Source organism: Vibrio sp. La 4.2.2, from assembly GCF_027586995.1.
GTDB classification, from domain to species: Bacteria; Pseudomonadota; Gammaproteobacteria; order Enterobacterales; family Vibrionaceae; genus Vibrio; species Vibrio mediterranei.
The window spans coordinates 634385-692055 of the sequence record NZ_JAPPTJ010000001.1; the positions used below are offsets into that span (position 1 = coordinate 634385).

General features: G+C 42.3%; 56 protein-coding genes (1 of these 56 cut by a window edge). 33 read left to right on the forward strand and 23 right to left on the reverse strand.

All coding sequences use genetic code 11. The features are described 5' to 3' along the window. Positions 1 to 456, forward strand: partial view of a DoxX family protein gene (locus OH456_RS02875; RefSeq protein ID WP_270032753.1) — the 3' portion only. It extends 309 nt beyond the left edge of the window; the window shows 456 of its 765 coding nt (coding positions 310-765); the start codon falls outside the window, past its left edge; the stop codon is at positions 454 to 456. Between the two features lie 47 nt (positions 457 to 503). Here OH456_RS02875 and OH456_RS02880 read toward each other — a convergent pair whose 3' ends face one another. The 3 genes from OH456_RS02880 to OH456_RS02890 all read right to left on the reverse strand — a co-directional run bounded on the left by OH456_RS02880 (position 504) and on the right by OH456_RS02890 (position 4396). Continuing rightward, entirely contained in the window at positions 504 to 1667 is a 1164-nt protein-coding gene (locus OH456_RS02880) for a glyceraldehyde-3-phosphate dehydrogenase (RefSeq protein ID WP_270032755.1), read from the reverse strand. A gap of 239 nt (positions 1668 to 1906) precedes the next feature. Continuing rightward, on the reverse strand, positions 1907 to 3487 hold the full coding sequence (locus tag OH456_RS02885) for a BCCT family transporter (RefSeq protein WP_270032756.1): 1581 nt from the start codon (positions 3485 to 3487) through the stop codon (positions 1907 to 1909). 303 nt (positions 3488 to 3790) lie between these two features. After that, positions 3791 to 4396, reverse strand: a complete 606-nt coding sequence (locus OH456_RS02890) for a class I SAM-dependent DNA methyltransferase (protein ID WP_240205773.1) — start codon at positions 4394 to 4396, stop codon at positions 3791 to 3793. A gap of 160 nt (positions 4397 to 4556) precedes the next feature. On the opposite strand from OH456_RS02890, the gene OH456_RS02895 reads away from it, so the two are divergent. The 3 genes from OH456_RS02895 to OH456_RS02905 all read left to right on the forward strand — a co-directional run bounded on the left by OH456_RS02895 (position 4557) and on the right by OH456_RS02905 (position 8096). After that, positions 4557 to 5183, forward strand: a complete 627-nt coding sequence (locus OH456_RS02895; RefSeq protein ID WP_252039452.1) for a hypothetical protein — start codon at positions 4557 to 4559, stop codon at positions 5181 to 5183. Beyond that, positions 5161 to 7551, forward strand: a complete 2391-nt coding sequence (locus OH456_RS02900; protein ID WP_252039451.1) for a hypothetical protein — start codon at positions 5161 to 5163, stop codon at positions 7549 to 7551. The genes OH456_RS02895 and OH456_RS02900 overlap by 23 nt, the downstream gene beginning before the upstream one ends. 134 nt (positions 7552 to 7685) lie before the next feature. Next, positions 7686 to 8096, forward strand: a complete 411-nt coding sequence (locus tag OH456_RS02905; protein WP_270032757.1) for a VF530 family DNA-binding protein — start codon at positions 7686 to 7688, stop codon at positions 8094 to 8096. A gap of 87 nt (positions 8097 to 8183) precedes the next feature. On the opposite strand, the gene OH456_RS02910 is transcribed toward OH456_RS02905, so the two are convergent. Further along, on the reverse strand, positions 8184 to 9167 hold the full coding sequence (locus OH456_RS02910) for an arginine deiminase-related protein (RefSeq protein ID WP_063604717.1): 984 nt from the start codon (positions 9165 to 9167) through the stop codon (positions 8184 to 8186). Positions 9168 to 9637: 470 nt separating this feature from the next. Here OH456_RS02910 and OH456_RS02915 point away from each other — a divergent pair, with 470 nt between their 5' ends. From OH456_RS02915 to maiA, 7 genes are all read left to right on the forward strand, one after another. Next, a complete protein-coding gene (locus tag OH456_RS02915) occupies positions 9638 to 11494 on the forward strand; it encodes an ABC transporter ATP-binding protein (RefSeq protein WP_270032758.1) in 1857 nt (618 codons plus the stop codon). A 191-nt stretch (positions 11495 to 11685) separates the two neighbouring features. Continuing rightward, positions 11686 to 12069 (forward strand): DUF4156 domain-containing protein, encoded by a 384-nt coding sequence (locus OH456_RS02920; protein ID WP_270032759.1) that lies wholly within the window; start codon positions 11686 to 11688, stop codon positions 12067 to 12069. A 258-nt stretch (positions 12070 to 12327) separates the two neighbouring features. Next, the gene (locus OH456_RS02925; protein WP_270032760.1) at positions 12328 to 13749 is read left to right on the forward strand and encodes an anaerobic C4-dicarboxylate transporter; all 1422 of its coding nucleotides are present in this window, start codon (positions 12328 to 12330) and stop codon (positions 13747 to 13749) included. A 381-nt stretch (positions 13750 to 14130) separates the two neighbouring features. Next, positions 14131 to 15204, forward strand: coding sequence for a 4-hydroxyphenylpyruvate dioxygenase (gene hppD, locus OH456_RS02930; protein WP_096444005.1), 1074 nt, complete (start codon positions 14131 to 14133; stop codon positions 15202 to 15204). Then, positions 15197 to 16330 carry a homogentisate 1,2-dioxygenase gene (locus tag OH456_RS02935; protein ID WP_270032785.1) on the forward strand — a complete coding sequence of 378 codons (1134 nt, stop codon included), beginning with the start codon at positions 15197 to 15199 and terminating at the stop codon, positions 16328 to 16330. The genes hppD and OH456_RS02935 overlap by 8 nt, the downstream gene beginning before the upstream one ends. A gap of 1 nt (position 16331) precedes the next feature. Then, complete coding sequence (locus tag OH456_RS02940) at positions 16332 to 17348, forward strand: fumarylacetoacetate hydrolase family protein (RefSeq protein WP_252039406.1); 1017 nt, start codon at positions 16332 to 16334, stop codon at positions 17346 to 17348. A gap of 2 nt (positions 17349 to 17350) precedes the next feature. Beyond that, positions 17351 to 18013, forward strand: a complete 663-nt coding sequence (maiA, locus tag OH456_RS02945) for a maleylacetoacetate isomerase (RefSeq protein ID WP_088877724.1) — start codon at positions 17351 to 17353, stop codon at positions 18011 to 18013. 48 nt (positions 18014 to 18061) lie between these two features. Here the strand turns inward: maiA and OH456_RS02950 are convergent, their stop codons facing one another. Further along, complete coding sequence (locus OH456_RS02950) at positions 18062 to 18610, reverse strand: acyl-CoA thioesterase (protein WP_270032761.1); 549 nt, start codon at positions 18608 to 18610, stop codon at positions 18062 to 18064. Between the two features lie 133 nt (positions 18611 to 18743). Here OH456_RS02950 and OH456_RS02955 point away from each other — a divergent pair, with 133 nt between their 5' ends. The 5 genes from OH456_RS02955 to OH456_RS02975 all read left to right on the forward strand — a co-directional run bounded on the left by OH456_RS02955 (position 18744) and on the right by OH456_RS02975 (position 21293). Beyond that, positions 18744 to 19148: a PPC domain-containing DNA-binding protein gene (locus OH456_RS02955; RefSeq protein WP_006070197.1), complete on the forward strand. Its 405-nt coding sequence runs from the start codon at positions 18744 to 18746 to the stop codon at positions 19146 to 19148. Between the two features lie 89 nt (positions 19149 to 19237). Further along, on the forward strand, positions 19238 to 19678 hold the full coding sequence (locus OH456_RS02960; RefSeq protein ID WP_031494477.1) for a DUF1499 domain-containing protein: 441 nt from the start codon (positions 19238 to 19240) through the stop codon (positions 19676 to 19678). 103 nt (positions 19679 to 19781) lie between these two features. Continuing rightward, positions 19782 to 20207, forward strand: coding sequence for a hypothetical protein (locus OH456_RS02965; protein WP_031494475.1), 426 nt, complete (start codon positions 19782 to 19784; stop codon positions 20205 to 20207). After that, positions 20204 to 20815 carry an SCO family protein gene (locus tag OH456_RS02970; protein ID WP_006070200.1) on the forward strand — a complete coding sequence of 204 codons (612 nt, stop codon included), beginning with the start codon at positions 20204 to 20206 and terminating at the stop codon, positions 20813 to 20815. The genes OH456_RS02965 and OH456_RS02970 overlap by 4 nt, the downstream gene beginning before the upstream one ends. Positions 20816 to 20840: 25 nt before the next feature. Beyond that, a complete protein-coding gene (locus OH456_RS02975; RefSeq protein ID WP_006070201.1) occupies positions 20841 to 21293 on the forward strand; it encodes a copper chaperone PCu(A)C in 453 nt (150 codons plus the stop codon). 48 nt (positions 21294 to 21341) lie between these two features. Here the strand turns inward: OH456_RS02975 and OH456_RS02980 are convergent, their stop codons facing one another. Then, on the reverse strand, positions 21342 to 21836 hold the full coding sequence (locus tag OH456_RS02980) for a potassium channel family protein (RefSeq protein ID WP_231896665.1): 495 nt from the start codon (positions 21834 to 21836) through the stop codon (positions 21342 to 21344). A 306-nt stretch (positions 21837 to 22142) separates the two neighbouring features. On the opposite strand from OH456_RS02980, the gene OH456_RS02985 reads away from it, so the two are divergent. Then, on the forward strand, positions 22143 to 23375 hold the full coding sequence (locus OH456_RS02985; protein WP_006070203.1) for a patatin family protein: 1233 nt from the start codon (positions 22143 to 22145) through the stop codon (positions 23373 to 23375). A gap of 45 nt (positions 23376 to 23420) precedes the next feature. On the opposite strand, the gene OH456_RS02990 is transcribed toward OH456_RS02985, so the two are convergent. The 5 genes from OH456_RS02990 to OH456_RS03010 all read right to left on the reverse strand — a co-directional run bounded on the left by OH456_RS02990 (position 23421) and on the right by OH456_RS03010 (position 27942). Further along, a complete protein-coding gene (locus OH456_RS02990) occupies positions 23421 to 23651 on the reverse strand; it encodes a hypothetical protein (protein WP_006070204.1) in 231 nt (76 codons plus the stop codon). A 19-nt stretch (positions 23652 to 23670) separates the two neighbouring features. Beyond that, positions 23671 to 24111: a hypothetical protein gene (locus OH456_RS02995; protein WP_051868401.1), complete on the reverse strand. Its 441-nt coding sequence runs from the start codon at positions 24109 to 24111 to the stop codon at positions 23671 to 23673. Between the two features lie 109 nt (positions 24112 to 24220). Continuing rightward, positions 24221 to 25174 carry a DUF3187 family protein gene (locus tag OH456_RS03000; protein WP_006070206.1) on the reverse strand — a complete coding sequence of 318 codons (954 nt, stop codon included), beginning with the start codon at positions 25172 to 25174 and terminating at the stop codon, positions 24221 to 24223. 72 nt (positions 25175 to 25246) lie between these two features. Then, on the reverse strand, positions 25247 to 27091 hold the full coding sequence (locus OH456_RS03005) for an FUSC family protein (protein WP_270032762.1): 1845 nt from the start codon (positions 27089 to 27091) through the stop codon (positions 25247 to 25249). After that, positions 27091 to 27942, reverse strand: a complete 852-nt coding sequence (locus tag OH456_RS03010; protein WP_006070208.1) for an efflux RND transporter periplasmic adaptor subunit — start codon at positions 27940 to 27942, stop codon at positions 27091 to 27093. Before OH456_RS03010 ends, OH456_RS03005 begins: the two co-directional genes overlap by 1 nt. Positions 27943 to 28662: 720 nt before the next feature. Here OH456_RS03010 and OH456_RS03015 point away from each other — a divergent pair. From OH456_RS03015 to OH456_RS03030, 4 genes are all read left to right on the forward strand, one after another. Further along, positions 28663 to 30048: a glutamate decarboxylase gene (locus OH456_RS03015; RefSeq protein WP_006070210.1), complete on the forward strand. Its 1386-nt coding sequence runs from the start codon at positions 28663 to 28665 to the stop codon at positions 30046 to 30048. Positions 30049 to 30193: 145 nt separating this feature from the next. Then, positions 30194 to 32083 carry an aspartate-alanine antiporter gene (gene aspT, locus OH456_RS03020; RefSeq protein WP_270032764.1) on the forward strand — a complete coding sequence of 630 codons (1890 nt, stop codon included), beginning with the start codon at positions 30194 to 30196 and terminating at the stop codon, positions 32081 to 32083. A 267-nt stretch (positions 32084 to 32350) separates the two neighbouring features. Then, positions 32351 to 32749 (forward strand): hypothetical protein, encoded by a 399-nt coding sequence (locus tag OH456_RS03025; RefSeq protein ID WP_107306657.1) that lies wholly within the window; start codon positions 32351 to 32353, stop codon positions 32747 to 32749. Positions 32750 to 32793: 44 nt separating this feature from the next. Next, the gene (locus OH456_RS03030) at positions 32794 to 33270 is read left to right on the forward strand and encodes an outer membrane beta-barrel protein (protein WP_006070213.1); all 477 of its coding nucleotides are present in this window, start codon (positions 32794 to 32796) and stop codon (positions 33268 to 33270) included. A 117-nt stretch (positions 33271 to 33387) separates the two neighbouring features. Here the strand turns inward: OH456_RS03030 and rpoH are convergent, their stop codons facing one another. Continuing rightward, positions 33388 to 34245, reverse strand: a complete 858-nt coding sequence (rpoH, locus tag OH456_RS03035; RefSeq protein WP_006070214.1) for an RNA polymerase sigma factor RpoH — start codon at positions 34243 to 34245, stop codon at positions 33388 to 33390. Positions 34246 to 34610: 365 nt separating this feature from the next. On the opposite strand from rpoH, the gene OH456_RS03040 reads away from it, so the two are divergent. Beyond that, positions 34611 to 34994 (forward strand): STAS/SEC14 domain-containing protein, encoded by a 384-nt coding sequence (locus OH456_RS03040; RefSeq protein ID WP_006070215.1) that lies wholly within the window; start codon positions 34611 to 34613, stop codon positions 34992 to 34994. A 41-nt stretch (positions 34995 to 35035) separates the two neighbouring features. Here OH456_RS03040 and OH456_RS03045 read toward each other — a convergent pair whose 3' ends face one another. The 3 genes from OH456_RS03045 to OH456_RS03055 form a co-directional block, all read right to left on the reverse strand. After that, a complete protein-coding gene (locus tag OH456_RS03045; RefSeq protein ID WP_270032765.1) occupies positions 35036 to 36601 on the reverse strand; it encodes a winged helix-turn-helix domain-containing protein in 1566 nt (521 codons plus the stop codon). Between the two features lie 129 nt (positions 36602 to 36730). Next, positions 36731 to 37723, reverse strand: coding sequence for a phospholipase A (locus OH456_RS03050; protein ID WP_062461837.1), 993 nt, complete (start codon positions 37721 to 37723; stop codon positions 36731 to 36733). 10 nt (positions 37724 to 37733) lie between these two features. Next, the gene (locus OH456_RS03055; RefSeq protein WP_006070218.1) at positions 37734 to 38393 is read right to left on the reverse strand and encodes a DUF3313 family protein; all 660 of its coding nucleotides are present in this window, start codon (positions 38391 to 38393) and stop codon (positions 37734 to 37736) included. Between the two features lie 482 nt (positions 38394 to 38875). Here OH456_RS03055 and OH456_RS03060 point away from each other — a divergent pair, with 482 nt between their 5' ends. Continuing rightward, positions 38876 to 39328, forward strand: a complete 453-nt coding sequence (locus tag OH456_RS03060) for a DUF2536 family protein (RefSeq protein WP_006070219.1) — start codon at positions 38876 to 38878, stop codon at positions 39326 to 39328. Between the two features lie 336 nt (positions 39329 to 39664). Here the strand turns inward: OH456_RS03060 and OH456_RS03065 are convergent, their stop codons facing one another. The 4 genes from OH456_RS03065 to OH456_RS03080 are packed head-to-tail and all read right to left on the reverse strand — an operon-like array spanning position 39665 to position 45576. Beyond that, positions 39665 to 39994 carry a hypothetical protein gene (locus tag OH456_RS03065; RefSeq protein ID WP_006070220.1) on the reverse strand — a complete coding sequence of 110 codons (330 nt, stop codon included), beginning with the start codon at positions 39992 to 39994 and terminating at the stop codon, positions 39665 to 39667. Between the two features lie 42 nt (positions 39995 to 40036). Beyond that, positions 40037 to 41386: a BamA/TamA family outer membrane protein gene (locus OH456_RS03070; protein WP_198558617.1), complete on the reverse strand. Its 1350-nt coding sequence runs from the start codon at positions 41384 to 41386 to the stop codon at positions 40037 to 40039. Next, on the reverse strand, positions 41386 to 44463 hold the full coding sequence (locus OH456_RS03075; RefSeq protein ID WP_038230851.1) for an efflux RND transporter permease subunit: 3078 nt from the start codon (positions 44461 to 44463) through the stop codon (positions 41386 to 41388). The genes OH456_RS03070 and OH456_RS03075 overlap by 1 nt, the downstream gene beginning before the upstream one ends. A gap of 15 nt (positions 44464 to 44478) precedes the next feature. Continuing rightward, a complete protein-coding gene (locus OH456_RS03080) occupies positions 44479 to 45576 on the reverse strand; it encodes an efflux RND transporter periplasmic adaptor subunit (protein ID WP_270032766.1) in 1098 nt (365 codons plus the stop codon). A 237-nt stretch (positions 45577 to 45813) separates the two neighbouring features. On the opposite strand from OH456_RS03080, the gene OH456_RS03085 reads away from it, so the two are divergent. The 3 genes from OH456_RS03085 to OH456_RS03095 all read left to right on the forward strand — a co-directional run bounded on the left by OH456_RS03085 (position 45814) and on the right by OH456_RS03095 (position 49444). After that, entirely contained in the window at positions 45814 to 46083 is a 270-nt protein-coding gene (locus OH456_RS03085; protein WP_006070224.1) for a hypothetical protein, read from the forward strand. Positions 46084 to 46143: 60 nt separating this feature from the next. Continuing rightward, positions 46144 to 47742 carry a bifunctional aspartate transaminase/aspartate 4-decarboxylase gene (locus OH456_RS03090; protein ID WP_270032767.1) on the forward strand — a complete coding sequence of 533 codons (1599 nt, stop codon included), beginning with the start codon at positions 46144 to 46146 and terminating at the stop codon, positions 47740 to 47742. Positions 47743 to 47854: 112 nt separating this feature from the next. After that, positions 47855 to 49444 (forward strand): winged helix-turn-helix domain-containing protein, encoded by a 1590-nt coding sequence (locus tag OH456_RS03095; protein WP_096443790.1) that lies wholly within the window; start codon positions 47855 to 47857, stop codon positions 49442 to 49444. Between the two features lie 65 nt (positions 49445 to 49509). Here the strand turns inward: OH456_RS03095 and OH456_RS03100 are convergent, their stop codons facing one another. Further along, complete coding sequence (locus OH456_RS03100; protein WP_270032768.1) at positions 49510 to 50568, reverse strand: hypothetical protein; 1059 nt, start codon at positions 50566 to 50568, stop codon at positions 49510 to 49512. Between the two features lie 78 nt (positions 50569 to 50646). Then, positions 50647 to 51051 carry a hypothetical protein gene (locus tag OH456_RS03105; protein ID WP_006070228.1) on the reverse strand — a complete coding sequence of 135 codons (405 nt, stop codon included), beginning with the start codon at positions 51049 to 51051 and terminating at the stop codon, positions 50647 to 50649. Positions 51052 to 51344: 293 nt separating this feature from the next. Here OH456_RS03105 and OH456_RS03110 point away from each other — a divergent pair, with 293 nt between their 5' ends. From OH456_RS03110 to OH456_RS03120, 3 genes are all read left to right on the forward strand, one after another. Then, positions 51345 to 52217, forward strand: coding sequence for an RNA polymerase factor sigma-32 (locus tag OH456_RS03110; RefSeq protein WP_006070229.1), 873 nt, complete (start codon positions 51345 to 51347; stop codon positions 52215 to 52217). A gap of 42 nt (positions 52218 to 52259) precedes the next feature. Then, entirely contained in the window at positions 52260 to 53582 is a 1323-nt protein-coding gene (gene tolC / locus OH456_RS03115) for an outer membrane channel protein TolC (protein ID WP_270032769.1), read from the forward strand. An 86-nt stretch (positions 53583 to 53668) separates the two neighbouring features. Continuing rightward, a complete protein-coding gene (locus OH456_RS03120; RefSeq protein ID WP_270032770.1) occupies positions 53669 to 54037 on the forward strand; it encodes a hypothetical protein in 369 nt (122 codons plus the stop codon). A gap of 124 nt (positions 54038 to 54161) precedes the next feature. Here the strand turns inward: OH456_RS03120 and OH456_RS03125 are convergent, their stop codons facing one another. Together OH456_RS03125 and OH456_RS03130 are read right to left on the reverse strand one after the other, a co-directional pair. Next, a complete protein-coding gene (locus tag OH456_RS03125; protein ID WP_006070232.1) occupies positions 54162 to 54386 on the reverse strand; it encodes a hypothetical protein in 225 nt (74 codons plus the stop codon). Between the two features lie 264 nt (positions 54387 to 54650). After that, positions 54651 to 55076: a universal stress protein gene (locus OH456_RS03130; RefSeq protein WP_270032771.1), complete on the reverse strand. Its 426-nt coding sequence runs from the start codon at positions 55074 to 55076 to the stop codon at positions 54651 to 54653. A gap of 331 nt (positions 55077 to 55407) precedes the next feature. Here OH456_RS03130 and hpf point away from each other — a divergent pair, with 331 nt between their 5' ends. Genes hpf through OH456_RS03150 form a run of 4 tightly spaced genes read left to right on the forward strand, consistent with a single transcriptional unit; the run spans position 55408 to position 57322 of the window. Further along, complete coding sequence (gene hpf / locus OH456_RS03135; protein WP_270032772.1) at positions 55408 to 55725, forward strand: ribosome hibernation-promoting factor, HPF/YfiA family; 318 nt, start codon at positions 55408 to 55410, stop codon at positions 55723 to 55725. Between the two features lie 10 nt (positions 55726 to 55735). Beyond that, positions 55736 to 56407: a ferritin family protein gene (locus OH456_RS03140; RefSeq protein ID WP_006070235.1), complete on the forward strand. Its 672-nt coding sequence runs from the start codon at positions 55736 to 55738 to the stop codon at positions 56405 to 56407. A 12-nt stretch (positions 56408 to 56419) separates the two neighbouring features. Beyond that, entirely contained in the window at positions 56420 to 56815 is a 396-nt protein-coding gene (locus tag OH456_RS03145) for an HdeA/HdeB family chaperone (protein ID WP_038221944.1), read from the forward strand. A 9-nt stretch (positions 56816 to 56824) separates the two neighbouring features. Then, a complete protein-coding gene (locus OH456_RS03150; RefSeq protein WP_038230861.1) occupies positions 56825 to 57322 on the forward strand; it encodes a DUF1269 domain-containing protein in 498 nt (165 codons plus the stop codon). Positions 57323 to 57671 lie beyond the last annotated feature (349 nt).

Here is a 57671-nt window from a genome sequence, read left to right on the forward strand (position 1 = left end):
TTTATCAAAGAAGGTCCGACAGAAACAGCATTAAGTATGCTGCGTATATTCATCGGTATGAACTGGTTAACGCACTGTACAGAAAAACTGTTTGTTTCTTCCCACGACGCTGGCTTGGTTAACTTTTTTGCCAACGGATTTGGTAACTTAGTGGTTGGACACCCATTAACGGATTCAACCGCCAATATTCTGATTGTGCTTGGCGGCCTAGTTGAACTGGCTACTGCTATTTCATTGGGACTAGGGGTACTTTCTCGGTTTGGAGCGTTCATGTCAGCAGGATATCTGATTGTTGCCCAGATAGTGGGTGGACACTTTGCCGTTGGTTATACGTGGATTTTACCGGGTGGAGGATGGGAATTGGCGTTCTATTACTTTATGGTCACCATACCATTTATGCTTCCAAACGTAGGTGGCTCTGTCGCTTTGGAACGGATGAAGTTCGCTCGCTCTTAATCAAGTAAAACAAGGGGGACTTACCATGTCCCCTTGTTCGATCACTACTAAAAACCAGTGCCTACTTGAAAATAAATGGCGTTATCCGATTCACTGGTAGCCACATCGATCCCTGCACGCAAGCCATAGCGACGGGCTATAAGGTAACGAAAACCAACACCATAGCTATAATGGTTATTGGTTGTAAAAATCGAGTCGCCATCATCAACGGCGGTACCTAATCCACCGAAAACAGAAGCTGACCAACGCATAGTCATTTGCCAAGTTAATTGGGTTTCTAACGAGGCTGTTGTGTCACCTTGGTATCGCTCTCTAGCAATGCCGCGCATATTGATATCAGGGTATACAGGTGTTGGTAAGTAACGCTCACTGGTACTTAGCGTGTTGTATTGCCCTTTGAAACCAAGGTTCCACGATTCTTTAATTGGAAAATAGTGTATCCCTTTAAATGTGAACGTATCAAAATCGTAGTCACTACCAAAACTCTTTCTAAACATGCGATATTCACCACTGTAATCCCCACCAGCAGAGGGGTATAAGAAGCTATTCCGTGTGTCATGTTCAACCAATAACCCCAGCATTGAAAATGTAGAATCTAATGAAGGATGGAACTCTCGCCGATGACGATCATGCTGACGTTCGATGGAATTTAGTGATAACGTAGATTGAATAAAAGCTTGTGAGATCCCTAATAACAATGGCGTGTCAGCGACTCTAAATTGCAATTTCTGTAGTTCTCCATACCCTTTCATATTCAGCTCAAACTTACTGACGTGTTCACCGCTACCATAGAAATCCATATTCACGTCACCATAAAATGCACCACCAAGATAGCGGATACTGTCACGCTTCCATGAGTGCCGATGACCCACAAATCCAGCCCAAGTACCATTATCTGTCCCAAAAGCACCACCTACAGTGATAGCTGGCGTTAGCAATTGTGCACCACCATTTACCGATGCCATCGACAACTTTCTACGCTTTTCTTTCTGCGCCTCCGATTCATGCAAGAATACTCCCATCACACCACCGCCATACCCAACGGCAGGTTCGGTCACGAGTATTGGTACAGGCAAAAAACCATAAGCATTTTCAGCTAGGTATTCGCCCATATCAAACTGATGATCAACTGGATCGGTAAAACTAGTAGCAACGCTTTGACTTGAAGCGATTGAAACCGTCAAAACAATAATAGAGAGGGAAGCTCTCACGGTAAGATCCTCGTTACTGGCAACATTAGGGAAAACAACTCATGTGTAAACGTTGGCGTATAATAACGAGGACGAAGATAAGATTTATCACTAAACAATAAGAGTGGAATAAAACTGAAATAGTGTATGACAATCAATCGCTTTATTTTTATTTTATCTAATCAGGCGGGCACTTACAGACCAGCCTGAACGAAAAACAGGTGCTCTCAGAGCACCTGTTTTTCATTAACTAAGCAATTTTACGAATAAAGTGCTTGTTCCGTCCTCAAACCTTTTATTAGGCTAAAACACATCAATAGCAGAACAAAAGTAAACGGCAGAGCCGTTGCCACCACGCCAGACTGCAATGCTTGAAGCGCCTCTTTACCGCCAATCCACAACATTACTGCTGCAATTGCCCCTTCAATACACGCCCAAAATATCCTCTGGGGTACTGGCGCATCAATCTTGCCGCCAGCAGTGATGCTATCGATAACCAACGAGCCAGAATCCGAAGACGTTATAAAGAAAATCAAAATAAGAACAATGGAGATCACGGACAAAATAGAACCAAATGGTAAAGCATCGTATACGTGAAATAGCGTTAATGAAATGTCGGTTAAACCATTCGCCCCCAACTCACCTACATCATTTGCCACTTGATCTATAGCGATCCCGCCAAATACTGACATCCATATTAACGTCACTGCAGTTGGAATAAAGATAACCGCTAACAAGAACTCTCGTACCGTACGTCCTTTCGAGACTCGAGCAATGAACATCCCAACGAATGGAGACCAAGAAATCCACCACGCCCAATAGAATACCGTCCAACCATGCATCCAGACAGTGTCTTCACGGCCATGAGGACTACTGAGCGCAATGATATTTTCTACGTAACCAAGCGTTGTATTCCAGATTGACGGCAGAGCGACATCCAGACTCACAGCCGTGACAAAAATCAGCAATAAGAAGGCCACAACCATATTGATGTTACTAAGAACCTTTACTCCACCATCAATACCACGCACCACTGACATAACCGCGATTAAGGTAACAAACGCGATCACCGCCAGTTGCATACCAATGCCACCGTCTAGACCAAATACATAGTTGATGCCACTTGTCGCTTGTTGAGCACCTAAACCCAGTGATGTCGCTAGACCAAACAAAGTCGCCAACACCGCCATGATATCAATCACGTGGCCTAGCCAACCCCAAGCTCGGTCACCGAATACTGGATAGAATGCTGAGCGAATAGATAGAGGCAACCCCTTGTTGTAGGTGAAAAACGCGAGTGATAACGCCACAATAGCGTAAATACCCCAACCATGGATGCCCCAGTGAAACAGCGTTGCCCCCATAGCAAGTGATTTAGCTGCTTCCGTATTGGGCTCTACATTGAGTGGTGTTCCCCACCAGTCAGTAAAATAAGCCGTTGGCTCCGCCACTCCCCAAAATAGTAAGCCGATACCCATACCAGCCGCAAACAGCATCGCCAACCATGAAATGGTTGAATGGTCAGTTGTTGCATTTTTACCACCGATACGAATTTTCCCAAGAGGAGAAATCAATAACGCGACGGCAAAGAATAGGAAAAAATTGGTTGCCCACATGAAGAAGACATCAAAGTCATTAATGATGCCATTTTTAAGACCATTGAGAGCGTTGAGTGCGGTTGCTGGCTCGACGATAAGAAGGGAAATTAGGCTGAGAATAACAAGCGCTGCGCTTGTTCCGAATACGGGGTTGTGTATATCGAAACCCCACTTTTGAATGTTGTCCTGACCTACTTGATAGTCAGTGGTTTCGATACTGTACTTCTTTAATGCATTGTCCATAAATACTACTACTACGTGTCCAAATTGCTTTCCTCGAAAAGGAAAAAACTAGAAACCGCCCTCCATTTAATTAGAACTCTAACAATTTATTTCGGACAAAATGCTATCACACGCACAAAAATGATTCAAATAGCTCAATTTTTCATAGTGAAAATTAGAAAACACTTAAAATCAGCCATAAAAAGCAATGAACTCTAATCATTAGAATACAAACTAATTGACATTGGACGTGCTTTATCCCACCAATCTGCATTAGTGAGAGCAGCGAATAACAGCATTAGCGTATGCCAGAAGTAACGAGGGCTATTTGGTCAGCTTTTCAGCAATAAGGTAGGTATGAAGCTCTGGGTGTTGGTCGAACTCCAAATGACGAATTGTGCAGCCAAGTTTAATGAAAAGCTCTAAAAAGCCATTAGTCCCAAGAGACGAGTAATACACTTCTGGCCCCATGAAATCATCAGTATGCTGCCCTGCTTCTTGTGTGCCTCCAAAAGAAAAAACAAACACACCGCCCGGATTTAGACTAGCAATAATCTTCGTTATAACAGTGACTTGCTGTTCTAGAGGAATATGCCAAATACTGTCCCATGCAGTGATAAAATCATAGTTACTTGGTAGATCAGCGATACAGATGTCTTGATGATAAAAGGGAACATCTGGATGACGTTCGCGAGCAAGCTGAATCATTTTACTCGAGATATCCATCCCCTCAGGTTGAAACCCTACTTGTTGCAACAGATTGATAAATCGTCCGGTACACCCACAACCGATATCGAGCGCCTTACCTCTAGACGAAATAAACTCAATCGCTCGTTTATGAGCTTCGATGCCATTATCGAGATTAAACTCTTCACTCAACCACAGGTGAGTAATCTGATCGTAAGCTTTCCCTATTTGTTCTGGCGTCATCTTGTTCCCAACTTGTCTATTTCCCTGAGTACTATTGCTATCTCACTATAAAACATATTGATGTTTAACGCTTTCTTTAGAGTGACCGCCAACGAATTTTGCAGAAATACCTTTAAGCCCATCCTAGACTCTTAATGACAAAATCCGAGGGAGAGTGAACATGCAGCAATTCTTGCGCCTAACATCCATCACGCACAGTTTTAAGGTGGGATTATCTCGGCGACTGATTTGGCGAGTGCTGTTCATCGCCATACTCAGTGCCGCGATTAACGCTGCTCAGTTCTATTTCTTTTACTCTCAAACGCTCGATGTGCTCGCTGAACAGCTCTCGTTTCAGTTGCTTCCCGAAGAGTTTGCAGCGGTAGCTAACTCCATGCCTTCAATGTACCAAGCCATGAGTAATTGGCTGATTTTATTACTGTTACTTCAATTAGCACTGGCAACGTGGGCGGGATGCTGGCTCAGCTACCGTCTTTATGGTCCAGTAGAGCGGATTCGACAAGCTCTGGTCGACATCTCCTTAGGTAAGCTAACGACAAAAGTGAAGACTCGGAGCGGTGATGAACTCAGCGACATTGCAGAAAATGTCAGTGACAGTGCCGCTCGCCTACAAGTGATCGTATTAAGCATGAAGCAAAGCCTTGATGGTCTAGATAGCAGCGCGATGACTCCAGAACAAACTGCTCACATCGAAATGGTTCGCAGTAATCTAGACTACTTTGAGACCATTGATGTTGGCCCATCCAATGAAGCCGAGCCGTCTAATGACTTTAACTCGGAACGCTAACTTGGCGTCATGGCAACCGTGGTTACTTACGTTATTGCTTACCTTATTACTCACCATGGGTAGTAGCCAAGCCATGAACGCTTCCCAAGCAATCGTCGGTCAAGGAATTCAACTGGTTCAAGTTGGACAAGTCACACAAGCCAAGTCAAAGTTGAACCAGTTGCCACAGCCTTATTCAGGAGAAGCACTATTCTTGGCAGCGCGTATTGCAGAAGCAGAAAACAACTGGACAACAGCGATGACCTTGTATCGCGAATATTTAGCCAGTAACCCTTTTAGCGTGCACCAATTAGAAGCAAGGGCGGCATTTGCACTATTGCGAGCCTATCAAAATGATCCGTTACTTGGCGACTTCTTCACTCTAGTTAAGCTACGCGACCTAAATCATATTCAGCAACTTCAAAACACTAGCGCCAGGCTATATGCCACACATCCGCAAGCGCCGTTGGCGATTCGCGGACAGCTTCTGACCGCATACAGTTTGTTAGAGCTAGCTCAACAACCCCAAACAGCACTGCAACTTTACCTTTCCATTGCAGAAGATACTCAGAATGCCGATGCAGATTGGTACATTCAGGCATTGTTTGGGGCGGCTTTCGCAGCCATTCGCGCCAACCGTTTACCGCTAGCCCAACGAGCTATCAATGACATACAGGGTAAATTGAACTCTAGTTGGGGCAGCCGCAACAGCCTGTTAGCGAGAAGTTGGCAACAGCGCATCAACGCCATGACCTTCATGTTGCCTCTCGCACAACAAACGACAGTATCAACAACGCCATTTTTATGGGGAGTCGGCGCAAGGTTGCTGTTAGATAACCCTGTAGGTAGTGGTAACAACTTCGCGCCAATCTGGCACACGCTTACCAATAATGATTTACGGGTAAACAGCGTCAGTTTGTGGATCACTCAGGACAGCGATTGGAACTGGCTGCGCACAGATTTACTTCGCGGCGCTCATTTGCATGGTTATATTCCTATGATTAATTACTGGTTTTTTGGTGACAAAATCAGCCCTGACTACGTCACTGCCAATCGTCAACGTTATCTTGAACAGATCAAAAACCAGCTGATTCCGTTGTTGCGAGACCTTCCTCAAGCCTATCTGATTTTGGAGCCTGAGTTTAATAAACAGGGTATTGAATCTTGGGACGAGTGGGATCCATTAATGCTGGAGGTGATCCAACTAATACGAAAAGGGGCACCGCAAGTTAAAGTAGGATTGGGGCTGGGTGATTGGGATAAACCCGGTGGCACACCGAGTTACGCAAGCGCTGAGCAAGCCATTGAAGCAAGTGATTTTGTGGCAAGTATGCTAATGCTCTCTAGTTATACTGAGCGGGCTCACGCCGCGCCAGATTGGTCCGCTTGGGTTCGAGCTTTACGACTAGGCGATAGGTTAAAAAAACGCTTCAACAAGCCGTGGATGCTGGCGTACTTATCAATCGCATCTCAACCAGCATGGGAGCAGCAGCAAGCGGTGGAGATTGAAAAGCTGGCATTTTATCTGCCGATGCTTCGTAGTCTTGGTCTGTTTGCCCTTAATTGGTTCTCTCTTACTGATGAACCCGAGCAGCAAGGTTGGTTTGCCGAAGCAGAGCAAAGCTTTGGCCTTCTTAAAGCCAGCTACCAACCTAAGCCCGCATTGGCTGACTATCAACAACTCATCAACGAGCATCGTAATGAAAAAACGCCTCAAGTTAAGCAGTTTCACGCCAAACTAATGGCAAATCGTCAGCTCGAAATCAAAGCTCAGTTAGCACACTGGACTCGCTGGGAAGTCGTTATTCAACAAGACACCAACACATGGCTTGAAAAAGGCGTTGGTGATGCCTTTACTATTCATTGGAATGGACAAATGCTGCCAACTTGGGCTGAAAATGGCGAGGTGTCTGTAACGCTGGTCCTCAATGGTACTATTCACAACTCACTGGTAACGAACTGGAACGTCCCTCTTAACTTCCACCAGCAAGCCTTCAATGAACAGGTTTCACTCAACAGATGGCAAACTTGGCAGCAAGCACCGGAACAGAGCATTGCACTTGAGCAGCTAAGTTCGGGTATTCCTGCAGCCATTGAGCTTGTTCTAAAGCGGCTTACTTCCCCTCAACTCGAGGCGCTGCATATCGGGCTCATAGACCAAATTGGCTTCCAACAAACCGTCTCCGCCTCTTCTTACGCCTATCAAATCGGTGATAGCATCGCCATTTATGTCCCATTGCAACAACTCAATCGACAATGGGTCAAATACGTCGACGGTAAACCAATATGGCGAGATAAACCCAGCGGCGTCATTTCTGTCGTATTACAAAATAGTAGCGCTGAGAATGTCGCGTTTGAAGTGAGTAGATTGAATAGCTTTGTTGATTAGCGTAGGTATCGGGGTAATACTCTGCTAGAATCGCCCGCCATAAAGCCACCTTGTATAAACATTTCTAGTTACTACCTCAGGGCTGACAACTAGGTTGTATCACTGTACCGCACACTTGATTAATAGGCATAACCATGATGACAGATGAAGAAAGAATCGAACTCCAACAAAATAACCCGTTACATGGCCTTAAATTAGAAACAATGTTGCAAGAGCTAGTGGACTTTTATGGGTGGGACATTCTTGACACAGCGATGCGCTTTAACTGCTTTCATACTAACCCGTCGATTGCTAGCAGTATGAAATATCTCAAGAAGACCGAGTGGGCACGAGAAAAGTTGGAGAACTTCTATCTGTATCGTTTTAAGCGTATGCCTCGAGCCTCTACTGAAGAGTACGATTTACCGCCACGTGCGCGTACTTTTCCTCATGGATTAGAACCTAAAGAACCAATGGCACTGACGGTTGATTCTATTTTGAAGTCTCAAGCGAAAGCTGCCTCTGCTTTCAAAAACCGCTCATCTCGTGGACGTCATTCTCGCTAATAAGCACATTCATAAACTATGAATAAACAACAGCCGCAACCTTTTTAAGGGCGCGGCTGTTATGATAATAAATAGCAAGAAATTTGCTTACAGAGACTTCACTCGTGTTGGTAGAAACACTTCTCCCAACATACATCTCACGCTACCTCCACCAATGTTCTCAATGGTAGAAACATCAAAAGGAAGCAGTTTTCCGTGGGTAGACAATTGCTGTTTTTGTGCGGGACTGAACGCATCGAATGCGGATTTAGACATCGCGATCACCTTGTCACCATTAACCGTTTCAAGTTGCAAAATATTGCCGCAAAACTGATTAACTTGCTCAAGTGTAATATCAATCACCTGCTTTGTGTTTGCCAAAGACTTCACTACAAATCGACGTTCGTATTCAGGGATCACTTCTGAGCAAATCACCGCAAAGTGCTCACCAACTGCCATCATCACATTGGTGTGGTAGATCGGTTGCCCAGATGGCAGCGCCGTTTGAAATGATACGACGCGATGATAACCAATGCGCTTGGCGTAGTCTTCGAGTGCTTCACGCTCACATCGTTGAGAGAGTGCCGCATAAATCGTTTTGTTAACATGGTCTTTTACCATCACACCCGTGCTCTCCAAAAAAGCACCTTGCTCGATGTAATTGGTCAACGAGTCCACAGCGACTACTTTTCTTCCCGCAGCTCCAAGACTATCAATCAGCGCCTGTGGCCTCACTTCTTGTTGCCGATTCTTACAAGCCATAGGGAAGGTATAGAAGGCACCTTCATGGGTGGTGCTAAACCAGTTGTTCGGAAAGACTGCATCAGGTGTTTCACTGGCATCCATAGGATAGTCAAACTCAACCACTTGAACGCCAGCGCGGCGCAAGCCAGAGACCATCGCTTTAAACTCAGACATTGCATTTTGCTTTACAGAATCGGCATCAAGAGAAACTTGGTGTTGAAATTCATTATCGGCTGCCGTCTGTGCATTAAAACCAAACTCTTTCGGCGGTACCATCACCACACAATTGGCATTTTGAACTGATCGACTAAGATGCGTCGGCTCAGCTGTTTCGATACTAACTGTCATTCCATGATTCATAGAGGGTCCACTTAACTACTTTTGCGTGCAACAATCTTTAAATTGTAAATAATGTGTTAAATATTAATTTACTGAATACGTGTTTTTTTCGTTTTCTCTCCACCGTTAATTACTGGATATTTAAAAAAATACAGTAATAATCACTGCCACCTATATTGTAAACCTAACTTCATCAGCGGAGTAAGGTAACGGTAAGGTGAGAGTCACAGCCAATATTCTGCGGTTAAATTGCTACAATTGTTGAGCAGTTTGGTTAAAGGTTATACACTGTTTCATATCTGAATTTTCAGATTTCTTTCTCTTGTTCTAACCTGCGAAATGGATCTTTCGCCATGTAAAATTACATTATAAATTCGCTCTTACTATTACTCTTATCCTCGGATTGGAGGATTTTTTGTCTCTTCTCGAAAGCTCGAATTAACGTTGAAACACGGGCTTTCTAACGATTTAGGTGAATCATGTTTAAGCGCTTTGAAAATTTCACAGAAGCTTTTCCAAAGCAAGAACCCGATCAGCCGCCTGAGGGCATTTTTGCGTTTTGTCGACACTACACGCGTGGCTTTGAAAAACCATTACTGCTTATGGCGCTGCTCAGCACGACAGTGGCTATTATCGAGGTTGCCCTTTTTGGATTTATGGGTGAGCTTGTTGACTGGCTGACTTCGAGTAATCCTGAAACCTTTATGGATGAAAACGGCGCAACACTAATGTGGTTGGGCTTGGTGATACTGTTTGTAATGCCTGCGTTAATCTTGGTGTATTCATTAATTACGCACCAAACCTTGCTCGGCAACTACCCAATGTCTATCCGATGGCAAGCGCACCGCTACTTACTCAAGCAAAGCTTATCGTTTTATCAAGATGACTTTGCTGGACGTGTTGCTACTAAGGTGATGCAAACGGCACTTGCTGTACGTGAAACAGTCATGAAGACGGCGGACGTGTTTATCTATGTTTCCGTTTACTTTACTTCCATGTTGGTGATTTTGGCGCAAGCTGATTTACGCCTAATGTTACCTATGCTGTTTTGGCTTTTTGCGTATATTGGTATCCAAATTTACTTTGTACCAAAGCTCAAAAAAGTAGCGTCAGAACAAGCCGATGCGCGCTCTTTAATGACAGGTCGTATCGTTGATAGTTACACCAATATCTCTACAGTTAAACTGTTTTCGCACAGCCGTCGTGAAACTGAGTATGCAGAAGAAGGTATGGAAGGCTTTTTAGATACCGTTCATCGTCAAATGCGTTTGGTAACTGGCTTTGACGTTGCCGTTCAGCTGGCCAACTACATTCTACTGTTCTCGATCGCAGCGATTTCTATCTACCTATGGATGGGCAGTGCGATTACCGTCGGCTCAATTGCTATCGCAATCAGTTTAGCACTGCGTATTAACGGGATGTCGATGTGGATCATGTGGGAAGTAGGTGCACTTTTTGAAAACATGGGTACGGTCGTTGATGGTATTAAAACTCTATCAAAACCTATCGCTATCCAAGACGCACCAAATGCTAAACCAATTAAGGTCGATCAGGGCGGTATTGAGTTCGATGACGTCAGCTTCCACTATGGTGAGAACAAAGGTGTCATCAGCAATTTAAACCTCAATATTAAGCCAGGTGAGAAAGTCGGCTTAGTCGGTCGCTCCGGCGCAGGTAAATCCACCTTAGTGAACTTGCTACTGCGTTTTCACGATGTTGAAGGTGGCAGTATTCGTATTGATGGACAACCCATTGATAAAGTTACCCAAGATTCACTGCGCAGCAAGATCGGAATGGTGACGCAAGACACGTCGCTGCTTCACCGCTCAATTCGTGACAACATCTTATATGGTAAGCCTGATGCGAGCGAAGAAGAACTTTTGGCTGCTACTCACCAAGCTCATGCTCATGAGTTCATCGATACCCTAACCGACCCATTTGGTAACGCAGGCTACGATGCTCAAGTAGGTGAACGTGGTGTAAAATTGTCTGGCGGTCAAAGACAGCGTATCGCTATCTCGCGCGTACTGTTGAAAAACGCACCGATTCTTATTTTGGACGAAGCCACCTCAGCACTTGATTCCGAAGTAGAAGCGGCCATTCAGGAAAGTCTCAACGAGTTAATGGAAGGGAAAACGGTTATCGCGATTGCGCACCGACTCTCTACTATTGCCGCAATGGATCGTTTGATTGTTCTGGATAAAGGTGAAGTCATTGAGGAAGGTTCTCACCAAGAGCTTATTAACCACGGTGGTATCTACGCGCAACTATGGGCTCACCAAACTGGTGGTTTTATAGGTGCGGATGAGGACAACGAACAAGATATCGTTGCCTAACCCTCACCCCTGTGAAAAACGGAGCCCATTCGAGCTCCGTTTTTTTATCAACAAAAGCAAACGATTACGTGACATAAGGTATATTTTTAGCGCCAATTAATTCGACACTGAGTGAATCGATCATCCTATTTTCATCATTATTATGGCGAGTAATTCACCCCCCCTAAAGAGTTAACCATAAAGAGTAAGTAATGATGAAAAAGCTTGTACTAACCCTCTGCGTCACCACTTTACTTGGCTGTACAGCTAAACCACTGAATCAAGGCGCTAGTACCGTCCGCGCTATGAATACCGCACCCGCACACTGTGAGTTTCTTGGTGAAGTTGATGGTAGCCAAGGTAACTGGTTTACCGCCGACTTAACAAGCGATAGAGATATCATTATTGGTGCCCGCAACGAGATAAAAAATCAAGCGCATGCACTTGGTGCAAACGTCGTAGTCATTAAGAAATCTGTCGACAACAGCAATGCAGGAATTTCTGGTTACAAGAGTGGGAGCTCTGCCGCTTTATCTAGCACAAAAGGTACTTATAGCAGCACGCTGATCGGTGAAGCATTTCGTTGTAGCAAATAGCTAGTAATACCCTGAAAGGCATCATTTAAAGCGCAAAAGACGTGCTCTCTCAAACGTTTCATTAAACGGGCCACATTAGGTCCGTTTTTTTATTTACACTTTTATTTCAATAACATATGTAAACAAACCCGCAACAATGTGACCCACTTTTGAAATTTACACTCTCATCAGATTATGCAAACTTTTTCCTACCCAGATCAGTATTTGGTTTGCCATTGATACGCATTATAACTCTGTCGTTATAAAAAAGGAGTTGTTATGTTTTATGTTCATATGCTGCTACTTTTGGCAGTAATATTTGTAGGTATTCGGTACGGTGGTATCGCTTTTGGTTTGCTAGGCGGACTGGGCGTCTCCATTTTAAGCTTCTTCTTTGGTATCGCACCGGGACAACCGCCCATCGGTGTTATGCTTATCATCCTTGCTGTCGTTGCGGCTTCCGCTACATTGGAAGCCACAGGCGGCCTCAAACTGCTAGTAAAGTACGCTGAAATCTTATTGAGAAAGCATCCTTCAAAGGTGGTTTTTCTCGGCCCTCTATGTACTTACTCTCTAACAGTTCTGGTCGGAACCGGTCACTCTGTTTACCCACTGCTTCCTGTTATCTATGATGTCAGCATCAAGCGTGGAATTCGCCCCGAGCGTCCAATGGCCATCTCTACCATTGCGTCGCAAATGGGTATTACTGCAAGCCCAATTGCTGCAGCGGCGGCTGTAGTTATGGCGACAGCGGCCACTAACAACTTGGACATTACTTTAGGTCAGGTATTGCTCGTCACTATTCCGGCGACTCTTACTGGCGTTCTCATCGCGGCGACGTGGAGCCTTAAGCGTGGTAAAGATCTTAACGACGATCCAGAGTTTTTAGAACGTTGTAAAGATCCACAGTTTAAAGCGCAATTAATTGATACTAGTGAAGCAAGTACAGGTGCTGCTGGACAACAAGAAGATCAAAAAGCAAAACGAGGACTGACAGTCTTCTTGCTCGGTATTCTAACGGTTATCTGCGTTGCTATGTTTGGCAAAGATTTAGGACTACTGCCTGATGGCGTGAGTACATCCACAGCACTGCAATTTTTGATGCTGTCGGTTGGTGCCATTATCTTGCTAACCACAAATGTTGACCCGAAGAAGATCGTCAATACCAATGTGTTTATTGCTGGTATGAGCGCTGTCATTATCATCTTTGGTATTGCTTGGATGAGTGACACCATCATTGCTCACAACAAACCATACATTATTAGCTTGGTTGAAGATGTCGTTCAAACTCATCCTTGGACATTTGCTATCGCCATGTATGCCTCTTCGGTATTCCTTAAGAGTCAAGCTGCCGTTCTAACCATCATGTTACCGCTTGGTTTTGCTTTGGGTATTCCTGCAGAAGTACTAATCGGTGTACTACCGGCTTGTTACGCTTACTACTTCTTCCCATTCTATCCGTCAGACTTGGCAGCCATCACGTTTGACCGCTCTGGAACAACGAAAATCGGCAAATACATCCTGAATCATAGCTTCTTGATCCCAGGTTTCATCGGCGTATTTGTGGCAACTTGTATTGGTTATGCACTATCTACCGGCGTATTGCCAATCTGGTTATGGGCTATTGCGGTTGCTGGATTAGCCTTCGCTGTAAACAGCTATATGAATCGTTTGAACAGTGAAACACTTAAACTGGCTTAGTCGATAATCACCACACTTCAAACGGAGCTATTTAGCTCCGTTTTTTTATATAGATGCTAACAACCACTCTTCGTAAAGCTCGCTGTACTGCTTTTAGCCAAAATTTACACCCTGTAGCACATTGTGAACCCTCTCACAGGCAGCAGAATCCTCTCTTAGTTTTCAATTAGTTATTTTTGCGCTTGGTGTCTGTTATGCCCATAAAATCCACTATGTAGCAAAAATGTTACAAAACCGACTATCACTGCCCTTCTTTGCTAAATCCTTGAGTCAGTTTCTTTTTCTTCGCTAATTAGCCAAATTTTATAGAGGAACCGCGTTTTACCAATAGAAAGCTCCTCATCATAAAAGGAGCGCAATGACTATCAAAAGGAAACCTACATGAGCATCAATTTTAACCCTCTCGGCACCGACGGATTTGAGTTTGTGGAATATACCGCAGCAGACGACAACGGAATTAACGATCTCAAACGTCTATTTGATTCCTTGGGGTTTGCAGAAATTGCTAAACATCGTTCCAAGGAAGCTTGGCTATACCGCCAAGGTGACGTTAACTTTATCGTCAATGCACAGCCTCACAGCCAAGCAGAGGCATTCGCAAGAGTGCATGGCCCTTCTGTGTGTGGAATGGCCTTTCGTGTAGAAGATGCAGGTAAAGCCATGGCTCATGCTTTAGAAAATGGTGGTCAACAATACGTGACCGAAATTGGTCCAATGGAACTCAGTATTCCCGCCATCTATGGTATCGGCGAAAGCTTACTATATTTTGTCGATCGTTATGGCAGCAGCAGTATTTACGATGTTGATTTCAAATTCTATCCCGATGCCGACAAGCGATTGGCAGAACAAGACGTGGGTTTATACGAACTTGACCACCTGACCCATAATGTTAAGCAAGGACACATGGATGTGTGGTCAGGATTTTACGAGCGTATTGGTAACTTCAGAGAAATTCGTTACTTCGACATTGAGGGAAAACTGACGGGTCTTGTCAGCCGAGCTATGACCGCGCCTTGCGGAAAAATCCGAATTCCAATTAACGAGTCCTCTGACGATAAATCACAAATTGAAGAGTTCATTCGTGAGTACAACGGTGAAGGGATTCAGCACATCGCTCTGACAACCGATGATATCTACCAAACAGTACAAACGCTTCGCGAGCGTGGGATGGACTTTATGCCAACACCCGATACCTATTACGAGAAGGTTAACGATCGTGTGGTAGGCCATGGCGAAGATGTTGATCGTCTCCAAGACTTGAGAATCCTCATCGATGGCGCTCCAATGAAAGACGGCATCTTGTTGCAGATCTTTACGCAAACCGTTATTGGTCCAGTGTTCTTTGAAATCATTCAGCGCAAAGGCAATGAAGGGTTTGGCGAGGGTAACTTTAAAGCGCTGTTTGAGTCCATTGAAGAAGACCAAATTCGTCGCGGGGTACTTAATGATGCGTAAATGGCCAACGTTCCCTCACAGAGAGGGAACTTACTCCAAACAGGCGCACGCCGATTTTCCTGAAGAAGCCATCTACGAGCGAGAGGCGGGTCGCGAGGGGTTCTTTGGTCCCGCAACCCACTTCCATCACCAACATGCTCCTACTGGCTGGACAGAATGGGAAGGCGAGCTCAAACCGCGTGCTTTTAACCTCAACAATATACAGAGTGCGCAGCAAACATCACCATGGGCGATACCCACCGTACTGGAAAATAACGAATGTAAAATTCGAGTCTGGCGACTGCAAGACGCCATGTCCCACCTCGTTCGCAATGCTGATGGGGATGAGCTGTTGTTTATTCATCAAGGCAGCGCTGACCTATATTGCGACTATGGTCATCTAGAGGTCTCTGACGGGGATTACGTCCTGATTCCCCGTTCCACTAATTGGCGCCTAGAACCGCATAGTCCAATGTTCTTATTGATGATCGAAAACACAGGGTCGGCTTATGCGTTACCTGACAAGGGTATCGTCGGTCAACACGCGGTGTTCGATCCTGCGGTTCTTGAACCACCAGCCATTAACGACAAGTTCAAAGCTCAATACAGCGAAAATCAAACTCAAGTACAGCTGAAACGTGGTGGAAAAGTGAATGTCATCACCTATCCCTTCAACCCTCTGGATGCAATAGGCTGGCACGGTGATTTGTCAGTGCTAAAACTCAACTGGCGTGATATTAGACCTTTGATGTCGCACCGTTATCACCTTCCTCCTTCAGCACACACCACCTTTGTTGGAAACGGCTTTGTGGTCTGTACTTTTGTCCCTAGACCGATTGAAAGCGACCCCGGAGCCCTGAAAGTACCGTTTTATCACAACAACGATGATTACGATGAAGTGCTGTTCTATCACGCGGGCGATTTCTTTAGCCGTGACAATATTGAAGCGGGGATGATGACGTTCCACCCAGCAGGCTTTACTCACGGACCACACCCGAAGGCCTTCCAAGCCGGAAGAGAAGCCAAGAAAACCTTTACTGATGAAGTGGCAGTGATGATCGATACCCGCAACGCGCTGCATCATAGCCCAGAAGCGGCAAACGTTGAGAATAACCAGTACGTCTATAGCTGGAAAACAGGAAAATAATATGAAGTTAGCCACATTAAAAGATGCCTCTCGCGACGGCCAACTCGTCGTCGTGAGCCGTGACTTATCACAGTGTATTGCAGTGCCTGATATCGCGAACACATTGCAATTCGCACTCGACAACTGGCAACAGACCAAACCTCTATTGGAAGAGGTGTACTTGGGACTCAATCAAGGGATCTTGCTTCAAGCTATGCCATTCGACCAAAACCAGTGCGAATCACCATTGCCAAGGGCCTATCAATGGGCGGATGGGTCAGCCTATGTCAATCATGTCGAACTGGTTCGTAAAGCCCGCGGAGCAGAAATACCAGAAAGCTTTTGGACTGATCCGTTGATGTACCAAGGTGGCTCGGACGCATTTCTCGCCCCAAGAGATCCCATCGTCATGGCAAGCGAACAATGGGGCATAGACTTTGAAGGCGAAGTTGCAGTTGTGACCGGCGATGTCCCAATGGGTTGCTCGACCGCACAAGCCTCTGACGCTATTCAGTTGCTGATGCTGGTCAATGATGTTTCGCTTCGCGGCCTTATCCCACAAGAACTCGCTAAAGGGTTTGGTTTCTTTCAATCGAAACCATCCTCGGCGTTCTCTCCCGTTGCAGTCACGCCTGATGAATTAGCAGATGCGTGGCAAGATAACAAAGTGCATTTACCGCTTGTTTCTGTCTACAACCGTGAACCTTTCGGTCACCCTAACGCTGGGACCGACATGACATTCGACTTTGCCCAATTGGTTGCTCATGCTGCTAAAACTCGTCCTTTGTCAGCTGGCACTATCGTTGGCTCTGGCACCGTCTCTAACAAGCAAGGGACAGAATATGGCACCTCTATCGAAGAAGGTGGCGTCGGCTATTCATGCATTGCAGAGCGGCGCATGATAGAGACCATAAGAGATGGAAAACCAAGCACATCGTTTATGCATTTTGGTGACACGATTAAGTTGGAAATGCTCGATAAAAACGGCCACTCCATCTTCGGTTCCATTGAACAGGTGGTGGAAGCATACAAGGATTAACCATGACTCAATTTGTTCTGTATGAGTATTGGCGCTCGTCTGCCTCTTATCGGGTACGAATTGCTTTAAACCTGAAGCAGTTACCTTACCTATCCATGCCTATTCATCTGCTTAAAGATGGCGGAGAGCAACATCACGCCATGTATGCAGAGCTCAATGCCAACGAGTTAGTACCGACGCTGGTCGATAATGATTTTGATGGTGAAAAACTGGTACTGAATCAGTCTCTCACCATTATAGATTACCTAGACGAACGTTTTCCTCGGCCGCGGTTAACGCCCGTTTCAGGCCGCGAACGTTATCTCGTTACTGCATTGGCTCAAGACATCGCTATCGATTTACATCCCATCAATAATCTACGCGTTATCCAAAAGCTCAGTCGAGACTTTGATTTGAGTGAGGCGGGTAAAACCGAATGGATGCAATATTGGATTGAACTTGGTTTTCATGCACTAGAGAAAAAGCTCATCGATGTGCATGGAGAGTATTGTGTCGGTGATAGCATCAGCTTAGTAGATGTTTGTCTGGTCCCTCAGCTCTACAACGCAGAGCGGTTTGGCGTAGACATGAGCCCGTTTCCAATCATTACATCAATTTGTTCGAAACTTTGTGAACATCCAGCTTTTGTTGCCGCAGAGCCAGAAAGGCAACCCGATGCCAGTTAATGAAAAAGACCAGCGTCAAATGCTGGTCTTTTTTTGCTATTCAATAAATTAGGCCAGATTAGATGGCGGCCAAGGTCGATGCTGCTCAGAGTCGACCCATTCCTGTACCCATTGTGGCGTTTCGTTGTCTGCAGGACTTACGCCTGCGGCATCCACTACATCAAGCGGCGCAACGATGCCTTGTTTTGATGTGACACCCGCTCGAATCAAAACCGATGAGCAAGGCTCGCCTTTCACCCACATAGACTGTTCGAGGTAAAACCACTTGTCATCTGTTGCGACGCATTGGGTTTTCATGGTGATTTTATCAAACATGTGGATGCGCTTTCGATAACGGACTGAGCTGCCTGCAACGACTAGTCCCCAACGTTCTTTCTTTAACGTCGACATCAAGCCACATTTTACAGATAACGCCGTACGTCCGAGATCATATAAGGTTAGTATGCGGCCATTGTTGAGCTCAAGAAATAGATCGATATCCCATGGGTGGCAGCGAAATTGGATTTCATCTTGTTGTGTGTAGGAAAGTGTTGGCTGCTTTTTTGATTGAATAATGGTTTTTGCCAACCGGAAAAAAGGGTACATAGGGTTACTCATATTACTGATTGACCTATAAACATAGACCTAATTTGGAGGTTTTACTCTAATATCTCTTATTTTTGTGAACATAACGTTAACTATGGCAATCAATACCTGTAACATTAAGATTTTACAAATCGTGGATTGAACAATGACGATATCGCCAATTGCTGTGCGCCTCACTCGCGGAACTGATTTGAAACAAGCATTGCATAAGCTGGTTGCTGAACACCAGATCCAAGCGGGTTCCATTGCCTCATGCGTCGGTTGCCTGTCACAAATATCTATGCGTTTAGCAGGAGCAGAGCACACTCTTAAACGCTCTGAGCCATTTGAAATTGTCTCTGTGATGGGAACTCTGACGCCTGAGCATCAACATGTGCACATTTCTGTCGCTGACAGCAAAGGCAATGTATTGGGAGGACACCTCTTAGAGGAGAGCATCGTTGATACGACAGCGGAGCTCATTGTGCATTGTTATCCAGAACTGGTGTTCGAACGTGAGATAGACAAAACAACTGGGTATACCGAACTTCACGTTATTTCAAAGGATTAACCGTAAAAGCCACATCCAACGTAATATCTATTAGTGGATTATACTAAGGCAAAGCTTTGCTAAGATTGAGTCAAATATAAGGAACATTCATGATCGCTAAAATCATTATCACGCTACTCGTTGTACTCGTTGGATACATGTTTTACAAAAACAGTAATGCCCCCTCTTACCTCGGTATACACAATGGCAAATTCGCCCCTATGCCTTCCACACCTAATGCAGTCTCATCACAAACTGATGACCCAGAAAAATCAGTGGATGCACTGAGCTTCAAAGACCTAGACTCAGCCAAACAAAAAGTAGTCTCTGTGCTCAGCACTATGGGTGGTAATAAGATCGAAGAAGACGACGGCAACTACCTGCATGTTGTTTTCACCACACCGACGATGAAGTACAACGACGACGTCGAACTGTATTTCGACACGAATAGTGGTCTTTTACATTACCGTTCTCAATCGCGAACAGGATACAGCGACAAGGGATTGAATCGAGAGCGTTACAATCAGTTTAGTACTCTCTACAACGAGTAGTCCTGCCGTTCGGTAACCTCTAGTAAAAGTTTGCTGCATCGCACAGCCGAGATTCTAAAATATGTTAGGATGCGATTACATTAAGATTTGGGGCATTAACAATTTGAACAATAAAGTAAAAGTCCTATTTGTCGCTCTCGCTTTAGGCGCAGGTTTTTTTATTCCTAACCTGCTAAAACACGAACCTTCTGCTGATGTTGATCTCACCGATTACTGCATGCTTTCACAGCAAGTGTGCGAACAGCAGGGAGTCAAAATGAAGGTAGACTCACCACGCGTCACACCTCTAACACCTATTACGGTCGAAGTATTTTGGCCAGAGTCTGACGCACCTAATTTGAACATCTCATTGCAGGGAAAAGAGATGAACATGGGAGTGGTAAAGTTTCAGCTAGAAATGATCAAGCCTGATGTGTACCAAGGCGAAATCATCTTGCCCGTCTGTGCTGAAGATTCAATGACATGGTACGGCACCGTCTCCAACGGTGATAGCGATATTAAGGCAGCGGTAAGGATGACGGCACGATGAAAAAACTCTGGATTGGCGCACTAGTTGGGGCATTTGCTTTAGGTTTTGGTGCTAAATTACTAGTGGACAAGCATAATGAGTCATTACTGCATCAAGCTGAATTGGATCAGTTGGCGCAAGTGTCTGAGTCCGTACTTTTTGGAGAAGGTGGTAAACCTGTCGCCATCTTTGATCAAGCTGATCCTAGAACTCGCATTGTGTACTTTGGCTTTACTCGTTGTCCCGATGTATGCCCTACCTCGCTCGCCATGCTCGCTGGAGCGTTGAATCAAATCGACGATGAAACCAAACAAACACTCAGACCCATGTTTGTTTCCCTTGACCCGGAGCGGGATGCGGCAGAAGCCTCTGCTGAATATGCGCAGTATTTCCATCCTATGATTGAGGGGTTGTCAGCACCTTTAGAGGTCACTAAACCACTCGCTCACAAATATGGGGTCATCTTTCGCAAAACAGAGCTGGAAGATTCCAAACTAGGCTATACCCTCGACCATAGCTCATATTTCTATTTCCTAAGCCCAGACGGTACGCTTATTGAAAAAGTACCGCATACTTTAACTCCTGCTCCTATCGTTGAAGCCATCAAACGCATCAATGCTCAGGGATAAACTAACGACAACAATGGACTAAACCATGAAGCTCAACAAATTGATACTTCCTCTACTTGCTCTAGCACCGCTATCTATGGCTCACGCAGCTATTGACGTCAACGACGCATATGCACGTGCAACGCCACCCAACGCCACCACCAGCGCCGTGTTTGCTACCATCGAGAATACTGGCGATAAAGATCGCGTTATTGTAGAAGCGGCGTCACAAGCTTCATCTGTCGTGGAACTGCACGATGTTATTATGGACGGCGACGTCATGAAGATGCGTCAAGTGAAGAGTATTACTGTACCTGCAAACGGTCAGACCATCCTTAAGCCAGGCAGCTTGCATATAATGCTGCTAGACGTTGAGAAACCAATGAAGGAAGGTGAGACCATTAATGTTGAGCTGACCTTTGCTAATGGTGAAGTTCAAGTATTAACCGTGCCAGTGAAAAAAGTCATGTCAGGCATGAAGAAACACGCTCATCACTAAGAACTAAAAGGCCAACGCCACGAGAGGGTTGGCCTTCATTCTGATAAATTAATGCCCCTTCTTTGCGCTCACTAAACTAGACACCACTACAGCCATATAGAACACACCCGTAATCGCCTGTAAGTATACCGCGACCTCTGCAAGTGGACTGTTAGGGCTATAGTCGCCATAACCCAGTGTGGTTAATGTGACAAAGCTAAAGTAAGTCACTACTGAGAAGTTACTTCCCCATTTATCTGAGTGCTCAATCCCATTGATTGCTGTTGGGTTAAAATTAATCAGCAACAAATAAATCGCAGCCCAACCAAGCCCCATCACTAAGAACAAGGCAATGGAACCCACTAACTTATTGTTGTCAATCTCGGAAGAAAGCAAAATCTGATGAGCAGTCGACTGAAACACACCATAGAAAAACGCCAACATCAGTACTAACATCGCAACATTTGCGTGTCCGCTATCAAAGAAGGTGTGAGTAAGGATCGCAATAAGCATCATGATACTGACACTAACCAAGTATATATACCAACCTTTTGAAAACTTCATACTAATCAAACAAATAACAAAACTGTTTAACACTACAGGCTTCAACAAAAAGTCAAGATCATCGCCGGGGAGCTCACGCGAAAGAGCACCTATAATCAGAATAAGAATGAGAGAAAGTGTGAAAAAAATGAAGTTGTTAGATTCATTGATTGATCGCATGGCTACCCCAATATGATTGTCTAAATCGTCATCACCACTATTCAGTGAATAGCAAGCTAATATTTTTTGTAAATAACTGAATATTGGTACTAATCTAAAGAATGTCCCCTAACAAATTAGAATAGTAATAAGCAAACGGAGTTGCCAATGCGTCTACCAATTATATTGGTGTTAACAGCGCTTGTCGTTGGGTGTAGCAGCAGTCCCCACGACAGTACCATTCGTGTTAATGAATCAAACTATTTACAGGCGAAAATCGGCCCCAGAGATGAAGCCGTCAGCCTTATTAATGAACCATATCGCATTTGGGGAGACCAAATACCGAAAAACCTTAAAGTACTAAAGGAGAATTATGACGATAAGGGTAACCTCGACCTTTTGAAGAACGCACCAGATGCGCCAAAAGTGATTGGTGATCGTTTCAATGTTCTCGTACTTTCCGGTGGTGGTCCTAGAGGTGCCTATGGTGCTGGCGTGATTAATGGCTTGAAGGATAAAGGGGAACTGCCTGAGTTTTCTCTGATTACGGGAGTTAGTGCTGGCGCCTTAATTGCTCCATTTGTTTTCGTTGGCGGTGACAAGTACGACGAACTCAAAACGGTCATGTTAGGCCTGAACGATGACATGATGTTAGGTGGAACCAGTATTTTTAAGATTCTGTTTGGAGACGCATTCTCTGAGGGAGACAACTTCTACAAAATGGTTCAGAAAACCTTTGATGATGAATTTATAGAGGAAATTGCAAAAGCGCACCAATCGGGCAAACGTATGTTGATTGGTACTACTCACTTTGACTCTGGCAGACAGATGATCTGGAACATAGGACGTATCGCTACCAGTGATCTACCCAATAAAAAAGACATTATTCATCAGGTTCTTGCAGCTAGTTCATCCATACCTGGAGTCTTTCCCCCACAGTTCATTCCTGTTAAGTACAACGGTCAGTCTTTAGAAGAGATGCATGTGGATGGTGGCTTATCCAGTCAACTATTCTTCGACCCAGTGGGCTTTGATTTCACCAAGGTGACCAAGGCACTCGGATATGCAAAACCTCCGCATATTTACATCATCCGTAACGGACGATTAAGAACTGAGTTCAAGTTCATCGAGGACGATACTGTCAGTTTGGCAGCTCGCAGTGTAGATAATTTAATACTCGCCCAAACTAGAGGTGATGTGTTTAGGGAAATGTACATCTCCAAAAAAATAGGCGCAAAGTTGTTCTTAACTTTTGTCGATGAGGATTACACTCAAAAGCCTCAGGACGGTAAGTTTTTCGACCCTGAATTTCTTAAATCTTTATACGACTATGGTTACGAAAAAGCAACCAGCGAAAAAGTTTGGGTTAATGAAATCCCATTGATTCGCCAATCTCCTTAGTATTTTATCACTTAAAAAAAACCGCTCTTATCGAGCGGTTTTTTTTTATTCCTCAGAAGCTTCAGTGTGGTTACGCTTATGAGTGTTATGGTGCGCTGTTTTATGATGGTGGTGCGTGGGTTTATGCACATTGTGGCCACCATGAAGATGACGATGCTCATTGCTTTCTTTGTCTTGGAAAGCTAAATGATCTTTGTTGTGTTTGTGCTCGACTTCGTTTCCGTACTCGCGCATCATTTTTTCATGTGTCGCTGATTTTGTATGTTGCATTGACATGGCTAACCTCTTCTAAAAATTATTTGTATTCGACAACGCGAGCAACGTAATCTGTGATTTCAATGTCACCGATGCTGTTCTGATATAGGTCTACAGAAAAGAAATCAGGAGCATCTTTAGATACTTGACTCTCTACTTTTTTAATTAGGTTCTCAAAGTTTGCTTCGCTGTATACAGTGAATGTTTTTACTTTTTCTAAGTTGTTGGCTTTCGCTTGATCTGCCGTAATGTAGGTATCACGATACTTTGCAGAAAGTTCATCCACACTGTCAGTAATGGTAAAGCCATTCTGAGTATTACTTACAATATATACATCATCAGAAAGCTTAACTTCTTGGATGCCTTTCATTGCTGTCGCCATTTCTTGTTTGTTATGGTTCACATCAGACATGTGCTGAAGTGATTCTGCGTAGACGCCAGATGAAAAAACGACTAAAACAGGTAGTAGATATTTAAACATAATAAGTTCTCTTGTGGTCATGTTGTGCGATGAGATTAATTTCTCATGCTTTGTTCTCACTTAACAGTGAAGGTTCTTTAAACGTCAATTAAGCCTTGTTTAACTGAGTTTAAAAATAATGTCTCACCCCTAAGGTGAAGGCGATATCTGTAGAGTTATCCATATTAAACAAGTTCTCGGTACCCGATATTTCTAATATGGTATTATCCCAATAATAACGATAACCTAGGGTCGCTTCATTGACGTTTTCTGAAAAAGCCGTCTGGTTTAACGCACCTTGATATAAATGATATTCTGCAATAATTTCATGGTTAGAAAGGAATCGATAACCATAACCAATTGCACCTTCCCAAGTGAATTCTTTGAAATACAGATCATCATCAATATTTTTATCGGCATGATGAACTACTCCTAACGTCGAATAAATAGAGTGTCCACTTTTTGCGTATGACCAATTCAATTGTAAGTTTTGTTCAAAGCCACCTGATGAGAATTCGTAATCACTTTTATTGTTGTAATATAGCGACCCACCGATTGCCAATGCCTGATGTTCAGATTCATAAAGTGAATACTGAAGATACAGCGACACGGCGCTTTCCAGCGTATCGCCTTCAAAGTTGTTGTTATGAACACCATAGGTATCGCTATCGACGTTGAAGCTATCGTCTTCGACTTCGTCACGCCCATCAAGCTTCAGTCCAGCAGCATTATGGAATGACTTCACCAAACTATCTAAATGGTTATTATGGGCCCACGCAAACTGATAGCGTAGCTCAAGCTGTATCTTATCTGCGGGTGACCATTGCACCCCCGTCGTTATTCTATTTTGGTAGTAATCCATTTGGATATCATCACTGGTGATCCAAACGCTGCCGAAGTTGTACGTTGCAAACAGTTCGGTTTTATCATTAGTAAAACCGCTACGAAGTTGTGTTGCCAGCCCTAATGACTGTACTGGAGCTTGAGCATCTACTTTTAATGGCGATGATTTAATATCTTCTGCCATTGCATAATTGGTACCTAATAATGTCCATATCACTAGGCCTATGAGAATGTTTTTCATCATAACCTCTGATATATATAGTTCTCAGAAAATTAACTGAGAAATTAAAATGATAGTTAAATTATATTTTTTCTAATGACCTTGAGCTTTCAAAGCATTATATCTATCGCACAGAACGAACCAACGGTAATTGTGTTTCGCAGCTGTTGTCGCCTTATAGTCCATCAAGTTTGAGAATATTTGATTACTTCCCAGATCGAAGAATTTTTTATCAATTGAGGAAAGAAGAATTTCTCGCTCTTCAGGTTCAAGCTCTTCATGGTTAATGACACTCTGTAGCGCTTTTAGATATAACAGTCTATTAATACTCACTAAATCTGAAATGCTAATTAAGTAAGCATAGGATGCTAGGATCCAGTTACTTACATTCAAAGACTTTCTCTTTTCTATATCGGTCACTTTGAATTTATTAATAAATCGATTCAGTTCTTTCTTGATCACTGTGGCTGTCGTACGTGCAGGGATTAAATAGAACGCCCCCCACAAAATCAGCAATGCAGTGATATTACCGACGATAGAATTAAGAAAGTTCTCAAAATCATAACTTGGGGCACTGGTTAACGGAACAAGGCTCGTCCATGAAAACAACGAAACCATACACACCACTTTCAGTAGTGACTTGCTCTGCCAAAACCAATAAGCCGCCAAATACACGCCAGTAAAGCCGACTACTGCAACTATCCAAGGCGAGCCAATTGGCATGGCCCCAAAGGTCAGAATAAACGCAAAACCACCAGCTAAGAATTGTGCATATATATTTGGACTTTGTGCCTGCTCTGAACCTGGATTTGCAGCGTACACCGAGATGATCATTCCAGCCATGATCATTGCCGACATACCACTATCCCATTGCAGCTCAATCCACATAAATGAAAGCGTGAACAGCGTGATGGTTGCTCTCACCATATTGTTGAGCACTACGTAACCATCGGTAAAGCGTCCTATATCGTTGGCATAATCTTTATTGGTGTAGTCAAATACACTGTTTTCGCTCTTGTATAAATCCAGTTGTGTGGCAAATAAAGCGACCTGCTCATTAAACACCTCGACCAGGTCAATATCTTTAATTCCCCACCTTTCAATCCATGATTCATTGATATCAACGCGAAAATTAGCTTTACACAACTCCTCCCACGCCTCATTAGGAATGGCTATGGCCTCACCAAGCTTTTTTAACTCGATGGCTTTGATACCAATATTGATAGAGTCATAAAAAGCAGTACGACTGTTGAGTTTTTCCTCCTTAGCGTTTCGGCTTCCATATATCTCATCATCGACCAACTGCCACTTTTTGCTCACAAATACCAAAAACGCACGTGTCAGTTTGGTAGCATTATCTTCATCAGTAACAAACAGATTGCTTAGAAAGTTCTCTGTATAATTTTTGACAGAAAACAACTCATGTTGGTCATCTTTATAAGGAATGATCATAGCCGCGACCATTGCCATTAAAATACCAAATGAGATACCAACACAACGAAGCTGTACGTGGTCAAATAAATTGGTCATGTCAGGGTTCGCTGCCAATGGGAAACCCACTAAAGACAAGGTAATCCCCATCACGGCAAACATGTAGGACACACGTCCATGAAAATATGATGCGATACCTAAACTTGTTACCACTCCAAATATAATGAATGAGTTAAACAACCAAGAGTCAATAAGCGTAGCGCTGGCCACAAAAAGCACATATGCACCGCCAGTAAATGTCCCGATAAGGCGTGCCGCCGCTTTTTTGATACTCGCTCCGCGACTGCCAGTGATTTGAATAATCGCGGCTGTTGCCATAGAAGTACTCGTGGCCGAAGAATCCATTAACAGCGATAAACCCCATGTCATCAATACAGCCAGGCAAAACCGCAAAGCAAATGCCACCGATTCTGGATTTGTCCATTGTCGAGCAATCGTCGCTAACATCACTGAATATCCACTGAAACCGTTGTGCCAGCAATCAGTCTCTCACTTTCAAGGACTTCTTTAGGGATGCTAATACGCACCGGTACGCGTTGCGCGAGACGGACCCAAGGCACTGTTGGGTTAACGTTTGATATTAATCCGGAATTATCGGCACTCTGATCAATAATCGCACGACCAATACCTTCAATTTTGCCGACAAATGTTTTATCGGATGAAAATGGACGAATGTTAGCTTTCGCCCCTTCAACCAAGCCTTTTACTTTTGTCTCGGTGAAATAGGCCAAAATGTAATAGGTGTCACTCTCGACTAATGCAACAAAGGTTTCACCTTTATTGATGTAGTTCCCTTGGCGTTGGTTAAGATTCGTTACATAACCATCTTGCGGTGCGACCACTTTAGTGCGACTTAAATCTAATTCTGCTTTAGCCAAGCTACTTTTTGCTTGCTCTAAAGCGGCTTTATTAGCTGCTACGGCGAGCTTCTCCGAGATCACTTGCTCTTCAGAGACTAGTTTTTTACTCAACAATCTTGAATCACGACGGTAAGAGTTCTTCGATTGCTCTAGCTCGGCCTCCGCCTTCAACATTGCATACTTAGCTTGGGAAACACTGTTTTTGTAATCCGCATCATCAATAGCAAAGAGTAAATCACCAGCATTAACAAACTGGTTGTCATGTACAGCTACGGTAACTATCTCTCCCGAGACTTTTGGCGCTACTTCTGCAATTTCAACGTGAACTTTAGCATCGCGAGTCCAAAGAGATTGGGTGTAGGCGACCCAAGACGTATAACAAGTCGCCCCCGCAGCGATCACTAATGCAGTCGGTAATAGAACACGAAATAACTTCATTTAGCTCACCTTTATTAGTAGTAATTGTCCAGTAACAATAATTACTAAACAAAGTTCTGTTAATGAAGGATTCATGATCTTTCCTTTTCTCAATAGTCCACCTATTGTGTATTTGACTACAATTAGTATTGCAATTGCCGCTGCTACCAACACCATAAAACCGGGTATGTAGAAGTAGTCAAATATAATATGATCATTCATTTTTACACCATTATAGTTTTTAGAATTAACTTAAATAACTTTACTTTCTGATATAGATAAACAATGAAAGCAGCGGTAATAGCTAAGATTAAATCTATAAGCACTTTCATTAATCAACTTGGTATTCATTTTAATATCCACTGAAGATAAATTAATCCACAGCCAATAAAATTCACATAAAAACAATCTACATATAAATCTCAAACCATTGATTTTCATAAAATTAAGCCCAAAAAACCAACCATTTCAGACCATATGGACCGTATCAAAATTAACTAGTATTAGCCGTAAATCAATGATTGGACTTCACACAGCGGCTCTAGTGAGAGACAAATAAAAAGGATATTTGGCGCAACAATTTATTTATAATACGATGATTATTGTCTTTTTATTTTCTATTGATGGTTTTATTCATTTAATTGGTAATAATTCAATTCGACTTAAGCGAGACAGCTTTTTCAAAAACCAAACGCAGTGATATTACTGTTCTATCCAATTAAATAAATCTGGAGCTATATAATGCCTTTTGAAGAAAAGAATAATGCAGCTATCGATGATGTTTTTGCAAACAAACTATTAGACAAAACCATCGATAAATATACTTTCCCTAATGACGAATCAAATCCTGATGCTGCATACCAGCTAGTATCTGATGAGCTTATTCTTGATGGTAACTCTCGTCAAAACCTAGCAACTTTTTGCCAAACTTGGGTAGACGGTAACATCCACAAAATCATGGACGAGTGCATCGACAAAAACATGATCGACAAAGATGAGTACCCACAAACAGCAGAAATCGAGAACCGTTGCGTTCATATGCTTGCTGATCTTTGGAACTCTCCAGATCCTGAAAACACGATGGGCTGTTCAACAACAGGTTCAAGTGAAGCGGCCATGCTTGGCGGTATGGCAATGAAATGGCGCTGGCGCGAGAAGCGTCGCAAGGAAGGTAAGCCAACTGACAAACCAAACCTAATTTGCGGTCCAGTACAAGTATGCTGGCACAAATTCGCTAAGTACTGGGATATCGAACTACGCGAAATTCCTATGGAAGGCGACCGTCTACTAATGACTCCAGAAGAAGTTCTAGCCCGTGTTGACGAAAACACTATCGGTGTTGTTCCTACTCTTGGCGTAACGTTCACTTGTCAGTATGAACCTGTAAAAGCGATTGCTGATGCACTAGACAAACTGCAAGAAGAAACTGGCCTTGATGTACCAATGCACGTTGATGGCGCAAGTGGCGCATTCATCGCACCGTTCTGCGACCCTGAACTAGAGTGGGATTTCCGTATTCCTCGTGTTAAGTCAATCAACGCATCTGGCCACAAATATGGTCTTGCACCTCTTGGTGTGGGCTGGGTTGTCTTCCGCGAAGCAAGCGATCTTCCTGAAGATCTGATCTTCCGTGTTAACTACCTTGGTGGTGACATGCCAACATTCGCACTGAACTTCTCTCGCCCTGGCGGTCAGATCGTTGCTCAGTACTACAACTTCTTACGTTTGGGTAAAGAAGGTTATAAGCGTATCCACGACGCTTGCTACAACTCAGCTCAATACCTAGCTGATGAAGTAAGCAAAATGGGCTTATTCGACATCATTTACGATGGCCGCGGTGGTATTCCAGCTATGAGCTTTAGCTTAAAAGCGGACGTAGATGCAGGCTTTAACTTGTTTGACCTAAGTGACGCTATCCGCGCTCGTGGTTGGCAAATTGCCGCATATTCCATGCCTTCAAACCGCGAAGATTTGGTCATTATGCGCATCCTAGTTCGTCACGGTGTGAGTCACGACATGGTTGATCTACTCGTTCAAGATCTAAAACGCACAATCGAGAAATTTGAGAAATTCCCAATCGTTAACTCTGTTGACGAAGAAAGCTCAAGCACGTTTAACCACGGTTAATCATCTCAAGCAAAGAGGGGCTAGTAACCCTAGCCCCTCGCACTCTAATCACAATAATTATTGCGTACCAAAGCAGTCTGGTTCTTGTTCCGGGCTCTGGAGTTCTTTGGTTTGCATTTAGGAATCTAAGTAATCAGAGGTTAAAATGGCAACTCTAATGAGGCTATCTCCTTCTAAATATATTAAGCATATTTTTCTAAGTATGTTGGCAGTATTTATGCTGGCAGGAAATATCACTACAGATACAAATAGCGGCGTATCTGGCTTTGACATGTTCAATAATGTTCAAGCTCAAGAACAAACTACAAACCATGCTGCTGTTCAACATTCAACTACAAGCATCAAAGCTCCAGCAAAAGCAGAGCCTATGTGGGTAGTAAAAGTGTTCCGTGAACACCAAGCATTGGCAATTTTCATCACCCTGGGCTTGGGATATTGGTTAGGGGCAATCAAATTCGGTCACTTCAGCTTAGGTGCAGTAACAGGTACGCTAATCGCAGGTGTTATCATCGGTCAGCTTGATATCTCGATCTCTTCACAAGTTAAGTCAATGTTCTTCACGATGTTCCTATTCGCTGTAGGTTATGGTGTCGGCCCGCAATTTGTTCGAGGTGTAGCCAAAAATGGTGCTCCACAAGCGATATTCGCAGTAGTCATTTCATTTCTATGTTTCGCAGTAACGTACGCTGGTGCCAAAATTGCTGGTTACGATGTTGGTCTAGCTGCAGGCCTTTGGGCCGGCGCACAAACCATCTCCGCTTCTATCGGTCTAGCGACTGATGCAATCAACTCATCTGGTTTCAGCAATACTAAAGAGCTACTAGACCAAATTCCAGTGGCTTACGCTATCTGTTATCTGTTCGGTACTATTGGTACTGGCATGATCCTAGCTTATGTTGGTCCAACTCTACTCGGAGTTAACCTTGAAGAAGCTTGTAAAGACTACGAAAAAGAGATGTCTGCAGGTACACCAGAAGATGGTATTTCACGTGTTTGGCATCGCTCTGAATCTCGTACCTATGAGATCTCTGACGATATCAACGGTATGACAGTGGCTGAATTCGAATCTCAACACCACTCAGAACGCCTCTTCATTGAGAAGCTGAAACGCAATGGTGAAGTAGTGGATGTCGAGCCAACTATGGCGCTAGCGGCAAAAGACATTATAGCATTAACAGGTCATACCGATGCACTCGTACACGCTCAACAGTATTTAACAGAAGTAGCGGACGAGGAGCTTGATAACCTGCCATTAGAAACCGTAGACCTAGTTGTTACCAACAAAAAGTTCGCTAACCGCACATTAGTCTCACTAGCAGATGAAGATTACGCTCGTGGCGTGTTCCTAAACAAAATCAGTCGTGGTGCAGCAAGTCAAGAAGTACCCTTACTAGCACAAACTGAAATTCATCGTGGTGACGTACTAAGTATTACTGGTACTAAAACACATACATCACGTATGGAAAAAGAAGTAGGCCATGTAGATAGAACGACAACTGAAACGGATATGGTTTGGGTTGGTCTCTTTATCGTAGTATTCGGTTTACTAGGCGCACTAGCTGTTAATATCGATGGCGCACCCGTTACTCTGTCTGTATCTGGCGGTGTTCTAATCGGTGGTTTGGTATTAGGTTGGTTACGTTCAATTCACCCAACATTTGCTCGACTTCCAGAACCAACACAGTGGTTTATGAACTCAGTTGGTCTTAACGTCTTTATTGCTATCGTAGGTATTTCTGCAGGTCCAGGCTTTGTGGCTGGCCTTGAAAACGTAGGTCCAGAACTGTTCTTAATCGGTGCGGCAGCAACGGCTATTCCAATGCTATTAGCTCCACTTATTGGTAAGTATATCTTTAAATTCCACCCGGCTATAAACCTAGGTGTTTGTGGTGGCGCACGTACGAGTACTGCTTCAGTCGCTATGGTAGGTGAGAAAGCGAAAAGCAACATCCCTATGCTTGGTTACACTGTTCCTTATGCGGTATCCAATACCCTATTGACCTTAATGGGTATGTTTATGGTGTTATTCTACTAATAGGTAGCAGTCATTAACTATTACCACCCTAGATGATCAATTAAGCCCCTTACTTTTGTAAGGGGCTTTTTTATGCGAGTTATTCCTCAATAAAACCACTAACAAAAATAGCGATTTTTTCTTTCTATAAGCCTCTGATTTAAAAACCATATCCAACCGTCCTTAAAGATAATAAAAATAAAATATGAAATATTTCTTATTTTTCTTGAATTCCAATATTGGGCGACCCTACCTATGAATTGTCGATAATTGATTTAGGTATTAAAAGTGAAAAAGACAGCATTAACATTACTTCTTCTTACACCAATGATTAGCTATGCCAATACTGGAAAAAAAGTGGGGATCGGTATGGCATTTGACCAAGGTCTAAGCGTAGTCGTTGACTTTAACCAACAAATAAAGTTCATCGCAGGTGATGATGGATTAGCTCTAGATTATTCATTTTTAAAGGGGAATCTAGCTGCAGAAGCTCCTTTGAGTTGGTATGTAGCTGGCGGTGCGTACTACGACTGGAATAATGATTTTGGCGTTCGTATTCCTATTGGCATGAATTTGAACTTTGCAAAAGATTGGAAACTTTATGCACAGATCCATCCCGAATTAAATATGAATCATGGCTTAGATTTAGATATTGGCGCTGCATTAGGCGTTACTTACAGCTTCTAATTCTAGTCGCTAAATTTAAACATTAACAAACAGAGAACTTAATAATGAACAAGACATTTCTACGTACTTTGCCTTTGCTATTATTACCACTAGCATCGGTTTCTTCTGCAGAACCTTATATTGGTGCTGGTTACTTATACTCTAGTTACGATGACATTAACGTATCTGGTTCTAATAATGGCTACACTATTTACGGCGGCTACAATTTTGCAAAACTCTTCTCTGCCGAATTAGCATACGCGGATTTTGTTGATACGAACTCCCCAATTGACAACTCGTCTATCTACTCAAATGCATGGCTAGCAAGTGGTAAGGTCACGTTACCAATTGCAATTTTCGATGTGTATGGTCGTCTTGGTATGGGTAGATTCTCTAACAGCATCAATACATCTACAGACGTATTCGGTGGTATTGGTGCAGGCGTTTCTTTAGGCCCAGCTCGAGTTGCTTTGGAGTACACTAAGTATGACACTGCGATTGTCAAAGATAGCGTAAACCTTTTAGTTGAATTCCACTTCTAATCACTCAACACTACCAGAGAAAACCAAAGCCAGTTCGCTTTGGTTTTTTTATACCCGCTGTGAACATCTAATCATAAAAAAACCGACCGCTGGTAATCGCGGTCGGTTTTGTGGACTCTATGGCTGAATGTGCGTCAACAAATCTTTAAGCTTCTCAAGTGTCATCAATTCAATTTGCCTGACTCTCTCTGCTGAAACCCTATGCCTCTCAGCAAGTTCGTTCAATGTTACTTTTTCTGATAACAGCCAACGACTTACGATAATATCTCGGCTTCGAGCATCTAATTTAGCCAAACCTGCATTCAATTCATCGTTAATGTGCCTATCCCAATCTTGAGTTTCATATTCAATCGCCACATCGAGTTGTGGCTCGGCAAACACTTCACCAGTCGATATGACTTGGTCTTCATCTTCACCTATTTTCGGGTCAATATAGGAATCTCTTGCAGATAGTCGCCCATCCATAGACAGCACATCTTTCTTGCTGACTTTCAACTTACTGGCTAAATTTTCAGCCTCACTCTCACTCATCCACTCTTGAGATTGCTTGTATTTTTTCAGATTAAAAAATAGTTTTCGCTGTGACTTCGTTGTGGCGATTTTTACAATGCTCCAGTTTTTTATAATAAAGTCGGTAATTTCTGATTTTATCCAATGAACAGCAAAGGATACCAACCTGAAGCCCAGTTCTGGGTTAAATTTCTTAACTGCCTTAAGCAAACCGATATTACCAGACTGAATCATATCGACTAACGGTAGACCATACCCGGCGAACCCCTTGGCGATGTAAACAACGTATCGCAGATGAGGCAATACTAATTTTGATATTACATCTTCATTATTGTTGTAGTATAGGTCGTTAGCTAATTGTCGCTCTTCACACTCTTTTAATATTGAGTGCGAATTGACATATTGCATATAGTAAGAAAGGTTTTGGCTATTGTTGAACGAAATAGCAGCATTTGAATGAGACATCATTTCTCCGATATATAGTAGTTTTTATGTAGACTTAAATCGGCGCGAATACTATTGATGTGATAAATCAATATAATAATGAGTTCATAATCTTGAGATAAAGTAAATATAACACATTAAAAACAATGACTTATGATAGTGTTTTGTATATTTTCAAACTTGACTTTGCAATAAAAATTACTGGTGATTAATTAAAATTCACAAACAGTTATCGTTTCTTTATTGTCATATTATGTATAGCAATTTCCCAAAAAGTAATATCTTCCTCGCTCTGTAAGTAGGTTATCAACGCAACACCTTTATATGTTTCATATTTAGATAAGTTACTTACGCAAATCAAACTAACTATTATAGAGAAAGTCATAATGTGTAATCAGAAACCAGCAAATGTAACCATCAATGTAGAAGCAAACCATGATTCTTTGATGTTAAAGCTGAAGCCAACTGGAAAATTAACAAAGGAAGTGGTTACTCAAGTAGCCAATTTGATTGAAACTAGTATTAAGGAAAATGAGGACAAGAAGATTAACCTTCTTGTTGATGCTACTGCTTTCTCTGGTTGGGAATATGAAGCATTTGTGGAAGATATTAAGCTGAGTATTAAGCATCGTAACGACATAAACAAAATCGCATTATTTGGCGATCAAAAATGGCTTGAAATAGCGGCTACATTGGCGTCATTCGCAACCAGTTCAGAGGTGAAGTACTTTACTAACAATCAAGAAGCACAAGGTTGGATTAAACACTAATTGCGCGACTACCCTGTACTGAAACGTGTCAGCCAGTTTGGCTACCACGTTTCAGTAGTACCAGTAACATTATTGGTAATCTTGTCTCTAATATCAGATAGATCACTATAAAAGAATAGCGTTTCGGACAAGTTTAATACCTGTACCGTCGATGCTTCCAAGATCGCATGATAGTAAAACTCTTCCGCCGCAGATGTATTCCCTGTTGACTCCGCTACCTTGGCACTAATTATGTAAAACATGATACTACGCCTGTCGTAAGGGATGGCTGTAAGATACTGCTTCGCTTTGTATGGCTCATCTTTACTCATCTCCATCATAGACATCGCTTCCAATAACCTAGGTGTAAGCTGCTGATCCTGAGAAAACTGGTTGATGGACTGCTGCATTTTCTGATTAAGCTGTTCTATTTGATTGATGTTATTGCCATCAGGTTTGATATACATCTTCGATAGAATAAACATATAAGCCGTTGCGATGGTGTATTGATTTTCGGGTGCTTGTTGGGCCGCTAACTCTATCAGTTGTAATGCTTTTTCCTCATGATTCACCTGAAAAGCTGCACCTAATGACTCCAATATAGAAGAAACTGCATTCTCATCATCAGGCAACTCATCCACCAGACTGGCGACCTGAGATTTTCCGACCGAGATATTAAAAGACTCAAGTAGGTCAGTCAGCGATTTTTTTATTGCTGCTTTCACATGCCCTTGTGAAATCTTGTACCGTCGATCTAGGTGTTTATCACCTGATACTCGATTAAAGTACTCAATTTCTAGATATTGATGACCACCTCGTTCAATCGACGAAAAACGTAACTCGTTGGCCGCGACTTTTGCAGCAGGCCCATCATAGATGATCCTATAATCTCGATAGATCTTTAAATAATCCAACAACTTGCGAGCCATCCCCACTTTAAGGTGGTCGCTTAGGAACTCCTCGTTAGCTTTTACATAAATATATCGAGGTTCAAAAGACAAATAACTAGGTGCTATCGTTGAAGCTGGATGCGCCTCTTTTTCCACACCATTGATGAATACCAGATATATTATTCCTGGAACTAGGCAAAGCAACAGAACAGACGCTATGGCCCAGTGCTTTAAATAGGTGGGCTTTTGTGTCCCACTAAGTCGCATAGGTCTTAATGAACGAGCATTATCAGTATCACTCGTTTTACCTGCTTGTGATGATGTTGTCTTATCTTTGTATAGGGGATTCTCTGACTTACTTGGCGCTCCGGCACCTACCCTCCCGCCATCGACTGGTGCGGGGCTTTCGACTTTTCTTTCAACATCCGCATCTAACTTGTAGCCTCTTTTAGGAACAGTAACAATATACCCAAATGGATGACTACCGTGCTGTTTGAGAATTTTTCTTAACTCAAATATCGCCTGAGTAATGACTTGATCAGTTAAGATCGAGCCATTCCAGACTTCATTTATTAATTCATCTCTAGAAAAGACGGTATAGGGATTATCACACAGAAAATGGAACAATCTAGATAGTCGATGATCGATAATAAACTCTTCGTCATCCAAGATAAATTTGTCTTCACTTGGAATAAAAACCCAATCATCAATCGTAAATTGTATCTTCTGGTTCTTCATAGGTTAGTATTAAGTAACTGTAACTTATAAAGAAGTATTGGATACTATTTAGGATATTTCAAAAAAATCCGCCTTACACGGCACGAAAATGACGCACAAAGCGGACCCCGAAAAATCCTGACGTATCGCTTAGAGAATATCTGTTAGTAGAACCCCGACGCCAATACGCTTGTTGTTGTAATTGTAATCGATCAAACTTTCACCATACCCTTGGTAATATTGAACATAACCACGAACTCTCCCTATAAGAGGGAAGCTCATACCTGCCTCAAAGCCACCATAACCGGTACGGAAGTTATAACGAGCTACTCCACTGAACTCTACCGCTTGGTATTTATAAGCAGCGGTTAGTTCAAAGTGTCCCATGTAGTCTTCTATATCGGGGTTATCGTCATCACTGTCAGGGATGCGGTACCAAGGCTCCAAATAAACCATGAGGTCATCTTCAGCATATCCAATACCACCATAAATTCGATTCCAACTGCGACTCAACTCCTGAGTTCGTCCATTAGATTCATGTTCAAAACCAACTCGTGTAAACCACACACCTTCCGAACTATCTATTGGCAAAGGAGATTCATAGAAAATCTCTGGGCGATAGTTAGTTTCACGGAAAGGAGCTGATATCTCCGAAGAATACGCCTGCCAAAATGACTTTAACGTAAAACCAAAGTAAATCTGATCTTCTTCGTTAAAAATACCATCTTCGACAAGAGGCATTTTAAAACTGATCTGGAACTTGATTTCCTCATCTTTAAGTTCATCAGACTTTCCTTCAAAAATGTCTGATGTGTAAGGCGCCGTATTTACCTGGCTCATTTCCGTAATAGGCAAAATGTAGTTTTGCCTATAGGGAGTAATGACAAACGGGTTATTCTCCGTCTCTTTTTCTAATGAGTGTCGAGTTGGAGAGACATGTTCTGTCGACGCTTGCACTTCACTCAAGCACTGTGCCTTGATCTCATCGAGGTTATCATGTTCAACATCCATGTGAATCTCACGCAACAAACAATTATCAAAGCGTGTGTCGAAACTGGCATCGTTTTCTTGCGCCAAAGCATGCATAGGCCCGAAGGCCACAAGTAGCGCTAGGATTTGAGAATGTCGAACAGATAACTTCATAACTCAACCCTTACATGTACATAGCGTGAAGAATGAAGTCGACGCTTTGCTCAGTAATTCGATTCACGTTCGCATCTAAGATTTTTTGTGTGATCTTCGACTTATCGTTCTCAAGTACGCCATTGTTGTTTACGACAAAAATACGACGAGCAAGTAAGTGGCCGTCATCTTTATCTTTAATATCAACATCCACAAGTAATCTTACTGAACGATCACGAGTACCAGCCGCCTCTTTTGCTAAGGCAACAATTGCACCAATTGGGATAATTTCTCGTGCTTTTACATCTTCACCGATGTCTTCAACTTTAATGATGTTGACGTCAACAATAGCTTGGTGTTGGCTCGCCGCATCTGTTGGGAACAGTTTCGAGCTCTTTTCAGACAAAGTGCCTTTAAGTTCTTGCTTAAAGTTCTCTACTGTTTGGTCTGTTAGCAAACGGTCTATCGTTTTACTAACGTGTACATTAACATCGTGAACGATAATATTCTGATATTCGTCTTTTTTAAGGTCGCTCGAGTGCCAAACATATCCATCTTCATGGGAGTTGTATTTTTGTTCTTCGTATGTACGTCCATCATTTAACGTCACCATTTCTTCTTTATCTGGTAGTGAACCTGCACACCCAGATAGAACCGTGATAATAGATAGTAGTAGTATTTTAGCTTTCATTTCTTTCTCCAGACCTTATTAGTCAATCTTGCTTTAAGAACAATAAATATGTTCAAGTGAATTTCGCTAACAATTATGATTAGCAAAATTAAAAAGTGAATAAACTAATCAGCATACTTCTATTAATGTTAAATTCTCTATTATTTATTGATATAAAAAACCTGAATAAAACCAATGATGGCGTATAAAATAAAAATAAAATCCTTAATAAACAAAGACCTAAAAACCATTCATCGTAATAACCCTAACCCGAGAACAATTAAAAACCGCAAGTTTAGATATAAAACCACCTTTGAATAGATAAATCTAAAACAAAAATACAGAACTAAGGATATTTATTATTTACCATACAATTAGAGCCTTATTATTTCATCATTTTATGTAGCAGTTAAAATTAACATCGAAATCTGGCCTGATTAAATCATCAGGTATATATAAGCTCAACCAACGCCATTTAGGCGTCAATTAATAAGGTATTTAAAATGTTGAAATATGTACTTCCTCTTTGTGTTCTAGCTTCTGCATCGGTAATGGCAGATGACTTTAATCCATCAATTGTTGCCAGTGACGGCTCTCAAGAGCAGAACCAACTAAGCGTTGATGCAGCAATGAGCTCACTTCAAACTGACACAATTCGCGCTAACGAATTCGACTATGTTTTAGTGACTGACGATAGTGTTACTACACAGTTTGATACTTACTTAGATTCTATCTATCGCCAAACTTACATCACTCAAGAAGAAGCTAAAGAAATGGACCTTAAGCCGGGTTATTCTTTCCACGTTTACGACTTTGATTCAGTTCAAGATCTAGAGAAGAAAATCGCGGAGCGTATCAACCAAGATAAACCGATTTACTTCACTGTTGACTACTATCAACACCCTGTAAACCAGTCAGAACGTACTGAATACACAGCGAAAGTAACGCTATACTAATTTTTGTCCCCGATATTGATTCAATATCGGGGTTTTTTTATCTTTCCTACCTGTTTCCTCATTTCCGCTTTCTATCCTCCACGAATGAAAAGCTTCGTCAGTAGTTCATCGTTCAATTCATCCATTGCCAACCAGTCAACAAGCAAAGGCCCAACTCGGTTATAGTGGTGAAAAAGCGATATCAATTGTGTCAAAGAGTATTGTCTTGGAGTGTGTTAGCTCGAAGGGTTATTAGCTTGAAGAAGTGATGGAACACTTTGAGAAAATAGGAACTTATTAGTGAGGTGTCAGAAAGAGGCATACAAACGTACCTATATTTGCATGCCTAAATTGAGGTTATTGAGATTTGCTTTCTGATATTGGAGCGTTCTTGTTGTCATACACCATACATCCGCTGTCGGGATTACAGTTGACTAAATACACCACTTTTTTACCACAGCCGGACACTCCAACTTGATACTGAGGTACTTCATAACGATAAAGATCGATCGTTTTTTTGTTTAGTACTGTTGTTTGCACAGTTTGGCAGCTTAGTTCAAACTTCGCACGATTCATTGCCGCTTCCGTTGCCATAGATTGGTTTTCATTTAGAAATTCTTGAGTGCTCGTACAGCCCATCATAAAAATAGACGTTAACGTACTGATTAATAATAATTTAGTCTTCATTTGTTTTCTCTAACTGATTGTGTAATGTATATTTGAGGCGTATTAGAACGCCTCGGTAAAGGTGAGATAAAAACCTTTGTCGTTATTACTTCCTATCCCCAAATCCACGCGAACGTTCATTCGCGGTTGAATTTCATACCGATAGCCGACGCCGTAGCTATAGAGAAAGTTCGAGTACAGCTCATCCAATGAACTATCGACGGAACCTACTCCAGCCCAAAATGTCACACCGTGCTTAGTCAAGTGGTCTTGACCGTCTCTCAGGGTCCATCGATATTCCAATGTGTTTTCGATAGCAATGTTGTCGCGATAGCGACCTTGATAGATGCCTCGCATAGAGTCTTGCCCGCCCAAGGTCGGCATGTCATAAAATGGAACATCACCTTGACTCCATTGGAGCTTATTGAATAACGCTAACACCTTGCCTTTTGACAGGGCGTAGTAGTATCGATAATCCACAGATGCTTTTGAGTAGTCGTTGTCACTGCCAATGAATGAGTTGTAATCGACAAACTCAATTCCAAGGAAACTCCCTTGCCAGGCATTAACCGTTACATCGCGAGTATCGTATTGCACTGTAAAACCTGCACCGATTGAAAATGGCTTATCACGATAAGTTTGGAAGTTGTCATCGTTTAAGGCACTCGTGGGTAAATCATCATTGCTAGGATCGTAGTAGCGAACGCGAAGAACAGGACCTACGTACCAATGTTGATTTGTTCTAAAGGTCAGATTGGCATCGTAGTTAACAAACTTGTAGTCCAACGACATATCATCACTTGCATCGACTACCTTTCCCTTGTCATAGCCTGTTCCCCAGTAGTACTGGCTTTGATTGCCAAAGCTCAGACTACCTACATAACGAATATCGTTATTCTGGAAAAACAAATTCTGTTTCGAACGTAAACCAAAGCCGATACCAGACTCCATCTCGTTACCAATTGCCACGAGACTGACACTAGAACGTTGTAAGTTGTCACTGTCGCGGTCGGTGCTAAAAGAATAGAGCCCTCCTAACGCGAGCATAAGCCCTGTTTCCGGCATATAGCCAGGGCCTCCTAATATTGAAACCAGTGGTAATCGATTGGTTTCTATAAATGCCTTTTTTTCTTTTTTCAGCCTTGCTTCTTCCCTCTCAAGCACAGCACAGTTGTTAACACACTCCTTCTGAAGCTGTTGATTGGCATCGATTTTTCTATCAAATTCAGCCAATTGAGCTTCTGCTTTCCGAGTATTTTCAACAAATACTGGTTTAGACAGAGAGACTATTGAACTTTGTTCACCTCGCCCTGTATTGGCGTAGCTCTGACTCAACGGCATCACAAATAAAAAGCAAGAGGCTGCAAAAAAAGAAAGCACCATCCTTGGTGCTTTTTGATTGGTTTTCTTCACTATTGTTGCTCTTCTACAAGCTTAGTGTTGGTATCCTCAGTAGATTCACCTGAGTGGTCATCAGCCAGGAATGTATAAACCGTAGGGACGACAAATAAGGTAAACAGAGTACCTACTGTCATGCCCACAGTAATTACTAGACCGATAGAGAAGCGGCTTTGCGCGCCAGCACCAGCTGCTGTCAGTAGTGGTACGACACCAATTACCATTGCTGCTGTTGTCATCAATACTGGACGTAAACGTTCCGCTGCTGCTTTCTTCACTGCGGCAATCTTATCGCCTGCGAATTCCGGCTGGATTTGGTTCGCAAACTCCACGATCAAAATACCGTGCTTACTGATCAGACCGATAAGCGTTACAAGGCCAACCTCAGTGTAGATATTGAGCGTATCGATACCCAAGTACAAAGGAATCATGGCTCCGAATATCGACAACGGAACACTGGTCAATACGATCAATGGATCTTTGAAACTTTCAAACTGAGCCGCTAGCACCAAATAAATGATAATAAGCGCAAGAGCAAAGGTTGAAACCAAGGAAGCTCCTTCTTGGACGTACTGACGTAATTGACCAGATGAGTCTGTTGCGTACGACGTTGGAAGAATTTGTTTTGCACCTTCCTGCATCACTTCATAAGCTTCACCAATACTAACGCCTGGCATCATCTTCGCTTCGATAGTCGCGCTGTTTAATTGCTGGAACTGATCCACGGCTGATGGCTGCACACTTTGCTTGATATCAATAAGCGCTGATAGCGGAACCATAGTGCCGTTATTTGAGCGCACGTAATATTGGTCGATATCATTCCAAGAACTACGGTCAGAGCGTTCTACTTGAGTGATTACCTGATAGCTGCGCTCATCTAATGCGAAATAGTTAATAAAGCCTTCACTCACGTAGCGAGTTAACACATTACCAATTTCTTGCGCGTTCACATTCATCAATGCTGCTTTGTCACGATTAATGGTAATTTCTACCTGAGGCTTATTGAACTCTAAGTCATTCTGAACATAGATAAACTTGCCACTATTGACCGCATACTCTTTCATTTTTTCTGCGTACTGGTAGAGCTCCTCATAGCTTCCCGTCGGCGTTTTCAATACCATTTGGAACGGCAGACCTTGCGATGTACCAGGTAGATCTGGAGGTGAAATAGTAAACACCTGCAATCCTGGGAAATCGACTATGTCGTTCTGGAATCTTGTCATGATGTCTTTCACTGACGCTTCACGAGAATCCCAATCTTTAAGTACACCTAATCCGAAGAACTTATTGTCTTTTTGGTAACCATTTACCATCATCGACATTTCAGTTTCAGGATAACTGCTGATCGTTTTATCCAACGCTTGAGTGAAATTGCCAAGGTAGTCGGTATTAGCTTGCGATGGGCCTTGACCCATCATGATTACAACACCTTGGTCTTCTTGCGGAGCCAATTCACTCGCAGTGTGAGTAAACATGAACACCAACGACACAAGGAAAGTCAGAACTAATGGCCACACCAACAGACGGTTGTTGAGTACGGTCGTTAGGATGTTTTCATAATGATGTGTAACACCAGAAATAACATTATCAATTTTCTTAACCATTGCGCCTTCTAGAATCTGCTTGTTGAGCATTTTAGAAGTCATCATTGGTGTGAGAGTTAGTGCGATAAATCCAGAGATCAATACAGAACCAGCAAGAGTAAACGCAAACTCTGTAAACAGTTTCCCCGTTAGACCACCCATAAAGCCGATCGGAGCATATACGGCAGCCAACGTAATCGTCATAGCGATGACAGGACCAGCGATCTCTCGTGCACTTTCAATCGCCGCTTGTACTGGTGTTGCCCCTTCCTCAAGGTGACGGAAGGTGTTTTCTACAACAACGATGGCATCGTCAACAACTAGGGAGATAGCCAATACCATTGCCAGTAGCGTCAACAGGTTGATACTAAAGCCCATAGACATCATCAAGAACAACGAACCGATGAGTGACAATGGAATAGTAACCAAAGGAATGACCATGGCACGCATTGAGCCCAAGAACGCTAAGATGACGATAATTACGATCACCGCAGCCTCTACAAGAGTCTTGGTTACTTCTTCAATCGAGCTATCGATAAATTTCGTTGAGTCATAAACCACTTCCGCTTTCATACCTAGCGGCAAGCTGTCTTTAATCGCTGGAAGAACGTCGTACAGCCCTTTAACAACCGTTAGCGGGTTTGATGTCGAGGTATTGCTGATTGCTGTTGTGATCGAGCTTGTACCGTTAAACAGTACGCGCGAGTCGTAAGTGTTCGCACCAAGCTCTACCGTTGCTACGTCTTCTAGGTGAATTAATTGACCATTCGCAGCTTTAAGCACCATGTTTTTAAATTCATCAACGGATGATGCATCGGTGTGTGCATTAATATCAATCTCGATATAGTCCGCTTTCAATTTACCCGCAGCACTCACAGAGTTACTGCCCTGAATTGCAGCCTGTACATCGGCAGCCGTTAGACCAAACGCCGCCATTTTGGTTGGGTTCAACCAAATACGCATTGCAAAGTCACTCTGTCCTAGTAGGTCGATCTTTGATACGCCATCTACAGTTGAGAATGTTGGTTTAACCACGCGACTCACATAGTCAGAAATCTGTTGTGTTGCCAGGCGGTCACTTGAAAACGAAACATAAAGGATTGGCGACTGTGATGTCGATTTCAAGATGCTCGGATCCTGCGTACCTGCTGGTAAGCGATATTTCACTTGTTGAACCAGCGACAAGATTTCGGTTAGTGCTTTATCCGTTGGATAATCCAGTTTCAGATTCACCGTAATTAAAGACTTACCTAAGCTACTTTCTGATGTCATGTAGTCAATTCCCTCAGCTTGCGCGATTTGCGCCTGCAGAGGTTGGGTAACATAACCCTGGACACTGGTCGAACTTGCGCCTGGATAGGTCGTCGTAACCGTAATCACACCCGTCTCAATTTCTGGGTATTGACGAACCTGAAGCTCCGAAAAAGCTTTGAGGCCTAGCACCAATAACACCAAGCTCAACACTGTTGCTAGAACAGGTCTCTTTATAAATATGTCGGTAAAATTCATAATTTTGCCTATCTATTACTTAAATGTTTTAGGAAACGGAGTTGAGTTATTGATCTTAACCACGGTTCCTTTCTTAAGTTGTTGTTGGTTGGAAGTCACAACGATTTCGCCTCGCTCTAAGCCTGACACAATGCCGACTAAGTCATCTTTGCGGGGGCCAATTTCGACTAACTTCTGCTCGACAACTTGTTGACCATTTTCATTTTTCACGACAAAGACGCTGTCGCCATAAAGAGAGTAAGAGATAGCAACTTTTGGTACGGGAACAATCGCAACTTCACTGCCTAACGTTATTTTTGCGTTGATGTACATGCCACTCACAAGTTGGTTTCCATCGCCTTCTACTTCTGCACGCACACTGATGTTGTGTGACTGCTCATCTGATGATGGCTGGATAGCAGAAACAATCGCAGAGAATGTTTTGTCTCCATAGGCATCATTGGTAAAAGTCACCTTTTGTCCTAATGCAAGCTGTGGCTGAAAGTCTTCTGAAACTGAGATATCGATGAAGTTGTCGTTAATACTTTCTAACTCAACAATAAGTGCACCTGGATTGATGTAATCACCAAGATCGATGGTGCGAATACCTAATTTGCCAGCAAACGGGGCTTTGATACTCATAAAGTCAATTTGCGACTTAATGTAAGCAAGGTCTGCCGACTCTGCGTCATATTGAGCTTGCGCTTTATCTACCGAGTTTTTTGCTGTGCTTTTGGTTTTAAGAAGTTTCACCTGACGTTGAAGTTCGATCTTTGCCAATTTCTGCTTTGCAAGTTGGCTACGGTATTTTGCTTGTAGTAATGAGTCATCAAGTTGAACGATAACATCACCCTTATTTACCGTTTGACCGGAATTAAAGTTGATTGCTTTAACCTGACCGGATATTTGACTGGTAACTTCTGTAGATTGTTTAGATGTAATTTGACCTACTGCTTGGATGTTTTGTTCCCAGCTATCTTTTTTAGATGTAATAGCAGTTACAGAAACAGCAGGTGCTTTATACTCGCTGATTTTTTTAGCGATCATATGATTTTTAAAACTATTAAATCCGAAAATAAATAGCAGTATTAATACTACTACAGCTAGGACTATTGATATTGCTTTCTTAGACATAACCTTCACTTAATAATGTTTAACGTTGAGAACACATTTAATCTACCGTGATAGAAAGAGAATTTAATAACTCTTGGATAATCAATGCATAATGTTCAATAAACAAAATATAAACATTAAAAATCAACACCTTACAATAAACAGAGAACGAATAAAATATAAAACAATGATGGTAATTTCATGTTTTATCAAAGGGGAAAGATTAAAGTATCCGGGTACTTAATTAGGAGTAAGACTATGTCAGAAAAAATGCAACATACAAAACACACCACCTCAGAGAAGATGAAAAGAATCTATGGTGATGTAGAGCACAAACACAATAAAGACCACTTGGAATTTGAAGATAAAGTTAAAACTCATCCTCACCAAAAACATGGTGGTAAAAACGAAGGCCATAAACATTTAGTTAATCACCACTCAGATGGTCATCATGACAAACATCACCATGATAAAAAGCACAGCCACAAAACTTCTTCTAGAACTCATCATAAAACAAGTTCTAAGTAAGAGAATTAATATATCCCTAGCGTAATAACTGCGCTTATAAAATAATATTTGGAATCGAAAATGAATCGTAATGACGAAAAACAGCTAGAAACGCTTAGCCCATTTGAAGTAAAAGATACACTGATGAAGCTTGCTGCTGAAAACAAAGATCACGCTATGATAAATGCTGGTCGAGGCAACCCAAACTGGGTAGCGACAGTGCCAAGAGACGCATTTTTCCAGTTAGGTATGTTTGCTCTACAAGAATCTAAAGCAACCTACTCTCAATACCCTGGTTTTGGCGGCATGAGTGAAAAAGACAATATCTCAACGCGCTTTCTGTCATTCTGTGAAGACCATGAACAGAATGAAGGCGTTCGTTTTCTTCTAAATGCATTTAGCTTCTTAACAACTGAACACAAACTTGATGCGGATGAGCTCATCTATGAATGGGTAGAAGGCATTCTGGGCGATAACTACCCTGTACCTGATCGCATGCTTAAAAACTGCGAGTTCATTTCTCGTAAATACATTGAACAAGAGATGGGCAGCAAAGCTGGTTTACCAGACTCTCACTTTGATTTGTTTGCTGTCGAAGGCGGCACTGCTGCGATGGTATATATCTTCAACACATTGAAAACCAACCGTCTTCTAAATAAAGGAGATAACATTGCCATTGGTGCACCAGTGTTTACACCTTATCTAGAAATGCCAGAGCTTGAAGACTACAGCTTAAACAAAGTAGAGATAATGGCGTCAGAAGAGACACAATGGCAAATCCCAGATAGCGAACTAGAAAAGCTTCGTGACCCTAAAATCAAAGCCTTCTTCCTCGTTAACCCAAGTAACCCAGCTTCAGTTAAACTGAGCGATGAAACACTGCAGAAAATTGCAGATATCGCCAATGAGCGCCCAGAGCTGATCGTGCTGACTGATGATGTGTACGGTACGTTCACCGATAACTTCACCTCATTGGCAATGTTAGCACCCAAAAATACTATTCTGGTGTACTCATACTCGAAATACTTCGGTGCAACTGGTTGGCGTTTGGGCGTAATTGCCCTAAATGAAGACAACAATCTTGATAAGATGATTCAGGATCTACCAGAATCTACACGTCAAGAACTGACTCGACGCTATAGTGGTATCAGTCTTGACCCTGCAAATATAAAGTTCATCGACCGACTTGTTGCTGATAGCCGTGCAGTTGCTCTAAACCACACTGCTGGACTGTCTACTCCACAACAAATCCAAATGGCACTGTTTTCTCTGCTTGCTCTACTAGAAGGTGGTAAAGAGTACCAAGATAACGCGAAACGCATAGTACGTGCTCGCTATCACACACTCATGGAAAAATCGCTGACTGAGCCAACCATCGCTGAAGACAACAGTAATGGCGCTTTCTATTACGTTGAGATTAATATCCAAGACCTAGCAACATCTGCGTACAGCAGTGATTTCTTTGCCTGGATGCAAGAAGGCTATGAACCGCTAGACTTCCTAGTTCGCCTAGCCGAAGAAAGTAGTATTGTGGTCATGCCTGGTGGTGGTTTTGATGCTCCAGAATGGTCACTACGTGTCTCTCTCGCTAACTTGCCACAGTCGGCTTATGCGACAATTTCAACAGCAATCAATGCCGTTTTAGAAAGCTACTATCAAACTTATTTGAACAATCGATAGTCAATTCTTAGCGCTGAAAGCCTCGTTACAAAAATGTATCGAGGTTTTTTTTGTATTTTCACCAATACTATCCAATACTTCTTTATTAGATACAGTAAGTTATGAATGGTCTATGAAAAATCAAAAAATACAATTTAAAATAGATGATTGGGTGTTTTATCCATACGAAGACAAGTTCGTTTTGCATGGAGAAGATATCGTCATTGATAACAGGCTATCCAAGCTTTTTCACTTCTTATGTGAAAATCCCGACACCGTGTTCTCAAGAGACGAACTTATTAACGAAGTGTGGAACGGGTCAATCCTAACAGACCAAGTTATCACTCAAGCTATTTTTGAGCTAAGGAAGATACTCAAACAGCACGGCAACCACCCATATGGCTACATTGTCACGGTTCCAAAACGTGGATATAAGCTCGATGCGACTGTTGAAAAAGTCATAGAAACACCTCAACCTGTCATCGAAACCACTGATTCTGTCTCTGAAAAAATTGATGTTTTGCGAGACGAGTCGGCACCTGAAACAACCGATATTGTTCTCCCTGAAGCAGGAGCAAGCACGGAAGTCGAAGCCTCTGCGGCTGAGCCAGTACGTCAACGCCCCGCCATGCAAACTGCAACAAAGAAAACTGGTTTTAGGAAGCGCTGGATTGCAACCGCGGCATTACTCGTTATCGGCATAGGTGTGGGTGCAAGCTATCTGCACGTAAAGCAAAATGATCGAGCCGCTGCAAAAGTCATCGAGCCCATTGCCACACCAAGTTACCTATCTCTTGAACCTCGTTATATTCACGTCATTCTTGAAGATGGAGTCCTACGCGATGATCTGAAAGTAGGGTTTACTAAAAAGCTTTTGGAACTGCTTAAAACCTATAAGGATTATCGTGTCATCTATGACGGTCCAGCATCTAAAGTAGCGGCAAATGAACTTAAATTTGCAGCATCCAAACGCGATAACCAAGACTACATTGAAATTGAATACGTGAATCGCATATCTGGCCATAAACATCTTGATCGCAAATATCGAGTTACAGAAGACATGCTGAAGCCGTCTTTGAAAAAGTCGTTAGACGATTTGTTGGATTCATTTAATATCGAAATTGAAAAGTCACTAATCGCGGATTTGGTCGATGAACTTCCTAACGAAGCTGCATCAATTGAGTCAGCTTTGACGTCTATTGGCGCGTCTTATCATGACTATACTCATACCAGAGCCATTGAGCTCATTGAAGAGGCCAAAAAACTTTCGCCAGACAACCCTTACGTTGTCGCTACCGGCTATATTTTTAACGTATCTAGAATGTACCTTGATCCGCCACACAACATGGCACAATATCTAGAGCAGTTAAACACAGAGACTTTGCTGAAGTTTGAACAGTTTGCTAGCGCCAATCAAACTACGCCAAGAGTTCTTGAAGCTAGTGCTATGATGGCGTTGACCAACGATGAACCATTGCAAGCGAAGACCATATTACAAACCATTCCTCATGAACGGCGCACTGTGTTTTTCTATATTTTAAATGCGAAAGCCTCAGAACTAACAGGCAACAGAGACGCGGCTGAAGAGTTCTATTACCACGCTGTCCTAGAGTCCTCAACTATTCAAGTTCTAAATCTATCTGAAGTGTTGTTCTTCAATAGCGACCTTTCCGATATCAAGAAAAAGGTAGAAACAAGCTTAAGCGAGAATGACGCAGTATAAGTCAAAAAGGGCAGCGTGGTTAATACCACACTGCCCTTCTATTTACGGAGGATTTGGAACAATCACTACCATCGATAGGTCAACATAGCCATTACGCTTTTTCGACCTTCACCAATATTAGCCTCAGCGGAGACACCATAGCTTCTCGCTAAGTTCCAGTTAAAGCCAACAATGCCTGACCAATCATTCGTATTGTACTGATCAATGCTGTAACTCAAGCCTTGGATATCTAACGCATCTGTTTCACTTGTTGTACCGGTGTTATTCATATACGAAACACCAATGTATGGACTAAATAGACCCCAGTTTTCAATGTGATAAGACCGTCCTACACGAGGGCTCACAGCAATGGTTTGACTCGATGTACGACCATCATCAGTTTGAGACCATGTATAACTGATTGGTAACACACCAAAGTATTCTCCAAAACCAGCAACAAAGTTCGTCGATATTCCATAGTTCCAACCCTTAAATTCTGGAGAAAAAGATAGAGAGGGTAGGTTGTTCAATGCATTCGATAACTTGTCACCACAGTAGTCATTGAAGCGGTTACACGTCACTTTAGAATTCGCTAACTTGTCAGATAACGTACCAGGGAACACCGAGCCAGGTATTGTTACATTAAGATCCGTATTACCATCAAAACGCCCTACATGGGCGCCTACTTGCATGAATGGAAATAACCAAGCGGCTGCTCTTAGTTGCAATGTCGCAGTTTTGACATCAGGATTGCCAAAGTCGATTTGGTTTAAATCAACCACATCACCTAATGACACATTTCCTACATTAACATTTAGATTATTAAAGCCAATATTCTGCTCAGTATAAGTAGGAATAATCGACAATGAAAAAGGCAACGGTAAATCAAAGCCCAGGTCAATTGCATTCTGAGCGTAAAATGGAAGCGCATGTTGCCATTTCCTATCGAGCTTTTTCTGTTCTGTTAGCTCTTTAGTTGCTACAACATCGCCAGTTCGTGTTGCATTTCTCGCTTCTCTTCGTGCCTGCTTAATATCCTCTCTCGATTGCAACCAAATATCTTCATTATTTAGAATTGTGCTATCCGCATAACTCGGTGAAGAAATAATGGCGAGAAGAAGTGTCGACAATACTGCCTTTTTCATTCTGATTACTCTTATAATGGTTAATATATCGTGATCATGTATGTTATTTAGTACTCACAAATATATTGAAAACTGAGATTAGTTAAGAATTGTGTAACCACGCTCTTTCATACAATTGCGCATAACGGTATCTTTCTCACTTTGGTAATTCGCTTCAGCTTGTTGTTTTTCAGCAGAACTGCCTAATACACCTGTTACTAAACCAATTCCTGCGCCAATTCCTGCGCCTTCTGAACCAGAACCACCACCAATTGCGGCTGCACCAGCACCTAAGGCAGCAGCACGTCCCATATGTTTAATCGTAGTGCGTCCTGTACCTTCAACATTTTGCTGTTGTACTTGGTCACTTAATTGTTGACATTGATACATATCTGCACTGTATTTCTCTTGGTCAATACCTTTTGTATCGATGATTAGATTATCGGCAAATACTTGAGGAGAAATAATTAAACCGATAAGGAGAGTTAGCTTTAGACTTTTCATGTTAATTCCAGCTTGTTGGTTGATTTACAACTACTCTAACTGAAAATTCCGCTACAAAAATCAACGTAAAATAAAGGTTAAATAATAGCTTTTTAAACCTCATAAAAATCATAAATCAGCTAGATAAAACCTCATAAAGAGGCGATAAAATCCCAATAAAAACACATAGTAATCCATTGTTTTACATGTAAAAAATAAAATATAGCAGAGTCTAATTTATCCATGATTACAAGTGGTAACTCATGACATAAACTTCTCGAAAATTCTAATTCAACAAATACATCGGAGAAGAAATGTCAGCTTCATCATATTTCACCAATGCAGAGTCTAAAGATAGTCTCTCGCACTACTTAGGCTCAATTAGCAAGTATCCATTACTTAGTGAAGAAAAAGAAAGGACACTAGCTAATAAAGTAGTTACAGAAAATTGCTCACAATCGTTAAATGAGCTGATACTGCCTCATTTAAGATATGTTGCTTACATTGCCAAAAATTTCGTTGGCTACGGTATGTCTACTTTAGACATTATTCAAGCTGGCAATGTTGGACTAATAAAAGCAATAAAGAAGTTCAACCCTGCTCGAGGAATTCGATTAGTTTCTTTCGCTATTCACTGGATAAAGTCAGAAATTAACGAATACATAATCAAGAATTGGAGCATGGTAAAAGTTGCAACAACGAAAGAACAGAGAAAATTATTTTTTAACTTGAGAAAGCACAAAAATGATTCTGGCTGGGTAAGTGAAGAACAAGCGAAAGATATTGCGAAGAATCTAAAAGTACGAGTGAGGGATGTATTTGTAATGGATGGACGACTATCTAATAAAGATAAACAGTTAGAAAGTCATAATTATGATGAAGAATTTCACTGCCCATATACTGAAGACAATTATTTTCGCGAGCATCGCGACGATTTCGCAGACAATCATGAAGAAGAAAATTGGAGTAACCACCTATCTTCTGAGCTAAAGATTGCAATACAAAAGTTAGATGAGCGCAGCAAAGATATTATTTTTCATCGATGGCTAACCAACGAAAAAGCCACACTCTCAGAGTTAGCAGACAAGCACCAACTATCCGCTGAGCGAATTCGTCAAATTGAAGTCGCCACGTTAGCAAAGCTAAAGAACCTAATGGGTCACATACCGATGGCTAACGCAGCCTAACACTGTCATTACAACAATATTAACTACCTTTACGGCATTAGAATGAAAAACACATTTAAAATTACACCGCTTATTTTATTAGCCATAGCTAGCTCGGTAAAAGCGGATACTTTGACTGAAATCTACGACTTAGCTAAGCAAAACGATCCTCAGTTACTTAAAGCTTCTGCACAAAGAGACTCTGCCTTTGAAGCCATTAACTCTACTCGAAGTGCACTACTACCTCAGATCGACCTAACAGCAGGCTACGCGTATCAAGATAGCGATCGTCACACAACCGACGGAAGCACCACGGATCTGAGCTTAGGATTGTCCCAATCCATTTATGATCGCAGCAGCTGGATAGCCCTCACTATCTCGGAGAAAAGTGCCCGTGAAGCCGATGCACGCTATGCGTCTACACAGCAACAAGTCATCTATAACGTCGCCGAGGCGTATTTTAATGTATTGCGTGCCGAAGATGACCTACGGTTTATTCAAGCCGAGAAACAGGCCGTGGCAAAGCAACTAATGCAAACCGAACAACGTTTTGATGTTGGTATTGCTCCAATCACCGATGTACAAGATGCACGAGCGCAATATGACAGTGTTCTAGCTCAGGAAATCCAAGCCAAAAACAATGTCGAGAACGAATATGAAGAGTTGCGAGCCATTACAGGACGACAAGCGAGTAATTTGGCTGTGTTAGATACTGCTCGATTCTCTACTTCGTTACCAAGTAAAAACGCTGATCAACTCGTCGCACAGGCGACAAATGAGAACTTAGATCTTTTGGCAAATCGCATTCAAAAAGATGTTGCCAAGGAACAGATCTCTCTCGCTCAATCTGGCCATCTGCCGACTATTTCACTGACATCGAACTATAGCTATACAAAAAACTATAACGAACCTAATGACCCAGTGACGGGTGCACAAATGGATGACGATGAAAACCTATTTAACCTAGGAATTTCGATCGATTTACCAGTGTACTCTGGTGGACGCATCACATCTGAAGCCAAGCAGGCTGAATATCAATTTGTTTCTGCGAGCCAAGATTTGGAATCGACGTTCAGAGAAGTACAGAAAGATGTTCGAGCCATTAATAATAATATTCGTTCTTCCATCGGTTCTATCCAAGCCTATAAACAGTCAGTTATCTCCGCGGAATCAGCCCTTACCGCCACTCAAGAAGGCTTTAATGTTGGCACGCGCACTATCGTCGATGTTCTAGAGAGCACTCAGAACGTCTATCAAGCAAATAAGAACCTGTCTGACGCACGCTACCAATACATTTTATCGCAAGTGCAACTCAAGCAAGCGATAGGAACTTTGAGCGAGCAAGATATCGTAGACATCAATGCTGGACTAAAGAAGGTCAACTAAAGCAGTTCCTTCATCAATTACGCCCATCCATTGACTGGCATGGGCATGTTTTCTACAAGGAACATGAACAAAACTTCGGATTAACAATGAAAATAACAAGTAAAAACGTGCAGCTCCCACCTAAAACGACATCACTTATTGCAGATAAATATCAACACTTAGTGGACCGTAATTTAGACCTGCTCTTTAGTCGTTGTGAGGTCGTCTTTCATAATGGTTTTGGTGATTATGAGGTGTCGTTAAAGGTGCACTTAGAAACACAATCTTTCTATGTCCTTCGCACTGATTTGCTACTCGATAATGCTATTGAAGACGCTTTTCTGTCGCTATATTACAAAATCGAAAAATATGAAAACAAGTTAGCCGCTAAACAGTTTTTTCGTTCTAAACTTCAGAAAATTCTACGATTTTTGAGTAGCGGCAAGGCGAGGCGTTCAGCAAAAATTACTTACTAACGTTGGGTTGGATTATGCAAGAAAGATGGATGTAAATGAGCTGGGTGGTTTATGGATAGGAAGAGTCGGCATTATAGGATTGATGTTTCCGATAGCCTCGCATCCTGCGAGGCCGATGATCGACTTAGCTGCCAATTAAGTTGAATAAACTCGCATCATATGCCGCTAACATCTTTTCAAACAGTCCAATCGGGACTGCGTAGTAGACTAACGTATTCTTGGACAATACAGCAATTGCATTACCATCACATTCATTCAATACTTCAGTGGGCTCACTGTTCATTCTTTTAGTACACGTGCAGTAATCACCTAAGATTATATGTTCATCAACGCCCACTTCGCTCGACATATCTTTACCTCTTTACATTGTATTTAGAGCAATTGTTCTAATAATTTTCTCAATACATTTAACTTCATGATAGTTAATGTTTTTCCACAAATGACTGCCATTTTGAGAACTCAACCAAACTGACGCCGGATGATGTCTCCATAACCATAAGACAGATGACATGCTGCTTTTCCATATGGCTGAAGTCGACAGAAACGAGAACAGGCGTTGATCAGTGGCTCACCGCATTTTTATCAATGAGTTAAAACATGCGGCAAATTAAACCTAAGAAACGAGCAACACATCTAAACCTGCTACGCTTCGCATGCTTCTTTCTAACGTTCCTTCCATATTGACCACACTATGATGCTTGCCCAGTATAATCAGGTCAGCGTCCACAATTTCGATTACAGCATGCATCTCCCGGCTAACATCACCGTTTTTAATGTAGATATTTTCCTTCGAGATCGGGTAGGCACTCACGATAAATTCCAGCTCCTTTGTATCGTGTTTTTGCTCAAGTTCGACAACAAACTCTCTATAAATATCTCCCCAGTATGCTAAAGAATATGGGTTGTATTCCACATTTGGGTGAACGTAAACCAGACTGATTGTCGCTCCTAAGCTAAATGCTAGGTCAGTGGCATTTTTGATGAGCTCAGCGTCACTATGCTCGAAGTCTATCGCTAAAAGTATATTTCTGTATTTCATATTACCTCAAGAATTTTCAATCTATTGATTGGTGGATTTTTAATCCAAACATTCTTTAAGTTAATACGAGGAAGAATCTAATAAATAAGATAGCGATAATATCCTGATAGTATTTCCACTGGAAAGAACTGTTTTTTTAATAAAACCTAAAAAACCAAAACAAAAGCTAAACGCCCATCAACAAGACTACGTAACCAACTGTTTTAAAATGAATATTTTTAATTTATACAGTGTTTACCTACTAATGATTTAGAGGTAAGCGGTTTGTTTTAATATTTTGCCTCACCTAAAAACACTAATACTCACGTATCTATTTTAATGGGAAATATAAATGCAAATCACATCTATGCACGTTGATATCACTCCATCTATGAAAACACTTATCGAAGAGAAGTTTGCTCATATTCAAGGGCACTTTCATTCTATCAATCAAGAAAAATGCCATATTATCTATCATGAGAGTTATCGTCTGTTCGAAGTTGAGCTTACTGTACATCTCGATCATGAACAGTTCTTCACCAAAAAGTCTAACGCGACATTCGCAATTGCTCTGCAAGAAGCGACCCAAGCAGTTTTACACTCATTAGAAAAACACAAGACTAAGCTGTCTGCTAAACATCACAACCATCACCACAACGAACCAATGTAACGGTCTGCCAATGATAGAAAAATACCAAACATATCATTGCAACCTGTGTGGCAATGAAGTCGAAGTGACATGTGTTGGCGGTGGTCAATTGACGTGTTGCCAGCAGTCAATGCAAGTGAAAGAGATGGATAGCGTCTCTATCTATCTTAAGAAAGCCTTTGAAGGCGAGGCAGTGGCGTTTACGAAGTATAACTTATACTCGAAGCTCGCGCGAAAGTCAGGCTATCACCATATCGCTGATCAGCTTGCACATATTGCCGCCAATGAACTGGTACACGCCAAACTTCATTTCAAACATATAGAACAACGCACGTTAGGAGCTCGCTTAACCGATATTGCCGCTGCGTTAAAAGACAGCATCGATGGCGAAAGTTTTGAATCTGTCGCGTTTTATCCTGAGTTGTCTGAACTCTGCAACTCGCACGGTGATTCAGTAGTCGCGGATCACTTTCTTAATATAGGGGCGATTGAGAAAACGCATGATGAGCGTTTATCTAATTTACTCTATCGACTTGAGTCAGGTTTTGAATTCGAGAGCCTAATACCAACTGAATGGATTTGTGAAAAGTGTGGTCACACACACATCAGCCCCAAGGCATTCGATGAGTGTCCCGTTTGTCACCATGATAAAACTTATCAAAGACGAATGGCGGAAACTAGCCACCGGATTGCGATTTTATAGCCAGGAGTAATTTTGAGTAAACGTATAAAAAAACTCGTTTTTGAGGGAGTCGTAGGCTTGTTTTCTCTGGTTACGATTTTGGCTTATGCCGCCAACGCTCAGCCAGAAAACACTGGTGAAGTGACACTTTCACAGCCAATTGCTACAGCTAGTTTTGAGTCTACTATGACGTGTTCAGAGTTCCTCGAATTAGACTACGACCTGATGCCTGTAACGTTAGGTTACCTAGTTGCATGGAATCATAAATCCAATAGTGAAGTGCAAGTGTTCGATATCACTCAATTAGATGCTATTGAAATTGATGAAATCGTCGACCAATGCCACAAAGCTCCTGCTGCACGAGTACACAAAGTTGTCGCAAAGCAGCTCGCTGATGCTAAATCGGAACAAATCGAAAAATTACTATAGGTATCAATGATGAATAATTCTAACGTTGTCGCAATTGCGCACACACATCTGGATGCAAAACATATTGTAACCACCTTAGTCGACCAGGGATTTCCTATAGAGTGCATATCTATCATTGGGAAGGGCTATGAAACGGAAGAGCACGCTACCGGTTTCTACAACACAGGCGACCGCGTCAAAAACTGGGGGAAAACAGGTGCCTTCTGGGGCGGGATTTGGGGCGCACTTGTGGGCTCTGGCTTATTTTGGTTACCGGGTATCGGGGCGGTTGTTGCCGCTGGCCCCATTGTGGCTGCTGTTGCAGGTGCTGTTGAAGGCGCTGCAATAACAGGTGGAGTAACAGCCATCGGTGGAGCATTAGCCAGTATTGGTATTCCAAAAGACACCATTGTCAAATATGAAACCGCCATCAAAACTGACAAGTACTTAGTCGTATTCGATGGTGAAAGTGAACAACTAAAAAAAGCACGCAACTTTGTCCAAAACCACAAAGGCAGCACACTTTAATCCAATCGGCACATGGATGTGCACCTCCTATATGTTAGCTATAGTCATTTGATATGTTTCATTTTATTTTTTTGTTATTTAAATTATAAATGACTTACCACCATTTGATGCCTTTGCTCTATGACAAAGTTACACTCTCTCCCGTACTGAAACAGGTTGAGAACCATCATTAGGTAGCCGTGATTTCTACTTAATGATGGTTTGACACCTTTCTAATTGAAGTCACAATTTTACTCCAACCATAGCCACTGCATTATCAACTACTAGCCTTTTCTGATGTTAGTGCTATCATCGCTAACGATGACACCTAACCAAACACTATCTGGAGGAATTTGATGATTGTAATGCG

Bases quoted from the DNA above. Each gene is read 5' to 3' on its own strand.
- tolC (WP_270032769.1), top strand. From the start codon at position 52,260: ATGAAAAACACATTTAAAATTACACCGCTTATTTTATTAGCCATAGCT.
- OH456_RS02895 (WP_252039452.1), top strand. From the start codon at position 4,557: ATGCAGCAATTCTTGCGCCTAACATCCATCACGCACAGTTTTAAGGTG.
- OH456_RS03040 (WP_006070215.1), top strand. From the start codon at position 34,611: ATGTGTAATCAGAAACCAGCAAATGTAACCATCAATGTAGAAGCAAAC.
- OH456_RS02920 (WP_270032759.1), top strand. From the start codon at position 11,686: ATGATGAAAAAGCTTGTACTAACCCTCTGCGTCACCACTTTACTTGGC.
- OH456_RS02915 (WP_270032758.1), top strand. From the start codon at position 9,638: ATGTTTAAGCGCTTTGAAAATTTCACAGAAGCTTTTCCAAAGCAAGAA.
- OH456_RS02890 (WP_240205773.1), bottom strand. From the start codon at position 4,396: ATGACGCCAGAACAAATAGGGAAAGCTTACGATCAGATTACTCACCTG.
- rpoH (WP_006070214.1), bottom strand. From the start codon at position 34,245: ATGTCTCATTCAAATGCTGCTATTTCGTTCAACAATAGCCAAAACCTT.
- OH456_RS02905 (WP_270032757.1), top strand. From the start codon at position 7,686: ATGATGACAGATGAAGAAAGAATCGAACTCCAACAAAATAACCCGTTA.
- OH456_RS02995 (WP_051868401.1), bottom strand. From the start codon at position 24,111: ATGTTTAAATATCTACTACCTGTTTTAGTCGTTTTTTCATCTGGCGTC.
- OH456_RS03085 (WP_006070224.1), top strand. From the start codon at position 45,814: ATGTCAGAAAAAATGCAACATACAAAACACACCACCTCAGAGAAGATG.
- OH456_RS02985 (WP_006070203.1), top strand. From the start codon at position 22,143: ATGCGTCTACCAATTATATTGGTGTTAACAGCGCTTGTCGTTGGGTGT.
- OH456_RS03075 (WP_038230851.1), bottom strand. From the start codon at position 44,463: ATGAATTTTACCGACATATTTATAAAGAGACCTGTTCTAGCAACAGTG.
- OH456_RS03150 (WP_038230861.1), top strand. From the start codon at position 56,825: ATGAATAATTCTAACGTTGTCGCAATTGCGCACACACATCTGGATGCA.
- OH456_RS03100 (WP_270032768.1), bottom strand. From the start codon at position 50,568: ATGAAAAAGGCAGTATTGTCGACACTTCTTCTCGCCATTATTTCTTCA.
- OH456_RS03080 (WP_270032766.1), bottom strand. From the start codon at position 45,576: ATGTCTAAGAAAGCAATATCAATAGTCCTAGCTGTAGTAGTATTAATA.
- OH456_RS03050 (WP_062461837.1), bottom strand. From the start codon at position 37,723: ATGAAGTTATCTGTTCGACATTCTCAAATCCTAGCGCTACTTGTGGCC.
- OH456_RS03055 (WP_006070218.1), bottom strand. From the start codon at position 38,393: ATGAAAGCTAAAATACTACTACTATCTATTATCACGGTTCTATCTGGG.
- OH456_RS03110 (WP_006070229.1), top strand. From the start codon at position 51,345: ATGTCAGCTTCATCATATTTCACCAATGCAGAGTCTAAAGATAGTCTC.
- OH456_RS03010 (WP_006070208.1), bottom strand. From the start codon at position 27,942: ATGAAGTTATTTCGTGTTCTATTACCGACTGCATTAGTGATCGCTGCG.
- OH456_RS03125 (WP_006070232.1), bottom strand. From the start codon at position 54,386: ATGTCGAGCGAAGTGGGCGTTGATGAACATATAATCTTAGGTGATTAC.
- OH456_RS02960 (WP_031494477.1), top strand. From the start codon at position 19,238: ATGATCGCTAAAATCATTATCACGCTACTCGTTGTACTCGTTGGATAC.
- hpf (WP_270032772.1), top strand. From the start codon at position 55,408: ATGCAAATCACATCTATGCACGTTGATATCACTCCATCTATGAAAACA.
- hppD (WP_096444005.1), top strand. From the start codon at position 14,131: ATGAGCATCAATTTTAACCCTCTCGGCACCGACGGATTTGAGTTTGTG.
- OH456_RS03120 (WP_270032770.1), top strand. From the start codon at position 53,669: ATGAAAATAACAAGTAAAAACGTGCAGCTCCCACCTAAAACGACATCA.
- OH456_RS02910 (WP_063604717.1), bottom strand. From the start codon at position 9,167: ATGACAGTTAGTATCGAAACAGCTGAGCCGACGCATCTTAGTCGATCA.
- OH456_RS02950 (WP_270032761.1), bottom strand. From the start codon at position 18,610: ATGAGTAACCCTATGTACCCTTTTTTCCGGTTGGCAAAAACCATTATT.
- OH456_RS03105 (WP_006070228.1), bottom strand. From the start codon at position 51,051: ATGAAAAGTCTAAAGCTAACTCTCCTTATCGGTTTAATTATTTCTCCT.
- OH456_RS02925 (WP_270032760.1), top strand. From the start codon at position 12,328: ATGTTTTATGTTCATATGCTGCTACTTTTGGCAGTAATATTTGTAGGT.
- OH456_RS03090 (WP_270032767.1), top strand. From the start codon at position 46,144: ATGAATCGTAATGACGAAAAACAGCTAGAAACGCTTAGCCCATTTGAA.
- OH456_RS02940 (WP_252039406.1), top strand. From the start codon at position 16,332: ATGAAGTTAGCCACATTAAAAGATGCCTCTCGCGACGGCCAACTCGTC.
- maiA (WP_088877724.1), top strand. From the start codon at position 17,351: ATGACTCAATTTGTTCTGTATGAGTATTGGCGCTCGTCTGCCTCTTAT.
- OH456_RS03095 (WP_096443790.1), top strand. From the start codon at position 47,855: ATGAAAAATCAAAAAATACAATTTAAAATAGATGATTGGGTGTTTTAT.
- OH456_RS02980 (WP_231896665.1), bottom strand. From the start codon at position 21,836: ATGAAGTTTTCAAAAGGTTGGTATATATACTTGGTTAGTGTCAGTATC.
- OH456_RS03060 (WP_006070219.1), top strand. From the start codon at position 38,876: ATGTTGAAATATGTACTTCCTCTTTGTGTTCTAGCTTCTGCATCGGTA.
- OH456_RS02900 (WP_252039451.1), top strand. From the start codon at position 5,161: ATGACTTTAACTCGGAACGCTAACTTGGCGTCATGGCAACCGTGGTTA.
- OH456_RS03015 (WP_006070210.1), top strand. From the start codon at position 28,663: ATGCCTTTTGAAGAAAAGAATAATGCAGCTATCGATGATGTTTTTGCA.
- OH456_RS03045 (WP_270032765.1), bottom strand. From the start codon at position 36,601: ATGAAGAACCAGAAGATACAATTTACGATTGATGATTGGGTTTTTATT.
- OH456_RS03140 (WP_006070235.1), top strand. From the start codon at position 55,736: ATGATAGAAAAATACCAAACATATCATTGCAACCTGTGTGGCAATGAA.
- OH456_RS02955 (WP_006070197.1), top strand. From the start codon at position 18,744: ATGACGATATCGCCAATTGCTGTGCGCCTCACTCGCGGAACTGATTTG.
- OH456_RS03030 (WP_006070213.1), top strand. From the start codon at position 32,794: ATGAACAAGACATTTCTACGTACTTTGCCTTTGCTATTATTACCACTA.
- OH456_RS03005 (WP_270032762.1), bottom strand. From the start codon at position 27,091: ATGTTAGCGACGATTGCTCGACAATGGACAAATCCAGAATCGGTGGCA.
- OH456_RS02970 (WP_006070200.1), top strand. From the start codon at position 20,204: ATGAAAAAACTCTGGATTGGCGCACTAGTTGGGGCATTTGCTTTAGGT.
- OH456_RS02935 (WP_270032785.1), top strand. From the start codon at position 15,197: ATGCGTAAATGGCCAACGTTCCCTCACAGAGAGGGAACTTACTCCAAA.
- OH456_RS03065 (WP_006070220.1), bottom strand. From the start codon at position 39,994: ATGAAGACTAAATTATTATTAATCAGTACGTTAACGTCTATTTTTATG.
- OH456_RS03000 (WP_006070206.1), bottom strand. From the start codon at position 25,174: ATGAAAAACATTCTCATAGGCCTAGTGATATGGACATTATTAGGTACC.
- OH456_RS03130 (WP_270032771.1), bottom strand. From the start codon at position 55,076: ATGAAATACAGAAATATACTTTTAGCGATAGACTTCGAGCATAGTGAC.
- OH456_RS02990 (WP_006070204.1), bottom strand. From the start codon at position 23,651: ATGTCAATGCAACATACAAAATCAGCGACACATGAAAAAATGATGCGC.
- OH456_RS02975 (WP_006070201.1), top strand. From the start codon at position 20,841: ATGAAGCTCAACAAATTGATACTTCCTCTACTTGCTCTAGCACCGCTA.
- OH456_RS02885 (WP_270032756.1), bottom strand. From the start codon at position 3,487: ATGGACAATGCATTAAAGAAGTACAGTATCGAAACCACTGACTATCAA.
- aspT (WP_270032764.1), top strand. From the start codon at position 30,194: ATGGCAACTCTAATGAGGCTATCTCCTTCTAAATATATTAAGCATATT.